The sequence below is a fragment of the Phytohabitans sp. LZ39 genome, from assembly GCF_059359075.1.
This window is the reverse complement of the sequence record NZ_JCADBM010000001.1, coordinates 624407-682077: the sequence shown is the minus strand read 5'-3', so window position 1 is coordinate 682077 and position 57671 is coordinate 624407. Positions and strand designations below refer to the sequence as shown.

The 57671-nt window shown below is 71.2% G+C and carries 44 protein-coding genes, 1 tRNA gene and 1 riboswitch (2 of these 46 running past the window's edge); of the genes, 17 read left to right on the top strand and 28 right to left on the bottom strand.

Going from position 1 to position 57671, the window contains the following annotated elements; all coding sequences use genetic code 11:
- The 3 genes from thrC to AC5L36_RS03120 all read right to left on the bottom strand — a co-directional run.
- A protein-coding gene (gene thrC, locus AC5L36_RS03130) for a threonine synthase (protein ID WP_441220138.1) crosses the window boundary here: on the bottom strand, nt 1–941 show its 5' portion. It extends 364 nt beyond the left edge of the window; 941 of the gene's 1305 nt are visible here — the first part of the coding sequence; its start codon is at nt 939–941; its stop codon lies off the left edge, out of view.
- 9 nt (nt 942–950) lie between these two features.
- A riboswitch (SAM riboswitch) is annotated at nt 951–1088 on the bottom strand.
- 69 nt (nt 1089–1157) lie between these two features.
- On the bottom strand, nt 1158–2024 hold the full coding sequence (locus AC5L36_RS03125; RefSeq protein WP_441220137.1) for an ABC transporter permease: 867 nt from the start codon (nt 2022–2024) through the stop codon (nt 1158–1160).
- The gene (locus tag AC5L36_RS03120) at nt 2021–4711 is read right to left on the bottom strand and encodes an alpha/beta fold hydrolase (RefSeq protein ID WP_441220224.1); all 2691 of its coding nucleotides are present in this window, start codon (nt 4709–4711) and stop codon (nt 2021–2023) included. Before AC5L36_RS03120 ends, AC5L36_RS03125 begins: the two co-directional genes overlap by 4 nt.
- Before the next feature lie 119 nt (nt 4712–4830).
- Between AC5L36_RS03120 and AC5L36_RS03115 the strand changes: the two genes are divergently transcribed.
- From AC5L36_RS03115 to AC5L36_RS03105, 3 genes are read left to right on the top strand one after another with little or no spacing between them, the layout of a single operon-like run.
- Nucleotides 4831–7005: an AAA family ATPase gene (locus AC5L36_RS03115; RefSeq protein ID WP_441220223.1), complete on the top strand. Its 2175-nt coding sequence runs from the start codon at nt 4831–4833 to the stop codon at nt 7003–7005.
- 60 nt (nt 7006–7065) lie between these two features.
- Entirely contained in the window at nt 7066–7290 is a 225-nt protein-coding gene (locus AC5L36_RS03110; protein ID WP_441220136.1) for a hypothetical protein, read from the top strand.
- A 43-nt stretch (nt 7291–7333) separates the two neighbouring features.
- Nucleotides 7334–7936, top strand: coding sequence for a hypothetical protein (locus tag AC5L36_RS03105; protein WP_441220135.1), 603 nt, complete (start codon nt 7334–7336; stop codon nt 7934–7936).
- On the opposite strand, the gene AC5L36_RS03100 is transcribed toward AC5L36_RS03105, so the two are convergent.
- From AC5L36_RS03100 to AC5L36_RS03085, 4 genes are read right to left on the bottom strand one after another with little or no spacing between them, the layout of a single operon-like run.
- The gene (locus AC5L36_RS03100; RefSeq protein WP_441220134.1) at nt 7933–8325 is read right to left on the bottom strand and encodes a DUF3263 domain-containing protein; all 393 of its coding nucleotides are present in this window, start codon (nt 8323–8325) and stop codon (nt 7933–7935) included. The two genes, AC5L36_RS03105 and AC5L36_RS03100, sit on opposite strands and share 4 nt — an antisense overlap.
- 50 nt (nt 8326–8375) lie before the next feature.
- Complete coding sequence (locus tag AC5L36_RS03095) at nt 8376–9401, bottom strand: ABC transporter permease subunit (RefSeq protein ID WP_441220133.1); 1026 nt, start codon at nt 9399–9401, stop codon at nt 8376–8378.
- On the bottom strand, nt 9398–10369 hold the full coding sequence (locus tag AC5L36_RS03090; protein ID WP_441220132.1) for an ATP-binding cassette domain-containing protein: 972 nt from the start codon (nt 10367–10369) through the stop codon (nt 9398–9400). The genes AC5L36_RS03095 and AC5L36_RS03090 overlap by 4 nt, the downstream gene beginning before the upstream one ends.
- A gap of 56 nt (nt 10370–10425) precedes the next feature.
- Entirely contained in the window at nt 10426–11211 is a 786-nt protein-coding gene (locus AC5L36_RS03085; protein WP_441220131.1) for a DeoR/GlpR family DNA-binding transcription regulator, read from the bottom strand.
- A gap of 172 nt (nt 11212–11383) precedes the next feature.
- On the opposite strand from AC5L36_RS03085, the gene AC5L36_RS03080 reads away from it, so the two are divergent.
- Genes AC5L36_RS03080 through nagA form a run of 3 tightly spaced genes read left to right on the top strand, consistent with a single transcriptional unit; the run spans nt 11384 to nt 14359 of the window.
- Complete coding sequence (locus AC5L36_RS03080) at nt 11384–12304, top strand: SIS domain-containing protein (protein WP_441220130.1); 921 nt, start codon at nt 11384–11386, stop codon at nt 12302–12304.
- Nucleotides 12305–12353: 49 nt separating this feature from the next.
- Complete coding sequence (locus AC5L36_RS03075) at nt 12354–13265, top strand: ROK family protein (protein WP_441220129.1); 912 nt, start codon at nt 12354–12356, stop codon at nt 13263–13265.
- Nucleotides 13262–14359, top strand: coding sequence for an N-acetylglucosamine-6-phosphate deacetylase (gene nagA / locus AC5L36_RS03070; RefSeq protein WP_441220128.1), 1098 nt, complete (start codon nt 13262–13264; stop codon nt 14357–14359). The genes AC5L36_RS03075 and nagA overlap by 4 nt, the downstream gene beginning before the upstream one ends.
- Here nagA and AC5L36_RS03065 read toward each other — a convergent pair.
- The gene (locus tag AC5L36_RS03065) at nt 14356–15054 is read right to left on the bottom strand and encodes a phosphatase PAP2 family protein (protein WP_441220127.1); all 699 of its coding nucleotides are present in this window, start codon (nt 15052–15054) and stop codon (nt 14356–14358) included. The two genes, nagA and AC5L36_RS03065, sit on opposite strands and share 4 nt — an antisense overlap.
- Nucleotides 15055–15064: 10 nt before the next feature.
- Nucleotides 15065–16369 carry a trypsin-like serine peptidase gene (locus AC5L36_RS03060; RefSeq protein WP_441220126.1) on the bottom strand — a complete coding sequence of 435 codons (1305 nt, stop codon included), beginning with the start codon at nt 16367–16369 and terminating at the stop codon, nt 15065–15067.
- Nucleotides 16370–16459: 90 nt separating this feature from the next.
- On the opposite strand from AC5L36_RS03060, the gene AC5L36_RS03055 reads away from it, so the two are divergent.
- Nucleotides 16460–17686: a DUF4032 domain-containing protein gene (locus AC5L36_RS03055; RefSeq protein ID WP_441220125.1), complete on the top strand. Its 1227-nt coding sequence runs from the start codon at nt 16460–16462 to the stop codon at nt 17684–17686.
- 78 nt (nt 17687–17764) lie between these two features.
- Here AC5L36_RS03055 and AC5L36_RS03050 read toward each other — a convergent pair whose 3' ends face one another.
- Nucleotides 17765–19531, bottom strand: a complete 1767-nt coding sequence (locus AC5L36_RS03050) for a potassium channel family protein (protein ID WP_441220124.1) — start codon at nt 19529–19531, stop codon at nt 17765–17767.
- A 178-nt stretch (nt 19532–19709) separates the two neighbouring features.
- Here AC5L36_RS03050 and AC5L36_RS03045 point away from each other — a divergent pair, with 178 nt between their 5' ends.
- On the top strand, nt 19710–20855 hold the full coding sequence (locus AC5L36_RS03045; protein ID WP_441220123.1) for a hypothetical protein: 1146 nt from the start codon (nt 19710–19712) through the stop codon (nt 20853–20855).
- Between the two features lie 24 nt (nt 20856–20879).
- Here AC5L36_RS03045 and AC5L36_RS03040 read toward each other — a convergent pair whose 3' ends face one another.
- Nucleotides 20880–21287, bottom strand: coding sequence for a YkvA family protein (locus AC5L36_RS03040; RefSeq protein WP_441220122.1), 408 nt, complete (start codon nt 21285–21287; stop codon nt 20880–20882).
- Between the two features lies 1 nt (nt 21288).
- Nucleotides 21289–21362, bottom strand: a tRNA-Thr gene (locus AC5L36_RS03035).
- A 311-nt stretch (nt 21363–21673) separates the two neighbouring features.
- Between AC5L36_RS03035 and AC5L36_RS03030 the strand changes: the two genes are divergently transcribed.
- Nucleotides 21674–22765, top strand: coding sequence for an ABC transporter ATP-binding protein (locus AC5L36_RS03030; protein WP_441220121.1), 1092 nt, complete (start codon nt 21674–21676; stop codon nt 22763–22765).
- Between the two features lie 47 nt (nt 22766–22812).
- Here the strand turns inward: AC5L36_RS03030 and AC5L36_RS03025 are convergent, their stop codons facing one another.
- The 9 genes from AC5L36_RS03025 to AC5L36_RS02985 form a co-directional block, all read right to left on the bottom strand.
- Complete coding sequence (locus tag AC5L36_RS03025; RefSeq protein WP_441220120.1) at nt 22813–25893, bottom strand: WD40 domain-containing protein; 3081 nt, start codon at nt 25891–25893, stop codon at nt 22813–22815.
- A 113-nt stretch (nt 25894–26006) separates the two neighbouring features.
- Entirely contained in the window at nt 26007–27617 is a 1611-nt protein-coding gene (locus AC5L36_RS03020; protein WP_441220119.1) for a pectate lyase family protein, read from the bottom strand.
- Nucleotides 27618–27757: 140 nt separating this feature from the next.
- Nucleotides 27758–29347, bottom strand: a complete 1590-nt coding sequence (locus tag AC5L36_RS03015; protein WP_441220118.1) for a pectate lyase family protein — start codon at nt 29345–29347, stop codon at nt 27758–27760.
- Nucleotides 29348–29362: 15 nt separating this feature from the next.
- On the bottom strand, nt 29363–30676 hold the full coding sequence (locus AC5L36_RS03010; protein ID WP_441220117.1) for a pectate lyase family protein: 1314 nt from the start codon (nt 30674–30676) through the stop codon (nt 29363–29365).
- 199 nt (nt 30677–30875) lie between these two features.
- Nucleotides 30876–32045: a Gfo/Idh/MocA family protein gene (locus tag AC5L36_RS03005; RefSeq protein ID WP_441220116.1), complete on the bottom strand. Its 1170-nt coding sequence runs from the start codon at nt 32043–32045 to the stop codon at nt 30876–30878.
- Entirely contained in the window at nt 32042–33517 is a 1476-nt protein-coding gene (locus AC5L36_RS03000; RefSeq protein ID WP_441220115.1) for a mannitol dehydrogenase family protein, read from the bottom strand. The genes AC5L36_RS03005 and AC5L36_RS03000 overlap by 4 nt, the downstream gene beginning before the upstream one ends.
- Nucleotides 33508–34788: an enolase C-terminal domain-like protein gene (locus AC5L36_RS02995; protein WP_441220114.1), complete on the bottom strand. Its 1281-nt coding sequence runs from the start codon at nt 34786–34788 to the stop codon at nt 33508–33510. Before AC5L36_RS02995 ends, AC5L36_RS03000 begins: the two co-directional genes overlap by 10 nt.
- Entirely contained in the window at nt 34785–36194 is a 1410-nt protein-coding gene (gene uxaC, locus AC5L36_RS02990) for a glucuronate isomerase (protein WP_441220113.1), read from the bottom strand. Before uxaC ends, AC5L36_RS02995 begins: the two co-directional genes overlap by 4 nt.
- Nucleotides 36195–36203: 9 nt before the next feature.
- Entirely contained in the window at nt 36204–37526 is a 1323-nt protein-coding gene (locus AC5L36_RS02985; protein WP_441220112.1) for a Gfo/Idh/MocA family protein, read from the bottom strand.
- A gap of 233 nt (nt 37527–37759) precedes the next feature.
- On the opposite strand from AC5L36_RS02985, the gene AC5L36_RS02980 reads away from it, so the two are divergent.
- The 6 genes from AC5L36_RS02980 to AC5L36_RS02955 all read left to right on the top strand — a co-directional run bounded on the left by AC5L36_RS02980 (nt 37760) and on the right by AC5L36_RS02955 (nt 44003).
- The gene (locus AC5L36_RS02980) at nt 37760–38764 is read left to right on the top strand and encodes a LacI family DNA-binding transcriptional regulator (protein ID WP_441220111.1); all 1005 of its coding nucleotides are present in this window, start codon (nt 37760–37762) and stop codon (nt 38762–38764) included.
- Between the two features lie 83 nt (nt 38765–38847).
- Entirely contained in the window at nt 38848–40146 is a 1299-nt protein-coding gene (locus AC5L36_RS02975; protein WP_441220110.1) for an ABC transporter substrate-binding protein, read from the top strand.
- 28 nt (nt 40147–40174) lie between these two features.
- Nucleotides 40175–41158 (top strand): carbohydrate ABC transporter permease, encoded by a 984-nt coding sequence (locus tag AC5L36_RS02970; protein ID WP_441220109.1) that lies wholly within the window; start codon nt 40175–40177, stop codon nt 41156–41158.
- Nucleotides 41158–42039, top strand: a complete 882-nt coding sequence (locus AC5L36_RS02965) for a carbohydrate ABC transporter permease (RefSeq protein WP_441220108.1) — start codon at nt 41158–41160, stop codon at nt 42037–42039. The genes AC5L36_RS02970 and AC5L36_RS02965 overlap by 1 nt, the downstream gene beginning before the upstream one ends.
- On the top strand, nt 42036–42638 hold the full coding sequence (locus AC5L36_RS02960) for a hypothetical protein (protein WP_441220107.1): 603 nt from the start codon (nt 42036–42038) through the stop codon (nt 42636–42638). The genes AC5L36_RS02965 and AC5L36_RS02960 overlap by 4 nt, the downstream gene beginning before the upstream one ends.
- Nucleotides 42639–42716: 78 nt before the next feature.
- Nucleotides 42717–44003, top strand: coding sequence for an ABC transporter substrate-binding protein (locus AC5L36_RS02955; protein ID WP_441220222.1), 1287 nt, complete (start codon nt 42717–42719; stop codon nt 44001–44003).
- Nucleotides 44004–44237: 234 nt separating this feature from the next.
- Here the strand turns inward: AC5L36_RS02955 and AC5L36_RS02950 are convergent, their stop codons facing one another.
- From AC5L36_RS02950 to cysS, 3 genes are all read right to left on the bottom strand, one after another.
- Nucleotides 44238–46868 (bottom strand): Hsp70 family protein, encoded by a 2631-nt coding sequence (locus AC5L36_RS02950; RefSeq protein ID WP_441220106.1) that lies wholly within the window; start codon nt 46866–46868, stop codon nt 44238–44240.
- A 94-nt stretch (nt 46869–46962) separates the two neighbouring features.
- Entirely contained in the window at nt 46963–48084 is a 1122-nt protein-coding gene (gene rlmB, locus AC5L36_RS02945; RefSeq protein ID WP_441220105.1) for a 23S rRNA (guanosine(2251)-2'-O)-methyltransferase RlmB, read from the bottom strand.
- A complete protein-coding gene (cysS, locus tag AC5L36_RS02940; RefSeq protein WP_441220104.1) occupies nt 48074–49486 on the bottom strand; it encodes a cysteine--tRNA ligase in 1413 nt (470 codons plus the stop codon). The genes rlmB and cysS overlap by 11 nt, the downstream gene beginning before the upstream one ends.
- A gap of 48 nt (nt 49487–49534) precedes the next feature.
- Here cysS and AC5L36_RS02935 point away from each other — a divergent pair, with 48 nt between their 5' ends.
- Together AC5L36_RS02935 and AC5L36_RS02930 are read left to right on the top strand one after the other, a co-directional pair.
- Nucleotides 49535–50185, top strand: a complete 651-nt coding sequence (locus AC5L36_RS02935) for an IclR family transcriptional regulator (protein WP_441220103.1) — start codon at nt 49535–49537, stop codon at nt 50183–50185.
- Nucleotides 50186–50308: 123 nt separating this feature from the next.
- Nucleotides 50309–51229: a hypothetical protein gene (locus tag AC5L36_RS02930; RefSeq protein WP_441220102.1), complete on the top strand. Its 921-nt coding sequence runs from the start codon at nt 50309–50311 to the stop codon at nt 51227–51229.
- Here AC5L36_RS02930 and AC5L36_RS02925 read toward each other — a convergent pair.
- The 4 genes from AC5L36_RS02925 to AC5L36_RS02910 all read right to left on the bottom strand — a co-directional run.
- Entirely contained in the window at nt 51183–51914 is a 732-nt protein-coding gene (locus AC5L36_RS02925) for an HAD family hydrolase (protein ID WP_441220101.1), read from the bottom strand. The genes AC5L36_RS02930 and AC5L36_RS02925 overlap by 47 nt on opposite strands.
- Before the next feature lie 5 nt (nt 51915–51919).
- Nucleotides 51920–53311 (bottom strand): class II fumarate hydratase, encoded by a 1392-nt coding sequence (locus AC5L36_RS02920; protein ID WP_441220100.1) that lies wholly within the window; start codon nt 53309–53311, stop codon nt 51920–51922.
- 49 nt (nt 53312–53360) lie between these two features.
- Nucleotides 53361–56378 (bottom strand): AfsR/SARP family transcriptional regulator, encoded by a 3018-nt coding sequence (locus tag AC5L36_RS02915; RefSeq protein ID WP_441220099.1) that lies wholly within the window; start codon nt 56376–56378, stop codon nt 53361–53363.
- Between the two features lie 243 nt (nt 56379–56621).
- Nucleotides 56622–57671, bottom strand: the 3' portion of a protein-coding gene (locus tag AC5L36_RS02910) for a fumarate hydratase (RefSeq protein WP_441220098.1). 618 nt of this gene lie beyond the right edge of the window; only the last 1050 of its 1668 coding nucleotides appear in the window; the start codon falls outside the window, past its right edge; its stop codon occupies nt 56622–56624.

Sequence of the window (57671 nt, the reverse complement as noted above, 5' to 3'; positions counted from 1 at the left end):
ACCGGGATGATGTCGCTGACGCCGTTGTGCAGGGCCACGGCGATCGGGTTGCAGCCGGCGGACTGGGCGCCGAAGACCCGCCACCCGTTGGCCGGCGCCTCGACGAGGCCGATCTCGACAAGCTCGCTGAACGCCTTGTCGATCTTCGTGAGCAGCTCGCCGCTCGCCATCGGGATGACCACCTGCTCGGGCAGGCGCCAGCCCAGCTGCTCGGCCACCTCGTACCCGAGGGTCTTGGAACCCTCCGCGTAGTACGGCCGCACGTTGACGTTGACGAACGCGGTGTCTTCGAACTCGTCCGTCTCGACGAGCTCGCTGCACAGCCGGTTGACGTCGTCGTACGAGCCCTCGATCGCCACCAGGTCGCCGCCGTACACAGCCGTGGTGACGACCTTGCCGGGCTCGAGGTCACCGGGGATGAACACGATCGACGGCACACCGGCGCGGGCCGCGTGCGCGGCGACCGAGTTGGCCAGGTTGCCGGTGGAGGCGCAGGCGAAGCGGGTGAAGCCGAGCCCGCGCGCCGCGGTGAGGGCCACCGAGACGACCCGGTCCTTGAACGAGTGGGTCGGGTTGGCGCTGTCGTCCTTGACCCACAGCGGCCCGCGCACGCCCAGCTCGGCGGCGAGCTGGGAAGCGGAGACGAGCGGCGTGAGCCCCGGGTCGAGGGTCACCCGGCTCGCCGGGTCCTGTCCGGTGGGGAGCAGCGCCGCGTAACGCCAGATGCTGTGCGGGCCAGCCTCGATCTGTGCCCGGGTTACCCGCGCGAGAGCGGCCTGGTCGTAGGCCACCTCGAGCGGGCCGAAACACTCGTAACAGGCGTGCTGGGCGGCGAGCGGGTACTCCTTGCCGCAGCCGCGACAGGCGAGTGCGCGGGCAGGGCTGGTCTGGGTGGGGGCGTCCGAGGTGGTGATGGTCGTAGCGTCGAGTGTCGACGGCATCGAGGCGTCCTCTCATCTTTCCCCTGCGCCGCACCGTGCGGCGGGGACGGAATTGGCACCTGCTCCGCGATTGGCCTCGTCATCGAGTCACGCGGGTGGTTGCCGGGGCTTCATCGGGCCGTATCCCTCTGCCCCTCTGGATGAGGTATTCAGTTGTGTGTTCCCGACACAGTGTACGGGGCGAAGCCGGCTACCGCGCCTTTCCGGTGATCTGCCTCACGACACCACGTCTTTGCGGGTGAAGCGCCAGAAGGCGAGCGACCAGAAGAGCGTGGCGTACGCGACCGCCGAGATGCAGCCCTTGACGATGTCGTCGGACTGCACGGGCGTCGACAGCAGCCCCAGCCAGGCGTCGCTGTAGTGCGTCGGCAGGAAGGAACGGATGCTCCCCAGCGCGGTGATCTGGTCCAGGATGCTGGAGAGGATGAAGAGGAGCACCGCCCCGCCGACCGCGCCGAGCGGCGCGTCGGTGAGCACCGAGAGCAGGAACGCCAGCCCGGCCACCACCAGCAGGCCCACCGCGAGGTAGCCGAGGATGCCGAGCAGCCGCAGCAGGCCTTCCCCGGCCGGGATCTCGGCCGCCACGGTGCTGCGCAGCGGCGACCAGCCGTAGCGCAGCGTGCCGACGAGCAGGGCGGTGCCGGCGAGCAGGGTCAGGGCGACGGCCGAGTACCCGAGCGCGACGACCAGCTTGACCGCGAGCAGCCGGGCCCGGGGCACCGGTACCGCCAGCAGGTAGCGGAGGCTGCCCCAGCTCGCCTCGCTCGCCACCGTGTCGCCGCAGAAGAGCGCCACCACGACGGTGAGCAGGAAGCCGGCCGAGACGAAGAGCGTGAAGAGCGTGAAGTTGAGCCCGCCCGACGTGGCCAGGTCGATCAGGCTGGCGAACTCGCCGCCGCCGTTGTCGTCGTCGCCCCCGCTGTCGAACTGGAACGCGACCAGCACGATCAGCGGCAGCAGCACCATGAAGCCGAGCGCGAGCTGGGTGCGCCGCCGGGACGCCTGCCGCCGCCACTCCTGCCACACCGTGAGCGTGCGGCTCGGGCGGTAACCGGTGGCCGCGCCGATCGTCGCCGTGCTCATCGGTCACCACTCCCTCGCGAGTTGTCGCCCACCAGGGCCAGGAAGGCGTCTTCGAGCCGCCGCCGGGGCACCACCCGGTCGACCCCGACGCCGGCGCGGACGAGCTCGGCCACCACCTCGCTGCGCGCGGTGCCGTTGATGTCCACCACCAGCCCGTTGGCGCCGTCGCCGGCGACCGAACGCACCCCGGCGAGCCGCTGGAGCACCGCCTCGGCCGCGTCCACGTCGGAGACGTCCAGCCGCACCGTCGGCGAGTCACCCACGATCTCCTCGACCGGCCCGGACGCCACGATCTCGCCCTTGTTGACGACAACCGCGTGGGTGCAGGTCTGCTCCACCTCGGCGAGCAGGTGGCTCGACACGAGCACGGCCCGCCCGTCGGTGGCGTACCGCTTGAGCACCCGGCGCATCTCGGCGATCTGCGGCGGGTCGAGCCCGTCGGTCGGCTCGTCGAGCACCAGCAGCTCAGGCAGGCCCAGCATCGCCTGGGCGATCGCGAGGCGCTGCTTCATGCCGTGGCTGTACTTGCGGACCTTGCGGTGGATCGAGTCACCGAGCCCGGCGATCTCGACCGCCTCGTCTAGCCGGCCGTCCGCCTCCGGCCGGCCGGTGGCCCGCCAGTACGCCTTGAGGTTGTCGAGCCCGCTCATGTGGGGCATGAAGCCCGGCCCCTCGACAAGCGCGCCGAGCCGGGAGAGCACCGGCGAGCCGGGCACGAGCCGGTGGCCGAATACATATATCTCCCCGCCGGTCGGCTGGGTCAGCCCCATCAGCACGCGCAGCGTGGTCGTCTTGCCCGCGCCGTTCGGCCCGAGCAGCCCCATCACCTGACCGCGCTCGACCGTGAAGTCGACATTGGACACCGCGACGAAGCCGTCCGCGTACTCCTTGCGCAGCCGGCGGACCACGAGCGGCGTCTGCGCGTACTCCTCGTGGATCGTGGAATCGGCGCGGCGGTGCCGGCGCCGCACGACCAGCAGGACCACCGCGAGGCCCAGCAGCACCGCGGCGAGGAGCCCGGCGAGCACCCAGCGCCAGAGCACCGCGGTCGTCGGGATGGGTTCACCCGTGACCGTCGGCACCGTGATCCCGTCGCCGCCGAGCGCCACCGTGTACACGGCGGGTTGGGCCGGCGTCGCGTACCCCTGGTCGGAGGTGGCCACGACGACCCGCAGCCGGTGGCCGGCCTCGACCCGCCGCACGATCGCCGGCAGCGTCACGGTGACCGCCCGCGCCTGTGCCGGGTCGGCGGGCAGGCCGGTCAGCCGCACCGGCGCGACGATGCCGCCGGGGAGCGTGGCGGTGCCGTTTTCGTCGACGTCGTAGAGCTTGACGAAAAGCACGGCCTCGCCCGCCGGCGCCGCGGCCCGGATGGAGACGGTGGGCGTGCCCGCGATGTCGACCGCCTCGGCGAGCGGCTCGGACTGGAAGATCGCGTGCTGGCCGGGCAGGTCGCCGACCAGCCCGCCCACCTCGGAGGCGGCCGTGGTCAGGCTCCCGCCCCCGGGTATGGCGGAGATGGCGGCCGGGTTGCCACCGGGCGGGTTGGCGATCGGCTGCGGCGGCCCGGCGAGCGGCACCCGCTGGCTGGCCGTGCCGGAGAGCCCGGGGTAGTCGTCGACCGAGTAGCCGTTGGTGACGAGGCCGCGGTCCATCGCGTCGAAGCCGGCGACCCGCGACCAGGTGAAGCTGTTGGCCGGCGCGTCGCCCTCGCCCTTGACGTAGTGGTCGAGCCACTGCGCGGTGAGGAACCGCACCCGGTCACGGTCGGAGCGCGGGCCGTCGCCGCCGTCGTGGCCGCCGGTGAACCAGGCCACCCGCACCGGCGTGCCATTGGCCGCGATGCCCCGCGCGTTGGCGTCCGCCTCGGCGAGCGGGAAGAGCGTGTCCGCCTCGCCCTGTACAAGCAGGGTCGGCGCCTTGATCCGGTCGAGCACGGTCGCCGGGCTGGAGCGGCGCAACAGCTCGACGGCCTCCGGGGTGGCGCGGCCGGTGGTGGCGGTGCGCTGGTACATCTCGCAGACGTCCCGCGCGAAGCGGCCACAGGTCCCCCCGAAGAAGACCCCGGCCCAGCCTTTCTTGAAGACCCCGTCGACCGGATCACCGCCGGTGGACTGGGGCAGGAAGGAGCGGGCCAGGTCGTTCCAGGTGATCATGGGAACGATCGCGTCGACCCGCTGGTCCTGGGCGGCGAGCAGGAGCGCGAGCCCACCGCCGTACGAGCCGCCGACGACGCCCACCCGCGGGTCTCCGCCGGCGTCCTTGCGGACCTCGGGGCGGGCGGCGAGCCAGTCGAGGAGGCGCTGCGCGTCGCGCACCTCGTAGTCGGGGCTGTCGAGGTGGATCTCGCCGCCGCTGCGCCCGAAGCCTCGTGCCGTGTACGCCAGCACCGCGTAGCCGAGCCCGGCCAGGTCTTCGGCGTCGGTGCGCACACTCTCCTTGGTGCCGCCGAAGCCGTGCGCGAGCAGCACCGCCGGCACCGGGCCACTCCGCTCGGTGGGCAGGTAGAGCGTCGTGTCCAGGTCGACCGGCTCGTCGCCGCCCGGCCCGGAGCGGACGGAGACGATCTGCTGCTCCGTCGTATACGCCGCCGACTCTGGCCAGGCCACCCACACCGTCGCCGCGGCGAGCAGGGCGAACGCGACCGCCGCCGCGGGCAGGGCGCGGCGGACGCGCGGCGACCGGATCGATGGCATGAGCCAAACGGTACGGCGCGCCGCCCCGACCTGGCTGAGAAGCCTCTCAGGATGAACCGCCGGGCTACTCTCGGCGGGTGGCCGAACGCGATCTCACGCTGACCGCAAGCATGCGTCCGGCGGCACTTGACGCCCGCCGAGGGGTGGTGCGGCTCCATCCCGAGGTGCTGACCGCGCTCGACCTCAACCCCGGCGACCCGGTGCGGATGACCGGCCGGCGCGCGACCGCCGGCATCGCGGCCCGCGCCGAGGCCGGCGCCAGCCGCGCCCTGCTCTATGCCGACGACCTCATCCTCGGCAACCTCGGCGTGCGCGACGGCGGCCAGATCACGGTCGCGCCCGCGCCGGTCGTGGCCGCCCGCCGCGTCACGCTGGCCGGGCCCGCCGAGATCATCGCGGCCGTCTCCCCCGAGATGCTCCGCCTCGCGCTGCTCGGCAAGGTGGTCACCGCCGGCGACAACGTCTCGCTCCTACCCCAAGACGTGGTGACCGAGTCCGGCGTCCGCGCCCTCATCCAGGCCGCGCGGCGCAGCCTCGCCAACACAGTGGGGTACGCGTGGACGAGCACCCTGCTCACCGTCGGTGCCGTCGAGCCGGCTGACGCCGCACTGGTCACAATGGACACCGTCGTCGCCTGGGACGGTGGCCAGGCCACGCACGAGCCCGGCTCGGTGGCGGTGCAGCCACCCGCCACCGCTTCGGCCGAGGAAGCGCCGTCCATCGACGACCTGCCGGGGCTGCGCACCCAGGCGCAGGAGCTGACCGAGCTGCTCGACCTCGGCTTCCACCACCGCGAGGTGCTCACCAAGCTCGGCACCACGGTCGCGCTCGGCGTGCTCGTCACCGGCCCGGCCGGCTCGGGCAAGTCGGCACTCGTACGCGCGGTCGCGGCCGCCGTCGGCGCCACCGTGACCACCGTCTGGGCCCCCGAGGTGGCCGCGCTCACCAACAACGACGCGGCCGGCCGGCTCCGGTCGGCTGCCGCGAGCGTGCGCAAGAGCGGCCCGGCCGTCCTCCTCGTCTCCGATGTGGAGGCGCTGGCACCGCGCGACCAGCCTGGTCCACTGTCGACGGTGTTCCGCCAGCTGATCGCCGAGCTCGTCCGCGCCGGCGCCGCCGTCATCTGCACCACCAGCCGCCCCGAGTCCGTCGATCCCACGCTGCGCGGCCCAGACCTGCTGGCCGTGCAGCTAGCCGTGGCCCTGCCCGACGCCGCGATGCGCCGCGAGCAGCTGGCCGTCCTCACCCGCGGCATGCCGCTCGCGGAGGACGTCCGGCTGGACGACGTGGCCGGCCGTACACCAGGCTTCGTCGCCGCCGACCTCGCCGCGCTCGCCCGAGAGGCCGGCGTACGCGCGGCGCTGCGCATCCGCTCCTCCGGCGACGACGCACCCTCCACCGTCTCGATGGCCGATTTCGAAGCCGCGCTGGAGGTCGTCCGCCCGACCTCGATGGCACAGTCCACACTGGAGCTCGCCGCCGTCACCGTCGACGACGTCGGCGACATGGTCGAGGTCAAACAGGTGCTGACCGAGTCGGTGCTGTGGCCGCTGACGTATCCCGACACCTTCGCCCGGCTGGGCGTGCAGCCGCCCCGCGGGGTGCTGCTCTACGGCCCGCCCGGCTGCGGCAAGACCTACCTGGTCAAGGCCATCGCCGGCACCGGCAAGGCCAACGTGCTGTCGGTCAAGGGCGCCGAGCTGCTCTCCAAATGGGTCGGCGACAGCGAGCGGGCGGTACGCGAACTCTTCCGCCGCGCCCGCGAGGCCGCCCCCACCCTCGTCTTCCTGGACGAGGTGGACGCGCTGGCCCCGATACGCGGCCAGGCCACCGACGGCGGCACGACAGACCGCGTGGTCGCCGCCCTGCTGACCGAGCTCGACGGGGTAGAAGAACTGCGCAACGTTGTCGTGGTCGGCGCCACCAACCGCCCCGACCTGGTAGACGCCGCCCTGCTCCGCCCCGGCCGGCTGGAACGCCTCGTGTACGTGCCACCACCCGACGCCGAGGCCCGCGGCGAGATCCTGCGCGCCGCCTCCCGCAACGTCCCCCTGGCCGAAGACGTCGACTTGACGGCGCTGGCGTCGTCTCTGGAGGGCTTCTCCGCCGCCGACTGCGCCGCGCTGATCCGCGAGGCCGCGCTGGCCGCGATGCGCGAGTCCCTGGAGGCCTCCTCCGTGACCGCCGTCCACGTAACCACCGCACGGAAACGCGTGCGGCCGTCATTGGATCCGGGCCAGGTCGCCTGGCTGGAGACCTACGCCGAGCAGCAAGCCACCCACTGAGCGCTGACCCGAGGTACTGAGGTACTGAGGTACCACGGTGCGGTGAACGGAGGTGCTCGTATGGAAACCGACACGCGCGCCAAGCGCCAGGCCCCTCTCAAGGTCGACCCCGAGACCGACGAGCTGATCTCGCAAGGCGCGCACTTCCTCGGCATGACGAAGAAGGACCTCGTTGCCGAGGCGGTCCGCGCCTATCTCGCTGAGCGTCGCGAGGAGATCCACAACGCTATGTCCGAGGCATGCGCGTGCTGGACGGCACCACCAAGTCGCGCGTTGCCGTTATAACCGCAGTATCGTCGCAAGATATAGACCGGCTCGGCGGAATCAGGTGGTAATCGTCGGCGTGGAAGATGCCCGCCCGACTCTGCGCTGTCTACGCGATGATCTAAAGCTCCCCCTACCCACCATCGACGAGCCACTAGATGAGATAGATCATCCAATTCTAGGGAAGGCGACGGAGCAGTTCAGCAAGAACGACGTCGCCCACGAACGCATCCGCGCTATCGATGACCACGTCTTGTTCAAGGTCAAGGTACGGCGGTGGAGAGGCGCGGTGTGGCCTGAGGCCGATCGCCCGTGGGTCGTCGCGGCGGGCATCCGTGAGGCGGGGAGCCCGGACGACTTCTATGCGATTCTCGCAGCTGAGGGCAGGTCGGCGCGCGCACACTACAACAGGGACCACAGGCCAACCCTGACCACCGATACGTTTACAGATCATCTAATGCCTACGGAGGACGACCTGCTGCGCTATCGCTTGGAGGCGGGCGCGCGGCTCGAGTCGGTGATCCCGCGACTGGTTCGCGACTCGCTCTTTGACGGACGCGAACACACTGCGGATCTAGCAGCTTTCACAATTGGCGTACATGTACGCGCCGATCGTGGACATGAGACTTACGTCGCGATTTGTGTCGCTGGCTCAGTGCCACGTTAGCGGCGGCGGGTGCGGGCGCGGGTGGAGCGGATGCGCCTCAGCCGGCCGATCAGGATCGGGTCGTGGGCTAGCGCCGCCGGGTTGTCGAGCAGTCCATTGAGGATCTGGTAGTAGCGCGTCGCGGACAGGTCGAACTCGTCGCGGATGGCCTGCTCCTTCGAGCCGGCATGCTTCCACCACTTGCTCTCGAACGCCAAAATCTGGAGCTCCCGCTCGGAAAGAGCCGGCACCTCGTCCTCGACCGGGGCCGGAGCCGCGTCGAGGTCGGCGGCCGAGTCGAGGTCGGCGGCCGAGTCGAGGTCTGTGTCGGGCTCGACGTCGAGGTCATCCTCCACAGTGGGGGGAGCCTCGGCGTCGAGCGCGCGAGGGTTGGCGGCGGGGTGCTTCATGAGGCGCCTCGCGGAGATATCGATTAGCACGGAAGTGCTAAGAGACTACCTCACGTGATGTCTCGGCTGCGCATCAGCCAGACCGCCGCGGCGATCACCGCGGCCGTTCCCACGCCGAAGACCAGGGCGGACTGCTGCCAGGTGACGATGAACTTATCTGGTTCGCATTCGCCGCTGAAGCTGAAGTTGCACGAGTTCCAGTCGGTCAGCTCCCACCGCTTTTCGAACCAGGCCAGCGCGTACGTGGACAGCACCCAGCGGTCGGCGAAGCGGACCTGGGCGATGCCCAGCGCGATCCGTATGCCGATCTCGCTGACCACGCCGAGGCCGATCGCCACGCCGAGGGCCATCGCGGTGTGGCGGCCGACCGACGCGAGGCCGAACGCGATCGCGGTTACCGCGAGCACCAGGCCGGCGCCGCGCGCGCCGCTGAGTGCGAAGGACTCCCAGGCGCCCTGGGTCATCTTGCCGGTCTGCCCGTCGAACTTGCCCATGAACCAGAACACGACCGTCCACACCGCGCCCAGCACGACCGTCACCGCGAGCACGCCGCCGAGCAGCACACCCAGCTTGGTGAACAGCACGGGGAGCCGGCGGGGGCGCCACAGCAGGAGGTTCATCATGCCGCCGCTGTGCCACTCGGCACCGACGTACGAGGCGCCGACGATGAAGCCGAAGAGTGCCACGATGCCGGCGAACACCGAGATGAAGACGCCGAACTGGTCGCGGAAGTGGAACTCGTACGGCAGGTGCCACGACGAGTCGAACTGCTCGCGCTGCGGCGCGAAACCCTCCTCCTTGCCGCAGTCCGGTGGGAAGCGCTGCGTGACGTCCTCTCCGCGCGCCTTCGCCGCCTCGCACTCGGTGACCATCTGCTGGTGGTATTGCAGAGCCTGCTCGTAGTCGCGCTGGGCGTCCGCCTCCGCGGCGGCCAGCTGGGTCGGGCCGATCTTGTGGCTGGCGATGGAGAAGGCCACCGCGATCGTGCCCAGGCCGAGCACCAGCAGGATCATCATCAGCCGGGTGATGCGGCGCTTGGCGAGGCGACGGACCTCCGCCTTGACCAGACCCTTCATGCCGGCACCTCCACGGACTGGTCGACCTGACGGTGCACGCCGGCCACCGGGGCGGTGCCGGTCAGCTCCAGGAACACGCTCTCGAGGTCGACGGTGACCGGGGCGAGCTCGCTCACGTAGAGCTCGCGGCCGGCCAGCGTGCGGGTGACCCACGCCGGCTTTTCGACGCCGGTGACGAGCAGGTGGTCGGGCTTGAGGTCGACCCGCGCACCGGCCGCGACCAGCACCTGCGCCGCCACGGGAAGATCGGTCGCGGACTCCAGCCGCACCACGACTCCGCCGCCGGAGTGCTGCGCCAGCACCTCCGCGACCGGGCCGGAGGCGACCCGCCGGCCCAGCGAGATGATCGTGACGGAGTCGCAGATCTGCTGCACCTCGCCGAGGATGTGGCTGGAGAGCACCACCGTCATGCCGGACGCGGAGAGCTGCCGCATCAGGTCGCGCATCTCCCGGATGCCGCCCGGGTCGAGACCGTTGGCCGGCTCGTCGAGGATCAGCAGCTCCGGGCTTTTGAGGAGGGCGGACGCGACGGCCAGGCGCTGCTTCATACCCAGGGAGTAGGTCTTGACCCGCTCCTTCGCCCGGTCACGCAGGCCCACCAGCTCAAGCACCTCGGCCACCCGGACCTGCGGCACGTCACCGGCGTCGGCCAGCAACGACAGCGTGTCCTGCGCGGAGAAGTGCGGGAAGAACTGTGGACTCTCCACAATGGCGCCGACCCGGCCGGCGACCTCCGGCAGGCGGGCCGGCACCTCCTGGCCCAGGATCGCCATCCGGCCGCCGTTGGGGCGGATGAGGCCCAGCAACGTGCGCAACGTCGTGGTCTTGCCGGACCCGTTCGGGCCGAGGAAGCCGTGCACCTGGCCGGCCTCCACCACCATGTCGAAGCCGTCGAGCGCCCGCCGGGCGCCTTTACGACGGCTGCGGTAGGTCTTTCGCAGACCTTCTATCTCCAGCACCGCTGTCACGCCGACAACATACTCGGTATGCACCAGGGCCGCTGCCCCGTCGATCTTGCCCCGAATTAGGCGGAGATGACCCGCACTCCAGCCGCCTCGAACGCGGCCAAGGTCTCCGGAGGTGCGCCCGAGTCGGTCACGAGCATCTCGATCCGCTCGATCGGGCAGATCCGGGCGAACGCGTGGCCGCCCAGCTTGGACGAGTCCGCGATGATGACGACGCGCTTCGCGCGGGCCACCATCAGGTTGTTCATCGAGGCCTCGCCCTCGTGGTGGGCGGCGGCGCCGAGCTGCACGTCGATCGCGTCTACGCCGAGCAGCGCCACGTCGAGCGTCACCTCGCGCAGGAGTGCTCCGCCGAGGGGTCCGACCAGCTCGTACGACTGCGGCCGCACCACACCACCGGCCACCACGATCTTCATCCGGGAGCGGACGAGCAGCTCGTTCGCGATGTTGAGCGCGTTGGTCACGACGGTGAGCTGAGCGCCGTCGTTGCCGCTGTTGAGGTCGGGGCGCACGGCCAGCGCGCGGGCGACCTCGGTCATCGTGGTGCCGCCGTTGAGGCCGACGACCATGCCCGGCGACACCAGAGCGGCGGCCGCCGCGCCGATGCGCTGCTTTTCGGCCGAGTGCTTGGCCGTCTTGTACCGCAACGGCAGGTCGTACGAGACGCCGTTGGCCACAGCGCCGCCGCGCGTGCGCGTAATCATCTGCTGCTGGGCGAGCTGGTCGAAGTCGCGCCGGATCGTGGCCTGCGAGACGTCGAGGCGGGTGGCGGCGTCTTCCACGCTGACCCGCCCGCTGTCGGTCAGCAGCTCCAGCAGGGCGTTCCAGCGTGCGTAGCGATCCACGGTAGCCTCCGCAGTACGGACCGTGCATGAATGCGTGCACAATAGTGCGCGAAACATCCGTACGCAAAGCAGCCCGCTGCGCGAAGCTGCGCATGGTTGCCACCGGCCGGCCAGACCGCGCACAATGACGCGCGAAAGCCGGTCGGTCTGAACCGTTACGCGCAGGAGAATCATGGCTTACGTCGACGGTGAGATAGCCAGCCAGCCGGACTGCTGGCGCCAAGCGGCAGACCTGGCCGGCCGGTCGGAAGCGCTGCCACGCCCCGGCGAGCGGGTCGCGGTCGTCGGTTGCGGCACGTCGTGGTTCATGGCGATGGCGTACGCGGCGCTGCGCGAGCGCGCCGGCCACGGCGAGACCGACGCGTTCCAGGCCTCCGAGTTTCCCGCCTCCCGGCGCTACGACCGCGTCGTGGCGATCACCCGTTCGGGCACCACCACCGAGGTACTCGACCTGCTCGGCGCCGTCGACGCGCCGACCACGGCGATCGTCGGAGACCCGTCGGCACCGGCGGCGCAGCTCTCGAGCGACGCGGTGCTGCTGCCCTTCGCCGACGAGCGGTCGGTGGTGCAGACCCGCTTCGCGACCACGGCGCTCGCACTACTCCGCGCCCACCTCGGCGAGGATCTCGGCCCGGTCGCGGTCGACGCGGAGGTCGCCGTGCGCGCACCCCTGCCGGTCGACCCCACGATGATCGACCAGGTCACGTTCCTGGGGCGGGGCTGGACCGTGGGTCTCGCCCACGAGGCGGCGCTGAAGGCCCGTGAGGCGGCCACGTTCTGGGCCGAGGCCTACCCGGCCATGGACTACCGCCACGGCCCCATCTCCGTCGCGGCGACCGGCCGCGCGGTGTGGGCGTTCGGCGAGGTGCCGGAAGGGCTGGCCGAAGACGTGGCGGCCACCGGCGCCGCCTTCGTGCACGGCAGCCTGGGCGGCGGTTACTCCGCGCTCGGCCGGTGGGGCGGCGGCCGCAAGCCGCTCGACCCGATGGCCGACCTCATCCTGGCCCAGCGCTTCGCGGTCGCGCTGGCCGCCAGCCGCGGCCTCGACCCGGACGCACCCCGCCACCTGAGCAGATCGGTCGTCCTCGCATGAGCGAGCGAGACGACGCCTCGCGCCCGCCTGCGGCGCGGCGAGGCCGGGCGTGACCAGCGCGGTCGTCGCGCTGGACGTCGGCGGCACCGGCATCAAGTGCGCGCTCGTGTCCGGCGCTGGCGAGGTGCTGCACACCGAGCGCCACCCCACCGGCGCCGCCCGCGGCCCCGCCGCCGTCGTAGAGACGATCCTCGACCTGGCCAGCGGCCTCGCCGACAAGGCACGCGCCGACGGCCTCACCCCGGTCGCGGTGGGCCTGACCTCGCCCGGCGTCGTCGACGAGGCGGCCGGCGTCGCGGTCTGGTCCGCGAATGTGGGCTTCCGGGACGTACCCCTGCGTGATCTTGTGTCGGCGCGGCTCGGACTGCCCGCGGCGCTCGGCCACGACGTGCGTGCGGGTGGCCTGGCCGAGGCCAGGCTGGGGTCCGGGCGTGACTTCCGGCACGTGCTCTTCGTCGCGATCGGCACCGGCATCGCGGCCGCCCACGTGGTCGGTGGGCAGGGCTTCGCCGGCGCGCACGGCGCCGCGGGCGAGCTGGGACACATCGTGGTACGCCCGGGTGGCACCCCGTGCGGCTGCGGCGCGCGCGGCTGTCTGGAGGCGGAGGCGTCCGCCGCCGGGGTGAGCCGCCGATACGAGGCGACCGCCGGCAGGCAGGCGACGGCCGCCGAGGTGGTCGCCCTCGCCGCCGCTGGCGACCCCGTCGCGATCGAGGTCTGGACCGAGACCATCGAGGTACTGGCGGACGGGCTGGTCACCGCCCAGACGCTCTACGACACGGAGGCGATGGTGCTCGGCGGCGGCCTGGCCGAGGCCGGCGGCATGCTGCTCGACCCGCTGCGCGTGGCGATCCGCGAGCGGCTGCGCTTCCAGCGCGAGCCGGCCCTGGTGCACGCCGCACTCGGCGACGAGGCCGGCTGCGTCGGCGCGGCCCTCCTGGCCCTGGACGCACGCACATGAGGGTCGGGGGGCGGGTGGTGACGCCGGACGGCGTTGTCGAGAGCGGCTACGTGGAGGTGGCCGGCGACACGATCGTGACGGTCGGCACCGGCGCCCCGGCGAGCGACACCTGGATCGTGCCCGGGTTCGTCGACATCCACACGCACGGCGGGGGCGGGCACACGTTCACCACGGGCGACCCGGCGGCGGCGCGCGAGGCGGCCGCCTTCCACCTGCGACACGGCACGACGACGCTGCTGGCCAGCCTGGTCAGCTCGCCGTACGAGCTGATGCGCGCCGCCACCGCCGCCTTCGCCCCGCTGGTGGCCGAGGGCGTGCTGGCCGGCGTCCACTACGAGGGGCCGTACCTGTCGGAGGTGCGCTGCGGTGCGCAAAACCCGGCCTACCTGCGCGACCCGTCCACGGAGGAGCTCGCCGCGCTGCTCGCGCTCGGCGGGGGTGCGGTGCGAATGGTCACGATCGCCCCGGAGCGCACGGGCGCACTCGACGCGATCAAGCTGCTCGGCGCCCACGGCGTGGTGGCCGCGATCGGGCACACCGACGCCACGTACGACCAGACGCTCGCCGGGATCGAGGCCGGCGCCACGGTCGGTACCCACGTCTTCAACGGCATGCGCCCGCCGCACCACCGCGAGCCCGGCCCGGTCTTCGCGCTGCTCGGGGCCGACTCGGTGGTCTGCGAGCTGATCCCCGACGGCATCCACCTGCACGACGGCACGCTGGCGTTCGCCGCCAAGGTCGCCGGCCCTGACCGAGCCGCCCTGATCACCGACGCGATGGCGGCGGCCGGGATGCCCGACGGCGAGTACGAGCTGGGCGGCCAGGCCGTCGTCGTGGCCGACCGCGTGGCCCGGCTGTCCCGCGACGGCTCGATCGCCGGCAGCACGCTCACGATGGACGCGGCGCTGCGCCAGGCGATACACGCGGGGGTGTCCATCGTGGACGCGGTCCGCATGGCCACTCTGACCCCGGCGCGCGCGATCGGGGTCGCCGGCGACGTGGGCGCGCTGGCGCCCGGCTTACGCGCCGACCTCGTCGTGCTCGACGACACCTTGCGCGTCGAGCGCGTGATGCGCGCCGGCTCCTGGCTCTAGGCGTCCGGGCGGGGGAGTGACGGCCAGGGGATGCGCGTCAGGAGGCGGTCGAGCAGCAACCCGAGCAGCAGGCCGGCCACCGAGTCGGTGACCCAGTGGAAGTTCAGGTAGACCGTCGTGCAGAAGACGATCGCCGGGGGCGCGATGCGGATCCAGCGGCGGGCCGTCCGGCCGAGCCAAGGTGCCAGGAGCAGCGTGAGCACGCCGTACCAGACGATCGTGTTGACCAGGTGGCCGGAGGGATAGGAGAGGCTGTACTCGCCCGGCGGCAAATGGTTGAAGAGCTCCACCGCGTCCGGGAGGGTCGAGCGCGGCGCGGCGCGGTCGGTCCAGAGCTTGAGCGGCAGGATGGCGAAGCCGGTGGCCAGGAAGGCCGACACCACCAGTGCGAACGGCCACGCCGAGCGGCGGCGGACGCCGAGCCAGATCGCGATGCCGGCGCTGATCAGCGTGAGCGGGCTGCCGCTGCCGAGGAAGTTGAGCGTGCGGGTGACCCAGTAGGCCGGGTCCCACTCGTGGTCGAAGACCCAGTCGGCGACGGCCTGGTCGAGGTCGAGGAGCCAGCCTGCCGCGAGCGCGGCGGTCAGGCCGGCGAACCCGACCAGCAACAGGGCGTCGAACCACCAACCCGCGGGCCACACCTGGCCGAGCCGGCGGCCCGCTGACCTGGTGGGCTCGGCGCGAGTCTCCTGCACGAACCCCAAGCTACAGTTGCGACTTGATCTTGTTGTAGATCAGGTCCATGCGCACGCCGGAGTTGGGGCAGCCACCGAAGTGGTGCACCGCGAGCACCTTGTCGGTGCGCTTGGAGATCACCGGTGAACCGGACGAGCCGCCCTCTGTGTCGCAAAGATAGGAGATGTCGGAGCCCGCGGCGTACCCGGTGTAGTTGGGGTCGTCGACCGCGCAGTTGCCCTTGGCGTCCTCGTCGCTGGTCATCGCGATCTCGGTGGGGTTACCGGCCGGGTGCTGCGGGATGTAGAGCTCCTCGCCCTTCGCCGGCCGCCGCAGGTCGAACTGTAGGTAGCCGAACTTTTTCACCAGGTCGAAGTCTTCGACGGTGAACAGCGTGTAGTCGAGCTCCTCGTTGGTGCTCAGCACCTTCTCGCCCCACACCTTGGTCGCCCGGAAGACCGCGTGCCCGCCACACTGGGCGCACTGGTAGTTGAACCACACCTCGGTGTCGTACGCGTCAGCCGAGGTCACGATGCAGTGGTTGTTGGTCATCAAGCGGTTGTTCGGGCCGGCCCGCCACGCGGTGCACAGCTCGTTGCCGTTGATGAGCAGGCGGGCGACGGCCTTCGAGCGCTCGTACGCGACCGGGTCCTTCGACTTGTAACAGACGGCGTCCGCCTTCTGGTCGCCGCCGCAGACGCTCTCCGGCACGCGCCGCGGCTGGCTGGCCCGCTCGTCCGGGGTGAAGCCGTGCGCCACCCGGTCGACGCCCACGCCCAGGTTGGCGATCGTCGACTCCAGGCCGAGCAGGTCGGGGCGGATCGAGTGCAGCTCGACCACGGCCGTGTCGCCGGAGACCGACATGCCCCACCGGCCGGCGCTGGGCAGCAGGCCGGATTCGACCCGGTGCACCTCGGCGCCGCTGGGGTCGGAGACCGTCAGGTAGTCGCCGGGCAGCAGCAGGATCCGGCTGAAGTGCGGCTTGACGTAGGTGGCGCCGGGATACCGGAGGGTCATCTTGCGCTCGCCGTCCAGGTACCCGATGACCCGGTCGACCTGCTCGATCGCCCCGATCTGCTCCCGCCCGACGAGCCCGCGGCCCTGACCGCGCTCCTCGGTCCGCGGTGGGCCGGCCGCCTTGCGGGGCGGCGCGGCCTGGTCGGGCGCCGCGCCCGCACCCGCCGGATCGGCCTTCACCTCGCCCGCCGCCGGCCGCGCGCTCGCCACCACGGCTTCCGGCTTTTCCCCCGTTCGGGCGTACGCCGTCGCGCCGGCCACCCCCGCGAGCGCCACCACTGTGCAGGCCCCCGCTGCCAGCGCCACAGTTCGCCGCATTCCACTCCCCCACAAACACATACCGTGACAATCCGTTCCGACTGTGTGTAACGAGCCACGGTTAGCAGCGACGCGCACCCTCGAACCGGCATGCTTGTGGGCGTGCGGATCACATCGGCCCTCGTAGACCCCGCGTTGCTCGACCTCCCATGGTCGACTCCGCTGGAGGAGTGGCCTGCCGACCACCTGGTAGCGCTCCCCCAGGGCATATCGCGGCATGTGGTGCGATTCGTGAAGCTCGGCGGCACCGTGTACGCGGTCAAGGAGACCGGCGAGCGGGTGGCCGAGCGTGAGTACGACCTGCTGCGCGCGCTGGAGCGGATCGACTTCCCGGCCGTGCAGGCGGTGGCGATTGTGGCCGACCGGGCGACCCTGGACGGTGAGCCGCTCGACCCGGTGCTGATCACCCGGCACCTCCAGTTCTCGCTGCCCTACCGGGCGCTCTTCTCGCACACGCTCCGCCCCGAGACGATGACCCGCCTGCTCGACGCGCTGGCCGCGCTGATCGTGCGGATGCACCTCACCGGCTTCTTCTGGGGCGACTGCTCGCTCTCCAACACCCTGTTCCGGCGCGACGCGGGTGCTTTCGCGGCGTACCTGGTCGACGCCGAGACCGGCGCGCTGCGCCCGTCGCTCTCCAAGGGCCAGCGCGGCGAAGACCTGGAGATCGCGCGGGTCAACATCTTCGGCGAGGCGCTCGACCTGCAAGCCGCCGGGCTGCTGCACGACTCGATCGACCCCGAGGTGGTCTCCGAGGAGGTCGTCGAGCGCTACGAGCGGCTGTGGCACGAGATCACCTACGAGCAGGAGGTCAAGCGCGAAGACCGCCACGACATCGAGGGACGCATCCGCCGCCTCAACGACCTCGGCTTCGACGTGGCCGAGGTGGCGATGGCTCTCGTCGACGGCGACGGCGGCTACCGCGTGCGCCCGAAGGTCGTCGACGCCGGCTACCACACCCGCCGGCTACTGCGCCTGACCGGGCTCGACGCCGAGGAAAACCAGGCCCGCCGGCTGCTCAACGACCTCGACACGTACCGCGCCGAGAGCGACCTCTCCGACGAGCAGCAGGCCGCGCACCGCTGGCTGACCGAGGTGTTCGAGCCGGTCGTCCGGGCGGTGCCCGCGCACCTGCGGCGCAAGCTGGAGCCGTCGGAGCTGTTCGTACAGATCATCGAGCACCGGTGGCGCCTGTCCGAGGAGGCCGGCCGCGACGTGGGCCTGGCACCCGCGGTCCAGTCGTTCCTCGCCGACGTGCTGGTCCACCGCCCCGACGAGCAGGCCGTACTCGGCGTCGAGCTGACACCGTCGCTCTAGGGCGCTTGCACCTGTCCGCGAAGATCCTCCGGGCCGACAGCGACGGGTGAGGCCACCCGAGCACGACGGACGCCGCGGTTATGACGTTTCGGTGGCGGGTTCGACGGGTTGTTCGGTCGCTTGTTTGAGGAGCCAGCCCAAGCCGGAGCGGCGGGCGACGACGGTGATGCGGTCGCCGCCGCTGATCCGGAACGCGTCCGACGGCGTCCAGATCGGACGGGGCTCGCCGAACTTGGCGAGCGCGATGACCCGCACCTCGCCGGCCCGGCTGGCGTCGGCGACCGAGGCGCCGTCGAGGGACGAGCTGCGCGCGACCACCACCTCGGAGACCAGCAGCACGTGGCGGTCGACGGGGATGGTGGCGATCACGTCCCGGTTCATCAGCGCGGCCACGAACGCGGGCGCGGCCAGGTAGGACACGCTGCGCGAGGTGCCGATGTTGAACGCCCTCTGTATCCGGTAGGCCAGGTCGCCGTCGAACAGGCGCATCACCACCCGCACGTCCGGGCGGATCGAGCGGCCGTTGAGCGCGGCCTGGAGGTTGCTCACATCGTCGGTCGAGACCACCACCAGCGCCTGGCAGGTGTCGACCGAGGCGGCGCGAAGCACGGACTCCTGCGAGGCGTCCCCGATGATCAAGGGGATGTTGAGGTGGCGGGCGACCGGCGCGCCTCGGGCTGCCGGGTCCTTGTCGATCGCCACGACCTCGATGCCGAGCTCGTGCAGCTGGCGGATGATGCGCGTGCCGACGTTGCCGACGCCCACCACGACCACATGGTTTTCCCGGGGCATCCGCAGGCGGCCGGCGTTGAGCGCGAGGCGGGCGTTGACGATCGCGTCGACCACGACCGCGGTGATCAGCGGTACGAGCGCGAGCCCCGCCAGCGTCAGCACGATGTGGATGATCTGCACGCCAAGCGACTCGTCGAGGTCCACATCGGACCCGGTGACCGTGGTGAGCAGCGTGGAGTAGAGGGCCTGCCACGGCGAGAGCCCGTCCGTCCGGGCCAGGAGTGCGCCGAAGATCGCCGATACCAGCAGCACCGCGATGGTGGCGATGCCCAGCTTGCGGCTGACAAACCAGCGCAAGCCACGGAAGAGCACCGCGAACGGCCGCTGCCGCCGGCGCCTCTGCACGATCCGCCGGGCCGCGATGACCGTGCCGGCCTGCTGGCCGCGGACCTCGGCGAGCACAAGGTCGGCCCGGCTCTGGTCGGCCGGCAGCACCCGTGGGTTGTTGCGCTCGCGGGTGTCGGCCAGGGCGCAGACGATGCTGTCCGGCAGCACCTCCGACCGCCGCGCCACGTAGAAGTTGCGGCCGGCGTGGTGGAAGTCGGTCGGTGCCGGCTCACCCAGCGCGGCGGCCACGAACGCGGGCGCCGCCATCGCCGAGTCGGACATCACATCGCAGTCGGTGAACAGCCGTTTCACGCCCTCGGCCAGCCGCGGCGTGAACATGCGGATCACCAGGCGCACGCGGGGCTCGATATCCTGCGCGACAAGGGCGGCGTGGATGTTGCCCACGTCGTTTTGATGGAGCAGCGCGAGACCGTCGGCGCCGACCAGGCCCGCCCGGCGGAGCGTGTCTTCGTCGAGCCGGTCGGACCGGATCAGGTGGATGCCCTTGATCTCGGCGATATCCGGCCCGTCGGGGCGCCGGCGGGTCGGCACGATCACGGTGATCCGCGCCTCGTACGACTGCGTCAGCTCCATGACCACGCGGAATGCCAAGGGATCGCTGCCGCAGACGACGTAGTGCGGCGCGTCGCCGTTGGCACGAAACCCTTCTCGCAGGCGGGAAACCACCGCGCGACGCGCCCGGTTACGCCAGGGGTCCACCGACATTCCCCGGATGGTAGCCAGGGGGGTCACCCCACGCAGCCCTCGCGATCATGAACTTTTGCCGTGACAGGAACGGTTTGGCGCGCGGCTCGTTGGACGCTTTGGCGTACTTAGCACCAATTGCTCGGTGCTACCGGTAAGCACTGAATGGATGGACATGAACAAGTGGTTCTATCGTGCGGTGGGGACTGTCGGCATCGCCGGCGGGTTCCTGCTGCTCGGCGGCGGCGCCGCACAAGCCGAGGACGTCGACGCCACCCCGACCAACGACCCGCAGCAGCTTCAGGGCGTGCTCGACGGCTTCTTCACCCCTCTCGGCGGTAAAGACTTCTCGCAGGTCAACATGGGCCCGAACGCCCAGGTGGGCCGGTCGGACCTGGTGCTGGGCGGGCAGCTCGGCTCCCTCGGCGGCGACGTCGCACCGACCCGCGACCTCGGCTTCGTCGGCTCCGCGCCGTCGTCACCCACCGCCTCGGTCAGCGCCGACGCGCTGGGCCACGGCTCGCTCGACCGCGCGCTCGGCGCGGGCAGCGAGGCGCAGACCGAGAAGCCAAACCTGATCTCGGACCTGCCGGTCGCCGGCACGTTCACCGACACCGTAGGCGCGACCCGCGCGGTCGACTCGCTCGGCCTGAGCGGCACCACGACCACGCTGCTCAACGGCGCGAACGGCATGAGCGCCAACGCCGGCGGCATGGACGACCTGGTGCCCGCGACGTCCGATGTGGACGCCTCGCGCGCCGGCGCCGCCGTGCCCGCCTCGCTGGGGCTCGTTCCCGGCGACGCGATCCCCGGCGTGAGCACCCGCAAGGCGGTGCGCGGCAACACCAACGGTGTCGCCCGCTCCACCGGCTCCCAGGCGCAGGACATGGTGCCGGCCCTGATCGGCGAGGCCATGACCGCGCAGAACCCGGAGCTGTTCACCCGCTCGTTCGAGTACGGCGAGCCGGAGGCCCTGCCGCCGGTCGCCACGCTCCCGCTGGTCGGCGACCTGAACCTCAAGGGCGTCCCCGGCGCGTCGGACAACCCGACGAACGACCTGCCGGTAGTGGGCGCCCTGGGCTCGCTCACCGGCGGCCTGCCCGGCGCGGGCGGCCCGGCGACGACCCTGCCCGCCCCGGCGGACGCGGACGACGCCGACAGCAAGGCGCCGAACCACCGGCGGCACAGCACGAACGAGCGCCCGGTGGCCGGCGAGGACGCCGACTACACCGAGGCCGCGCAGGTCGGGCTCCCGCTGGTGGGTGACATCAGCAACGTCACCCGCGTGCTGCCCACCAACGGCAGCCTGGCGGGAATGCCTGGCTTGGCGTACATGCCGTTCTGAGTGTTCTCTTCGAGGGGCGCGGGGTCAGTCCGACCCGCGCCCCTCAGCCTTTCCCAGCAGGCGCTCCAGCAGCTTCGGATCGCCGGGCCAGGCGCCGAGCAGGACTTCTCGGGGCACACGACGGCCCGCGTACCGCAGGGCGAGCGCGACTACGACGATGTCGTCGAGCGGGCCGATCACCGGCAGAAACTCGGGGATCAGGTCGATCGGGCTGGCCACCCAGAGGCCGGCCACGACGATCGCCACCTTCGCCCGGCGGGGCACGCGCGGATCCTTGCGCAGCCGCCGCACGGTCGTCACGCAGTCGGGGATGAACGCCGCCAGGTCACGCAGGATGCCGGGCGGCAGCCGCCGGGCCAGCAGCACGAGCAGCGCCCAACTCGCGATGAGGCAGCCGGCTGCGATCGCCAGCCCGACCAGCCAGCTACGCACGAGCCCCCGGTCGGATTCGAACCGACGACCACTCGCTTACAAGGCGAGTGCTCTGGCCAGCTGAGCTACAGGGGCATGTCGTCCGCAAGCATAACGACCGACGGGCATGCCTCGTGATCCGCGTTTAGCCAGCGTACGCGGCGTGTTGAAAGGCCCTCGCTGTGTGACGGTGCGACCGGCGCGTCGTTCGTGCCCGTGTGACCGAATGATCCTCTCGGGCGCGCCCAAGGAGTGGCTCTGACCTTGGCAGGCAGGCGGAAACCGTTTACCGTTGCGTGACACGGGCGACACCTGGTGCGCGCCCGTTGACCGGCACGGCGTGTGCCGGTCGCTCCTTCACTCGGATCGTCCGGCACGTTCCTGCCGGTGAAAGGAAGCGCTTCACCATGGCTACGGTCAGGTACAGCAACGCCACCCGGATCTACCCGGGCACTGAGCGTCCCGCGGTCGACCACCTGGATCTGGAGATCGGCGACGGGGAGTTCCTCGTCCTGGTCGGCCCGTCCGGTTGCGGAAAGTCCACGAGCCTGCGGATGCTCGCCGGCCTGGAGGACGTCGACGAGGGCTCGATCCACATCGACACCCGCGACGTCACCCACCTGCCGCCCAAGGCCCGCGACATCGCGATGGTCTTCCAGAACTACGCGCTGTACCCGCACATGACGGTGTACGAGAACATGGCGTTCGCCCTCAAGCTCCGCAAGACCTCGAAGTCGGAGATCGACCGGCGGGTCAAGGAAGCGGCCGCGCTGCTCCAGCTCGAGGAGTACCTGAGCCGTAAGCCGAAGGCGCTCTCCGGCGGTCAGCGCCAGCGTGTCGCGATGGGCCGCGCGATCGTGCGTGAGCCGCAGGTCTTCCTCATGGACGAGCCGCTGTCCAACCTGGACGCCAAGCTCCGTGTGCAGACGCGTACCCAGATCGCGACCCTCCAGGCCAAGCTCGGCATCACCACCGTGTACGTGACGCACGACCAGGTCGAAGCCATGACGATGGGCCACCGCGTGGCGGTCCTCCTCGACGGCGTGCTCCAGCAGGTGGACACCCCGCGCGCGCTGTACGACAGCCCGGGCAACGTCTTCGTGGCCGGCTTCATCGGCTCGCCCGCCATGAACATCAAGACCGTCCCGCTCACCGAGCAGGGCGCCGTCTTCGCCTCCATGATCGTGCCGCTCACCCGCGAGCAGATCGCCGCGGCGCAGGCCGACAGCGGCAACGGCAAGGTCACGGTTGGCTTCCGGCCCGAGGACTGCGACCTGGTGAGCGCGACCGAGGGCGGCCTGCCCGTCGTCGTCGAGCTGGTCGAAGACCTCGGCTCCGACGCCAACGTGTACGGGCACGCGGCCCTCGACGGCGGTTCCGAGCGGTTCACCGTCCGCACCGACCGCCGCCACATGCCCAACATGGGCGAGACGGTCTTCGTCAAGCCGCGCGTCGGCGCGAACCACGCGTTCCACGCGGTGACCGGCCAGCGTCTCTGACGCCAACTGGCAAGCGATGAGGGGGCGGGCCCGGCGGGTCCGCCCCCTCACGGCTGTCTGAGGAAGTCGCGGATCTCGTCTCGCAGCTCCGCGCCGACCGGGTCGCGCGGCATTATCCCGTGCACGCTCAGGATCAGGTCGAACGCCGTGAGGAAGTAGTCGTCCGGCCGCCGGAAGTCGCCGTACACGCGGCCCTGGAGCAGCGGCGGCAGCGCGTCCTGCTCGGTGCCTTCAAGCAGGATCGGCAGCACGGTCTCCTTGCGGCTCTCGACGCCGATCATCCGGGTGCCGATCAGGTCGGCCTCGGCGGCCAGCACGAAGCCGCCGATCGCCTCGTTGTTGTCGTACTTGCGCCGGTAGAGCGGCGTGCCCACGACCACGACCCGGTCGGCGGCGTGCACCCGCTCGATGAAGCGTGGCACGCTCGCCCCGATCCGGCTGTTTTCCCAGCGGTCGAGGATCACGGTGATGCCCGCCTTGGCGAGGTCGGTGGCCAGCTCGCGGGCGACCCACCGCTCCTGCTCCGGGTTGCCCCACGCGTAGCTGATGAAGCAGGTCGGCTGGGCCGGGCCGGCCTGCGTCACGTACGTCTTCAGCCGGAACACCGCCTGCTCGAACCTGGACCGCTGGCCCGCGGTGAGGCGTTGCGCCTGCACGTCGCGGGACTGCCCGCGGGTGAGCCGGATCGGCTCGTCCGCGCGGGCGAGCGAGAGCTGCTCGCCGCACCCGGTGCAGAACACGTCGACGGCGCCGGCGGCCAGCCGCTCGCGGACCACCGCGCGGTGGATACGGTGCCCCTTGCTGCACTCGACCGCCTCGAACCGGCGCACGGTCACGTCTCGCCGGGCGAGGAAGCTCTCGAACAGGCTCTGGAAGAGCCGGCGGATCGGCTCGCCCATGTCCACGCCGAAGTAGAGGACCAGGTCGAGCTCGCCCTCCCGTTCGGCCTCCAGCCGGAAGCCGCACGCCTGGCCGTCGCCGAACGCGTACTCGGCCTGGCTGCGCCACTGGTGGGCGCGGGCGAAGACGTCCGTGTACCCGAGCAGCACGACAAGCGAGGCGTAGACATTTTCGATCGCGCCGGTGACCGTGTACGCCGCGCCCTCCTCGACCGGCGCGTCCTTGACCGCCGGGCGCCTGAGATTGATCAGCTCGGGGAAGACGAGGTAGACGCGGGAGGTGAGCGGGTCGGTCTCGCGGAAGCAGACGTTGTGGCTGAGGAAGAGCCCGACGGCGGAGTCGACGAGGGCCTCACGCTCCCCTGTGGACAGGCCGGCCAGCTCGGGAAACGGGTAGTCGCCGGCCAGCACCCGCCGCTCCTCCAGCGAGCCGAGCCCCTTCGGGTTGCGGCGCGCCTCCAGCACGATCGAGGCCGCGACGTTGTTGAGCAGCTCGGGCGCGAGCAGGATGCGCGTCTCGTTCGTCGACGTACGCAGCAGCGCGACGTAGCCGTGGGTGGCGAGGTGGCCGACGGCGCTGAGCATCTCCGCGTCGGTGAAGCGCCGAGCCGGGCCGTCGCGCTCCAGCCGCTCGCGCAGCTCCTGGGGCGAGAGGATGACCTGCTCGCCGGGCTCGCCTTCCTTCAACCCCAGGACCGTGTCCTTGATCCACTTGAACGTCGCCGTGGTGACCGTGGTCGGCCGCTCGTCCCACCGGATCGCCGAGCGCATGACCTCGACGAGCTCGGTGAGGCCGCCACCCTCCAGCGCGGACGTCTCGACGTACGCCCGGATGCCCCGCTCCGCCCGGAACCGCTCGATCTCCTCGCCGGCGAGGCGGGCGCTGCCCCGGTCGGAGCGCGCGGCCACCAGCACGATCTCGCGGTCGGGGCCGAGCTGGCGCAGCCAGTAGTCGACGCCGCGGAGCGGGTCGTCGTCACGGGTCGGGTCGAAGAGCACGAGCGCGATGTCGGCGTCGTCGAGGAAGAGCGCGTGGACGAGGCGGTAGTCCGGCTGGCCCGCCAGGTCCCAGAGGACCGCCTCGCACTGTGCGCCGTCGACCCGGGTCGCGCCCAGCTCGTCCATCACCCAGAACTGCTGGCCGTGGGTCGACGGATGCTCCTTGAACCGGCCGGTGACGAGCCGGAAGCCGAGCCCGGTCTTGCCGACACCGGAGTCACCGACGAGCACGATCTTGGCGGAGGTGTACGTGACGTTCGCCGGCTGGGACCACCGGCGCAGCAGGCGATCCGGGTCGAGCCGCCAGACGTGTACCAGGGAATCGTTGTCCAGGGAGCCGTCCGCGCCGACGGTGGCCAGGGTCGGCTGGGTGGGGTGGAAGGCGAGGGTCGGCGACAGGCTGCTGGCGTCGGGCTCGGGCAGCGCGGCGATCTCCATCCAGGTGTCGCAGGCCCACAGCCGCACCCGGCCGTCGGTGCCCTTCGAGGCCAGCAGCCGCCCGTCGGAGAGGAACGACACGGACCGCACCGCGCCGGTGTGCCCTTCGAGCGTGGTGACGAGGCGGCCGGAAAGGCGGTCCCAAATCTTGATCGTGTGGTCCCAGCCGCTGGTGGCGAGCCTGCGCCCGTCCGGCGTGAAGGCGGCGCTCGTAACCGTGCCGGAGTGGCCGTCGAGGACCGCGGTGGGCACCCCTTCGGCGGCGTCCCAGAGCCGCACATCGCCGTCCGGTGTGCCGGTGGCGAGGGTGCGGCCGCTCGGGTCGAAGGCCAGCGCGGTGACGACGGCGCCCTCGTGCAGCCGGTGGCGGACCTCCTCCTTGCGGACGTCGTAGATCTCCGCCCAGCCGCGCACGCCGATGGCGAGCAGGTGCTCGGCCGGGCTGAACTCCAGCACCTGGCAGTCGGGCACGGTCAACGCCGACAGCGGCCGCCAGCTGCCGACCCGCCACAGCCGGACCGCGCCGTCGTCGCCACCGGTCGCGAGGACCTTGCCACCGCGGTCGAACACCGCGGCGCGGACCAGGTCCGGATGGCCGGTGAGCGTGTGGACGTGCTGCCCGGTCGCGCCGTCCCAGACGCGCACCGTGCCGTCGCGCGAAGGGGTCGCGAGCAGCCGCCCGTCGGGCGACCACGCGATGCGGCCGATGTGGTCACTGTGACCGCGCAGCGTCGCGGCGAGGACCACGCCGTCCGGCAGGCCGGCTTTCGGGGTGCGCCTTCTCAGAGCCACGACGTCTCACACCGATGAGGGAACGGGATGAGTCATCCTAAGTGAACGCCGCCGGGGCGCGGTCAAAACCGCGACACCCGGCGGCGCTCTGTGTGGGAACAGTCGAGCTGAGGTCAGACGGTGATCCGGCCGGCGCCCGCGTTCGCGGAGACGTTGGCCTTCACGTCGCACTGCGGGGTGAGCGAGTACGAGTAGGACGGGTTCGAGACGCTGCCGCCGGTCTGGCCGGAGCCGGAGTTGACCAGGCAGTTGTTGCGCGCGACGAGGCGGCCGTCGCTCGAGTCGCCCTCACCGAGGTGGAACGGGTCGTCGACGCCCTCGAAGTAGTTGCCCTCGACGATGACGCCCGCGTTCTGGGTGGACGCGACACCGTAGTTGCCGGTGTTCAGGTAGTAGTTGTTGTAGACATGCACCTGGTCGCCGAAGCGGACCCGCGGGTTGCGCTGGTTGGTGTTGTCGAAGAAGTTGTGGTGGTAGGAGACCTTCAGCCGGCCGACGTCCTGTGCGGAGTTGTCGTCGTCGTGGCCGAGCAGCATGTTCTTGTCGGTGCCGTCCGCGTGGTTGTACGAGATCGTCACGTACGACGAGCCGCGCTTGACGTCGACGCCACCGTCCGCACCAGTCGTCCACGTGTTGTGGTCGATCCAGATGTGGTGGGAGAACATCTGCACGTTGATCGCGTCATCGTCCCAGCTGCGGAAGTTCAGGTTGCGGATGATGACGTTGTGCACGGCGTTCGCCGGCGGCGACGTGATGCTGTCGCTGAGCGGCAGGCCGATGTTGAGGCCGCCGCTGGTAAAGCCGGAGCCGGACCCGACGCCGACGATTGTCTTGTCGGAGGTCACGTCGTGCATCGGTCCGGGCAGGTCGATCATGCCCTGCACCCGGATGACGCGCGGGCCGGCGGTGGCCACCTCGGCGAGGAACTCGGCCGCGGTGTCCACAGTGACCGTCGGGCCACCGGTGCCGCCGGTGGTGCCGTTCTGGCCCCAGGCGTCCACCGAGGCCCAGCCGTCGGCCTGGTTGGGGCCCGGGTTGGTCGGCGGGCCGGTGGTCGGCGGGGTCGTCGTCGGCATGCTGGTGGGCGGCGTAGTGGGCGTGGAGCCGATCGTGCTCACCAGGACGTCGTCGAAGTTGGCCGAGCCGTAGAACGTGGCCACACCGATCCGGCCGGATGAGTACTGGCTGTCGGTCGCCTCGGTCAGCAGGTTGCCGTTGACGTACCCACGCAGTGAGGTGCCGGAGACTTCGAGCCGCACGGTATACCAGGTGTTGGTGCTCACGGTGAGGCTGGCGGTGTCCAATGTGGTGGACGAGCCGTTGACGAGCTTCTTGAGCTCGACCGTGTTGTTGCTGCGCAGGGCCACGTAGTAGTAGCTGGTGTTGCTCTGCACCCGGGCGAGCACCGCGACGAACCGGTTGCTGCCGTTGAACGCGGTCGGCTTGACGCGAGCCTGCACCGAGTACGCGGTCCAGCTCTGCGTGCCGGCGGTGAAACGCGCGTCGCTGCTGGTGCCGCCCTGGCGGAGCACGCGGCTGCCGTCGGTCGCGACCGACCAGCTCCCGCCGGAGCCGCTCCAGCCGGTGGAGTTGCCGTCTTCGAAGTCGTCCGAAAACAGGGTGTCGGCGTACGCCACGGCGCTGTAGCCGAGCGCGATGAGCACGGCGGCGAGTGCCGCGGCCATCGGTGCGAGGATCCGCATCCGGGCATGTGTGAGCTGCACAGGGCCTCCTCGGGAGGTGGGATGGGAGGACCGGCCGGGGTGGGACGCGGGAGACCCGGGCTGTGTCGCCCGTGCCCCGACCCCGGCCGGCTGTGGTGCCCGCGGGCGGTGTCTGCCCACCGCCCGCGGTCACATCTGCGTCACAGTCGCCCGGTGCCCGCGCCGGCCATCACGACCGACTTGACGGTGTTCGGGTCCGCGACCGTGTAGCGGTAGTACGTCGACGGTTCCTGCACGCTCCCGCCGCAGTCCGGCTGGCCGGATTCGCCGGCGAACACGTTGTTGCGCGCCACGCACCGGCCGGACGGGCCGGCGTAGCTGTTGGTCACCGGCTCCTCGACGTCCTCGAAGTAGTTGCCCTCGACCACGCAGCCGGCGTTCGCCTGGCAGGCCACCCCGGTGTCGGTGTTGTAGACGTAGTAGTTGTTGAACACGTGCACCGGCTCGCCGAAGCGCACGCGCGGGTTGCGCTGCGGGGTGCGGTCGAACCAGTTGTGGTGGTAGGTCACCTTCAGCTGGCCGGTGTCCTGGGCCGCGTTGCTGTCGTCGTGGCCGAGCAGCATGTTCTTGGTGTGGTTGTGGGTGTGGTTCCACGACACCGTCACGTACGACGAGCCGCGCTTGACGTCGATCAGCCCGTCGTACCCCTCGGCGAGGTCGTTGTGGTCGATCCAGACGTGGTGCGAGTACATCTGCACGTTGATCGAGTCGTCAGCCGCGTCCCGGAAGTTGAGGTTCCGGATGATCACGTTGTGCACCGCGTTGGCCGGCGGCGACGTGACGTCACTGATCGGCAGGCCGATGTTGAAACCGGCACCGGTGATGCCGGAGCTCGCGCCGACGCCGATGATCGTCTTGTCCGAGGTGACGTCGTGCATCGGGCCGGGCAGGGCGATCATCCCCTGCACCCGGATGTTGAGCGGGCCGGGCTGCGCGATGGCGGTCAGCAGTTCGGACGCGGTGTCCACGGTGACGGTCGGGCCACCCGCACCACCCGTCGTGCCGTTCTGGCCGAGCGCGTTGACCGAGGCGAACCCGATCGGCGGCGCGCTGGGGTCGAGCGGCGGCTCGGTCGGCGGGAGCGTCGGGCCACCCGTCGTCGGGCCAGGGCTGGGCGTACCGGTGACCGTGCTGACCACCACGTCGTCGACCGTGACGCTGGCGTAGCTGGCGGCGACACCGGCCCGGCCCGCGCTGAACGCGCTGTCCGTGGCCTGCACCGCGAGGTTGCCGTTCACGTACCCGTAGAGCTGGCTCCCGGAGGCCGCCAGCATGAGCGTGGTCCAGGTGCCGGTGCCGCCGGCGCCCGAGCCGGTGCCGAGCACGACCGGGTCGCCACCGGCCCGCTTGATCAGCTGTACCCCGCCCGAGCTGGTGAGCACGAGCGCGTAGTAGTTGCTGCTGCTCTGCGCGCGGGCGATCAGGCCGGCGTAGCGGTTGGCCGCGCCGAAGCCGGTCGGCTTCACCCGGGCCTGCACCGAGTAGTCGGTCCAGGTCGTGGCGCCGGCAAGGCTCCGGGCGTCACTGCTGGTGCCGGACTGCCGGTACGCGAGCGAGCCGTCCGTCACCACCGACCAGGTGCCGCCCGACTTGGACCAGCCGTTGGAGTTGCCGTCCTGGAAGTCGTCGGATAGCAGCGTGTCCGCGAACGCGTTGGTGGTGCCGAAGGCGACCAGCGCGGCGGCGAGTGCCCCCGCCAGCCCCGCGGCCGCCAGACGCTTGCGTTTCATTCGTCGACCTCCTGGTCAGAGCCGCGCGCCGGCCAGCGCCAGCGTGGCGAGTGGGACGAGCGGGGTGGGGAGCACCGGGCCGTGGCGCAGCGTGGGCGTCCAGCCGGAGTCCGCGCCGAGGTCGGGGTCGTGGGTGGCGTTGTACGCGCCGAGCAGGCTCACCGGCCGGGCCCGGTCGGAGCCGGCGCGCACCCAGCTGCCCTTCTCGGTGATGGCCGTGCCGCCCCAGTCGAAGATGACGTCCTCGGCCGCGATGCCCTCGCCCAGCGCGAAGAAGTTGTTCTCCGCGTAGATGGACGACTGGACCCCGACGCCCCAGGCGTACGAGAACGCGTCGCCGGCCAGCCGGTAGTAGTTGTTGTAGATGTCGACCTGGCCGAAGCGCACCCGCGGCAGCCGCTGCATCGTGCCGTCGAAGACGTTGTGGTGGAGCGTCACGTTGAGCCGGCCGACGTCCGGTCCGACCGTGTTGGACGAGCCGATCAACATCACCTTGTCGCGGCTGACGAAGCGGTTGAACGACACGGTGACGAGGCTGGCCGTGTGCGTGATGTCGAGCGAGCCGTCGTGCACCTGGTACGGCCGTCCGAAGTAGACCGGCTGGCCGCTGTCCGGGTTGTCGCCGTCGTTGAACGTATTGTGGTCGACCCAGACGTTTTCGCTGCGCCGCACCGACATGAGGTCGAACTGCGAGTTCCAGTTGCCGGCGTCACCGTCGTTCGGCGACCAGGCCGGGAAGCAGTCGAACGCGTCGACGAAGTTGATGTTGCGGACGATCGAGTTGCTGGCCGAATCGAGCATCAGCGTGAGGTTCTCCAGCTTCGCGCCGCGCAGGCCGACGATCGTCGTGTTCGGACCGACGTTGATCTGCGTGTAGCGAGTCTGGTTGGCCACCGACCGCACCCGCGCCTCCTCCAGCGGACCGCTCGGGTTGACACGCCCCCACACCGCCGGGTCGTACGCGGCGAGGTAGGCGTCCAGCGAGTACGCCGGGTCGGCGAGGTCGGCGCACTTGCCGGGCAGCCCTTCGAAACCGTTGATGGTGCCCCGGACCACGATGATCTTCGGGGTGGCGTTGGTGCGGTTGGTGGCGTTGTCGCCGCCCAGCGCGTCGATCAGCTCCGCTCGGGTGTCCACTGTGTGCACGTCGGCGGGAGAGGCCGCCGAGCCACCCGTCGTGCCGGGACCGGCGGCCGCCCAGCCGTCGCCCGCGGGCAGGACCTGGCGGCCCAGCCCGGACTTGCCGTGATTGTTGCCAGCTAGCGCGGCACCCGAGGGGCCCAGTGCCGCGACGAGACCTATACCGACCGCCGCGGCGGTCAATCGCATGAGTTGCATCGCACTCTCCGCGTTTGCCCAATACTCGAAGTGGATCTCGTAACAAACCCGAAATCCACTTAACGAGAAAGTAGGTATTTACGCTTAAGAGTGTCAATGCCCTGTGTTTGCAGATATGTTGCAGTAAAACCAGGCAAGGGCGAATTACTCGGCGTCGAATTGCCGAGAAAGCTGGTGTCCCGTCCGTTTTTTACGGGACGGTTGTCTCCGTAGTTTGCAGTTCGTTTTCCGATGTTGCGGCGAGGCGCACGCGATGCGGACCCACCGCCCACGGCACCGGCAGCTCCGACAGCAGCGCCAGCTTGTCCGCCGCCTGCCGGAGCGCCGCGTTTACGCCCTTGATCGTCACTTTCCGTGCCGGCGCCTCGCCTTCCTCGACAACAAGATCGCCATCGAGAAAGGCCGGCTCGGGCGCCGAGTTGAGCACGCCGAGCACCGCGGTGAACGGCTCCGTCCGCGCCAGTGGCGCGATGAGTGGAGTGCCGTCGGCGCGGTGCCGTACGAGGTTTTCCAACAGGTTTACCCGCCCGGGGATCTCCCGGAAGTCCGTGTCTCCCGGCAGCCGGAGCCGATCGGTCGGGTATTCGAGCACGGCGCGGCCGGCCGTGCCGTGCACGACGACCTCGCCCGGGATGAACTCCTCGCCGCACAGCGAGACCGCGACCACGACCGGCCGCCCGGAGGCGAGCGTGATGCGCAGGCAGGCGGTGTCGTCCACCTCGATGTCGCGGCAGCGGTAGCGTTCCAACTCGACGCCGACCGGCCGATCACCGTCCATGATGGCCAGACACTGCATCCAGGCGTGCGCGAACGGGTTGGCGAGTGCACCGTCGAGCGACGGACGACCGTCCACAGTGCGCCGGCCGGCCCACGGTGAACGCCGGTAGTACGCGTCGTCGCGCTGCCACGAGCCGACGGTCGAGATGCCGACGACCGTGCCGATCACGCCGTAGGCGATGGAGCGCCGCAGCTCGTCCAGGGCCGCCGAGCCGAGCGCCTGGAAGCCGACCTGGCAGGCGCGACCGGTCTCCCGGAGCACCTCGCTCAGCGCGCGGTGCTCGTCGAGCGAGAGCACCGGTGGCTTCTCCAGCAGTACGTCCGCGCCGGCCCGAAGCGCGTCTGTCGCGATCGGACGGTGGGTGTGCGGCGGTGTGCAGATGACCACCGCGTCGGGTGCCGCCTCGCGCAGCATCTCGCGGTGGTCGGTGAAGTGCCGGGCCGCGTCCGGTCCGGGCTCGATGGGTCGCACGTCGACGAGCGCGACGAGCTCGACGGTGCCGGCCTCGTGCAGCGCGGCGATGTGCCGCCGATGCCAGCGCCCGTGCCCATTGGCCCCGATCAGCGCGACCCTGGCGGTCATCGCAGATCCGCCAGGACCGCCTCGACGCCGTGCCGTTCGAGCGCGCCCAACCAGTCGGCGACAAGCTCGCGCACGGTGTCGTCGCCGGCGAGCTCGGCCGGGAAGACCTCGCTCAGGCCGAAGAGCGCGTCGACGACCCCCGCCGGGGTCCGCCGGCCGGCGGCGAGCGCCTTGCGGATCCGCTCGGCCAGCGGGTCGTCCAGCGGCAGCGGCTGGCCCGCGTCGCTCTCCCCCTGCACGAAGCGCATCCACGCCGCCAGCACAAGCGCACCCCACCGCGGCGAGGCACCGGCCGCACGGCGGTCGACGATCGTGTGCAGCACCCGCTGGGGCAGCTTTTGCGAGCCGTCCATCGCCACCTGGGTCGTGCGGTAGCGGATGGCCGCGTTGGCGAAGCGCTCCAGCACCGAGTCGCCGTACTCGACGACGGAGACGCCGTCGGGCGGCGTGAGGCTGCCGGCCACGTCTTCGGCCACGAAGCGCCGCAGCATCGCGGTCATGCCCGGGATCTCCAGCGCCTCGGCGATCATCTCGCGGCCGGCGAGCGCACCGAGGTACGCGATGGCCGAGTGCACACCGTTGAGCGAGCGCAGCTTGAGCCCCTCCCACGGGCTCGCGTCGCCGGTGAGCACCGCGCCGGCCCGCTCCCACGCCGGGCGGCCGGCCGGGAAGTCGTCTTCGATCACCCACTGCATGTATGGCTCGGCCGCCACGGCCGCCTGGTCGGAGACGCCGAGGACCCGCTCGGCGGTGGCCAGCGTCTCGGCCGTGGTGGCCGGGACGATCCGGTCGACCATCGTGCCGGGAAAGGTCACGTTGCCGCGCACCCATTCCACGAGCGCGTCCTCGGTGCCGCCGTACGCCAGCGCCTGCGTGACAAGGCCGCGCAGGCGCTTTCCGTTGGAGGGCAGGTTGTCGCAGCTCACCAGCGCGACCGGCCCGGCGCCGGCCCGTGCCCGGGCGATCAGGCCGCGCACCAGCAGCCCGGGCACGGTCGCCGGCGGGCCGTCGCCCACCAGGTCGGCAGCCACGGCCGGGTCGGGTCGCAGCCGCCCGGTCGCGGGATCCATCTGGTACGCCTTCTCGGTGACCGTGAGCGTCACGACCCGGATCGCGGGGTCGGCGAGCAGCGCGACCACCGCCATCGGGTCGCTGGCCGCGTGGCGCACGCCGGCGAGGGCGCCGATCACATGGGTGCGCGCCTCGCCGTTGGAGAGCGAGGTGACGCTGAAGAGGTTGTCCTGCTCGGCGAGGCGGCTGAACACCTCGGTGCTCCGCGGCGCCACGCCGACGATGCCCCAGTCGCCGCCCGCCTCCGCGATCGCCGCCTCCGTGTACACCGCCTGGTGCGCGCGGTGGAAGGCACCGAGTCCGAGATGGACGATCCCGGCCGGCACGGTGCCGGGCCGCACGCGCGGACGGCTCGCGACGGGAACCTGTCGCAGGGTGCCGATGCCCAACCTCATCGCCATGCCGGACCCTCCGGAAAGCTGAACTCCGCGATGGACGCGGGCTTCATCGTCGCGCTGTATCCCGGCTCGGCGGGCAGCAGATATCGCCCGCCGCGGGTGCGCACCGGGTCGGTGAAGTGCTCGTGCAGGTGGTCGACGTACTCCACCATGCGGCCGTCCAGCGAGGTGCCCACCCGCAGGTAGTCGAAGACGGCGAGGTGCTGCACGAGCTCGCAGAGCCCGACGCCACCCGCGTGCGGGCAGATCGGCACGCAGAACTTGGCCGCCATCAGGATCTCCGAGAGCACCTCGTTGACCCCACCGACCCGGCAAGCGTCGATCTGCATCACACCGATCGCCTCGGCCTGGAGCAGCTGCTTGAAGATGACCCGGTTGGCGGCGACCTCGCCGGTGGCGACCCTGATCGGTGTCACCGCGCGCTGGATGCGGGCGTGGCCGAGCACGTCGTCGGCGTGCGTCGGCTCCTCGATCCAGTACGGGTCGAACTCGGCGAGGCGGGCCATGTTGGCGATCGCCTCGTCGACGTCCCACACCTGGTTGGCGTCCATCATCAGCAGCGCGTCCGGGCCGATCTCCTCGCGGATGACGCGGGCGCGGCGCACGTCGTCGTCGATCGGGCCGCCGACCTTCATCTTCATGGCGCGCCAGCCCTCGGCGTACGCCTGCCGGGTCAGCGCCCGCACCTTGTCGTCCGGGTAGCCCAGCCAGCCCACCGACGTGGTGTACGACGGGAAACCGTCGCGCTCCAGCTGGGCCCGGCGATCGTCCAGACCGGACAGTCCCTTGTCGAGGATCGCGGCGGCCTCGTCCGGCGTAAGCGCGTCGGTGATGTGGTGGAAGTCGACGTTGCGGACGAGCTCGTCGGTCGGCATCTCGGCGAGCAACCGCCAGAGCGGCTTGCCTTCGAGCTTGGCGCGCAGGTCCCACACGGCGTTGACGATCGCGCCGGCGGCCATGTGGATGACGCCCTTCTCCGGCCCGAGCCAGCGCAGCTGCACGTCCGCGGTGAGCGAGCGCCAGAACGCGACCGGCTCGGCGAAGATGTCCGCCACCGAACGCCCGACCACGTGGTGGGCGAGCGCGCGCACGGCGGCGCAGGTGATCTCGTTGCCCCGCCCGTTGGTGAACGTGAAGCCAGCGCCTTCCACGCCGCTTTCCGTCTTCAACGACACGTAGGTGGCCGAGTAGTCACCTCGGTTGATCGCGTCGGAACCGTCGCCGGCGTCCGCGGTCGGAAACCGCACATCGTGGACATCAAGAGCGGTGATCACAGTCGGAAGATCCCCTTGGGCAGTCGGTAGGCCAGGTCGACGATGGTCTCGGCCGCCTCGTCCAGCGGCAGGCGGTGCTCGGCCACCAGCCGGGCGAGGAAGCCGGCGTCGATCCGGCGGGCCACGTCGTGGCGCACCGGGATGGAGCAGAACGCCCGGGTGTCGTCGACGAAGCCGGAGGTGTTGTAGAAGCCGGCGGTCTCGGTGACGGCCTCGCGGAAGCGGCGCAGCACCTCGGGCGAGTCGAGGAACCACCACGGTGCGCCGAGGTACATGGCCGCGTAGCCGCCGGCCAGCGGGGCCAGCTCGCGGGTGAACGTGTCCTCGTCCAACGTGTACACGACCAGGCGCAGCCGCGGGTCGTTGCCGTATCTCTCCAGCAGCGGGCTCAGGCTCCACACGTAGTCGGTGGCACGCGGGATGTCGCCACCGACGTCGCGGCCGTGCCGGTCGTAGAGCCATTTGTTGTGGTTGCGCACCGCGCCGGGGTGCAACTGCATCACCAGACCGTCCTCGATGGACATCCGGGCGAACTCGACGAGCATGTGCGCGCGGAAGTACTCGGCGTCGATTTGACCCGCCTCACCGCTGAGGCCGCGCTCGAAGAGGTCGGCCGCCTCCGTCTCGTCGAGTAGCTCGGTCTTGGCCGTGGGGTGGCCGTGGTCGGACGACGTCGCGCCGGCCGCGATGAAGGCCTCCCGCCGCTTGCGCAGTGCCGCTATGTAGCCGCGATAGGTCCCGGTGTCCTCATCGGAAATCTCGCCGAGCTTGGCCACGTTGTCGGCCCAGCCTTCGAACTCCATGTCGACCACGTTGTCCGGGCGGAACGTGGTGATGACCCGGCCGCCCGGCCCGCCCCAGCCGTCGGCGGCGAGCTTGGCGTGCCGGCCCAGGTCGTCCAATGGGGACTCGGTCGTCGCCAGCACCTCGATGTTGAACCGCTCGAAGAGTGCCCGCGGGCGGAACTCCGGCTCGGCCAGCTTCGCCGCGATGCCGTCGTACACCTCGTCGGCCGTCTCCGGGCTGAGCGGCGTGGTCACCCCGAACACGTTGGTGAACGTCTCCTCCAGCCACAGCCGCGAGGGGGTGCCCCGGAAGAGGCGCCAGTGCTCGGCGAACCGCCGCCAGATCGTGCGTCCGTCCGTCTCGTACGGCTGGCCGTCGCGGGTCGGCACGCCCAGCTCCGAGGGCGGCACGCCCTGGCTGAGCAGCATCCGCGTGACGTAGTGGTCGGGGCAGATGATCAGCTGGGCCGGGTCGGGAAACGGCGCGTCGTCGGCGAGTAGTGCTGGGTCGACGTGCCCGTGCGGCGAGATGATCGGCTGGTCCTTCGCGTGGGCGTACAGCTCCCGGGCGATGGCCCGCTGCGTGGGCTCGGCGGGGAAGAGCAGGTCGGCTCGGGTCACGTCGGGCTCCTATCCGAGGGTGAGCAGGTCGGCGACCTGGACGGGCTGACCGGTCTCGAACGAGCGGTTGGCGGCCAAGCCGGTGAGCAGCGCCAAGGCGCCGTCGCGGGCACTCGCCTCCCGACCCATAGGGTCATTTTCACCGCCGAACAGCACCGCGGTCATGCGGGCGTCCGCGCCTCCGTGGCCTTCGCGCGTGTGTCCGGGCACCGGCACCTCGCGCGGCCGCTCCCAGAACGGGTGCACGGTGATCCGGGCCGAGCCCTCCTCGACGGCCGCCTCGGCACCGTGCAGGGCGCCCTTGAGGCCCTTCGCCCCGGCCGGGCTGACGAAGTCGTTTTCCACCACGAGCAGCTCCAGCCGGCCACGGCTGCCGTTGAACATCACCCGGTAGCCCTCCCACGGCGAGTACGCGGTCAGGTGGTAGGTCATCGTGGCGCCGTTGGTGTAACGGGCGAGCACCGCCATGTCGTCCTCGATGGTCACTCCGGGCGCGAAGACGTTCTGGTCGCGGTGGTAGCCGTCTTCGCCCTCGGCGTCCAGGTAGAGCGCGCGCAGATGCGGGTTGGCCGCCATGTCGATGGCGAACGGGTCGCCGGCCGCCTCGGTCGAGCCGTGCGCGCGGGCGTAGTCGCGGGCGTACCCGTGGCGGTGGCCCGCCTCGCCGTAGAAGAAGAGCCGCCCGTATGCCATCACCTCGACCGGCGCCGCGCCGAGCCACCAGTTGACGAGGTCGAAGTGGTGGCTCGCCTTGTGCACCATCAGGCCGCCGGAGTTGGCCTTGTCGCGGTGCCAGCGCCGGAAGTAGTCCGCGCCGTGCCGCACGTCGAGCAGCCACTCGAAGTGCACCGAGCCGACCTCGCCGATCTCGCCGGAGGCGAGCACCTCGCGCACCTTCTCGTGCAGCGGGTTGTACCGGTAGTTGAAGGCCACGGTCACCTGGCGCCCGGTTTCCGCCACCGCGTCGAGGATGCGCTGGCAGCGGGGCACGTCGGTGGTCATCGGCTTTTCGGTCACCACGTCGCACCCGGCCTGGAGCGCGGCCACGATGTACTCGTCGTGGGTGCGGTCGACGCTGGTCACCAGCGCGACGTCGACCCGCTCCTTGTCCAGCATGGTCGCGAAGTCGCCGGCCCGGTAGGTCGGCACCGTGGGCGCGCCCGCCCCGGCCAGCCACGCGTTGTGCGCGTCCATCCGGGCCTGGTTGACGTCGGCGAATGCGACAAGCTCGGCACGGTCCGGGTGGTCGAGCAGCGACCGGACGAACATCTCCGCGCGGGAGCCGGTGCCGACGAGGGCGTAGCGACGCCGCCGCGACGCTTGATCCGGCATCGAGCATCCTCTCTGGGTATGCAAAGGTTTGCAGACGCAAGGTGCCACGAGCGGCCCCAGCGAGTCAACGCTGGCTGCCAAATGTCCCGCTATGTCGCCTTCACCGCGTGAAGCAAGCGCTTTCCACAGCCCTTGTCGTAACGAACCCGCAATCAAAGCCCGTTGACACGTGAGCAACCGTTTGCATTAATTGGCGCACCTGAGTGACGGGCGACACACGGAGAGGAGTGCGCGTGCCAGCCACGATTCGCGACGTCGCGCGTGCGTCGGGAGTGCACATCTCCACCGTGTCGCGCACGTTCTCGGCGCCGCACCTGGTCAACCCGGAGACCCGCAGCCGCGTGCTCGCCTGCGCGGAGCACCTGGGTTACCGCCCCAACCGGGCCGCCCGCGCGCTCATCACCGGCCGTACGCACAACATCGGCCTGATCGTCGCCGACATCGCCAACCCGTTCTTCCCGCCCCTGATCAAGGCGGCGGAGAGCGCCGCACGCCACCGCGACTACCACATCTTCGTCACCGATACCAACGAGGACCCGGCGGTCGAGGAGGAGCTCGTCCACGCTCTCGCCAAGCAGGTCGACGGGGTGCTGCTGTGCAGCCCACGCATGAGCAACAGCCTGATCGAGCAGCTCAGCCGCGAGGTGCCGCTCGTCGTCATCAACCGGCAGGTGACCGGCCTGCCGTCCGTGGTGATGGACGTCGGCCAAGGTGCCCGCCTCGCGGTGGAGCACCTGACTGGTCTCGGGCACCGCCACATCGCCCTGCTGGGCGGGCCGCGGGGCTCCTGGACCAGCCGCGAGATCCGCCGGGCCGCCACCGCCGCGGCCCGCACCGCCGACGCGGAGCTCACCGTGCTCGGGCCCAACCAGCCCACCGAGCACGGCGGCATCGGCCAGGCGGAGCAGGTGCGCCGCGCCGGCGCCACCGCGGTGCTCGCCTACAACGACCTGATGGCGATCGGCCTGATCGAAGGGCTCGACTCGCTGGGGGTACGGGTGCCGGAGGAGGTCAGCATCGTCGGCATCGACGACATATCGCTGAGCCGCCTCACCCGACCCAAGCTGACGACGGTGGCCAACCCCACCGGGGCCGCCGGCCGGGCGGCCGTCGACATGCTGCTACAGCACGGCGACGACCGTCGCACCACCGCACAGGTAACGCTCCAGACCGAACTGGTGATCCGCGACTCGACAGGCCCAGCACCGACGGGCAAACCGCACACTGTCAAGGAGTGAACCAAGAGATGCACCCCGGCATTCGTAGAGCCAAATCGGAATTCGGGTCAGGCGCCGCCGTGCGCGGCCGCGGCTCCTATTCGATGCTGAAAGTCCCCCGAAGCCTGCTTCGCGGGCTCGCCGCGGCAGCCATTGCCGTCCCGTTGGTCCTCGGCGCCGCTGGATGCGGCGACGACGAGGGCGGCGACGGCGGTTCCGGCGCCAACGACAAGGTCCAACTCTCCGTCTTCTACTGGGGCAGCGAGGCTCGCGCCAAGCTGACCGAGGAGGCGCTCAACGCCTACAAGGCCAAGCACCCGAACGTCGAGTTCCAGGTGACCTGGCAGGCCAACCAGGGCTACGCCGACAAGCTGGCCACGCTCGCCGCCGGTGGCGACGTGCCCGACCTGTTCGCCCTCGACGACAACATGCTCGCCGACTTCGCCACCCGCAACGTGACCGCGGACCTGACGGAGTACAAGGGCGGCAAGATCGACGTGTCCAAGTTCCCGCCGAGCCTCGTGGACTACGGCACGGTCGACGGCAAGCTGGTCGGCATCGCGGCCGGTGAAAACACGCAGGGCCTGGTCTACAACAAGACCCTGCTGACCAAAAACGGCCTGCCCGAGCCGACCACCGGCCAGACCTGGGAGCAGCACATCGACTGGGCCGCACAGGTCGCCGCGAAGACCAAGGTCCCCGGCACGCAGGACCCGAGCGCCGACTACAAGGCGTTCTGGGTATGGCTGCGCCAGCAGGGCAAGGACCTCTACAGCGGCAAGCAGCTCGGCTTCACCGAAGCCGACCTGGCCGGTTGGTTCACGCTGTGGAAGGGCGCCCGCGACAAGAAGGCCACCCCGACACCCGACGTGATCCACGAGGGCAACGTCACCGACATCAGCAAGCAGCTCGTCGTCACCGGCAAGGCGGCCACCTCCTGGGTGTGGGCCAACCAGATGCCGGAGCTGAAGAAGAACACCAAGGACGAGCTCGGCGTCGTGGCCTACCCGGGTGACCCGAGCGGCCAGTGGGCCCGCGCCTCCATGTACTGGAGCGTGGCGCGCAGCAGCGAGAAGAAGGACACCGCCATCGACGTGATCAACTTCCTGGTCAACGACTCGGCGGCCGTCAACATCCTCGGCACCGACCGCGGCCTTCCGTCCAACATGGACCTGCGGACCGCGTTCGCCAGCACCGTGACCGACGCCAACATGAAGCTGTCGATCCAGGTGGAGAACGACCTCGCCGCCAAGTTCGGCAAGGCCCCGCAGGTGCCGCCGAAGGGTCACAGCACCTTCCGCTCCGAGCTGGTGAAGGCCGCGGAGAACGTCCAGTTCGGACGCGCGACGCCGGAGAAGGCCGCCGCCGACCTGATCGCCGTCGTCCAGCCCAAGCTCGGTTAGCCGGCAAGGTACGGAGAGGAGTTCGCTCGTGGCGTTGACCACGGCGGAACAGCCGTCGGTGCGCGCGAGCCGAGTCCCCGGGATCCCCGCCAAGCGGCGGGGGTCCCGGCGTGGCCGGCGTAGCGAGGCAGTGGCGGGTTACGTCTTCCTATCGCCGTGGCTGCTCGGCCTGATGGCCGTCACCGCGGTGCCGATGCTTCTGTCGCTCTACATCAGCTTCACCAACTACGACATCCTCAGCCCGCTGAGCGAGGCCGAGTGGGTGGGGCTGGACAACTACAAGCGGATGTTCACCAACGACCCGTCGTACTGGCGGTCGGTGACGGTGACCATCTCGTTCGCGCTGATCGCCGTGCCGCTCAAGCTCGCGGTCGCGCTCGGCGTGGCGCTACTGCTCAACCGGGCCTGGCGCGGTGTCGGCCTCTTCCGGGGCCTGTTCTACCTGCCCTCCCTGATCGGCGGCAGCGTCGCGCTGGCCATCGTGTGGGTGAACATGTTCAACCGCGAGGGCGCGTTCAACGGCTTCCTCGGCCTCTTCGGCATCGAGGGCAAGCCCTGGGTCAACGACCCGTCCTGGGCGCTGGAAACCCTGATGGTGCTGGCCATCTGGCAGTTCGGCGCGCCGATGGTGATCTTCCTGGCCGGCCTGAAGCAGGTGCCGACCGAGCTGTACGAGGCGGCCTCGGTCGACGGCGCCGGGCGGTTCCGCCAGTTTCGCAGCGTCACGCTGCCGATGCTCTCCCCGGTCATCTTCTTCAACCTGGTGCTGGAGACCATCAACGGCTTCCAGGGATTTACCGCCGCCTTCGTGTTGAGCAACGGCACGGGCGGTCCGGTCGACTCCACCCTCATGTACACGCTCAACCTCTACCTCAAAGGCTTCAAGGACTTCGAGATGGGCTACGCCTCCGCGTTGGCGTGGGTGTTCCTGTTGGCGATCGGCATCATCACCGCCATCTTCTTCACGACCGGGCGGTTCTGGGTGCACTACTCGGATGGAGAGGACCGCTGATGGGCGCGCACACGGTCGCGGTTTCCCGCCGCCCCTCCGGCCTCGCGCGCGGCGCCGTCCGCATGCTGGTCCTCATCGCGATCCTCGCCGTCGTGCTGTATCCCCTCGCCTGGATGGTCGGTACGTCACTCAAGTCGCAGCCCGAGATCGCGAGCAACACGGGCCTGCTGCCGAAGGAGCTCACGCCCGGCAACTACACCGACGGGTGGAACCACTTCGACGTGAGCTTCGCGCGGTTCTTCCTCAACAGCACGCTTGTGGCGCTGCTGACGGTGGTCGGAAACGCCGCGTCCTGCCTTGTCGCCGCGTACGCCTTCGCGCGGCTCCGGTTTCCGCTGCGCGGCTTCTGGTTCGCCATCATGATCGGCACACTGCTGCTGCCACAGCACGTGCTCACCGTGCCGCAGTACATCCTCTTCAAGCAGTTCGACCTGATCGGCGGCGACTGGCCGTGGACCTACCTGCCGCTGCTCGTGCCCCAGTACCTCGCGACCGAGGCGTTCTTCGTCTTCCTGATGGTGCAGTTCATGCGCGGTATCCCGCGGGAGCTGGACGAGGCCGCGAAGATCGACGGGGCGAGCCCGTTCGGCATCTTCCGGTACGTGATGCTGCCGCTCAGCCGCCCGGCGCTGGTGACCACCGCGATCTTCTCGTTCATCTGGACCTGGAACGAGTTCTTCCGGCAGCTTGTCTACATCTCCAACCTGGAGGACTACACGCTGCCGGTGGCGATGACGCTCTTCATCGACTCGAGCGGGCAGAGCTCGATCGGGCCGATGTTCGCGATGTCGGTGCTGTCGCTGCTGCCGGTGTTCCTGTTCTTCGTCGCCTTCCAGAAGATGCTCGTCGAGGGCATCAACACGAGCGGACTCAAGGGATGACCACTGAAGATGTTCCCCGGTGGGTGCACGGCGGGTGGCGCGACACCGTCCGCAACGCCAGTGACCTGGCCCTGCTGGGCATCCTCGTCACGATTGGCTCGCTCGGCGTCGTGACGGCAGGCGCAGCGGTGGCGGCCGCCAGCGCCGCCGTGCACGACTGGTCCGCGGACGAGCGGTGGCCGGGGGTGCGGGTCACCGTCGGTCGCTTCGTCCGCGGCCTGCTGCCGGGCATCCTGCCTACGCTCGTGGCGACCGTCGGCGGGGCGCTGCTGGTACTCAACCTGGCCGCGATCACCCGTGGCGTCGTGCCCGGCGGGGTCGCCCTCGCGATACCCACGCTGCTCATCCTGGTCGCGGCCGCGGGCCTGGCCGGCCTGACGGTGGTCGAGGTGGGCAGGTCCGGCGGTGCAGGGTGGCGCGCCGCCGCCGCGGCGGCGCTCGCCCGCGGGCAGCGCCGGCCGGTCGCGGTGCTGGCGTGCGCCGGCGTGGTCGCGTTGGTCGGTGCGCTGGGCCTGATGATCATCCCGGTACTCGTACCGGTGCTCGCCGGTTACGCCGTCTTCGCCATGCACGCGGTCGCCCGGCGCCTGCCCGGGTGATCGCCCGCTGGCTGCCGTGATCGTCCGTACGGCCCTCCCACCAGGAGGAAACGCGCTCTAAGGTCGATATCCGTGCGGATGACTATCGGGATGCGCGCGATCGGGTGCCTGGCCGCGGCGGCGTTGCTCGCCACGACCGGGTGCGGTGGTGACTCGGACGACACCCCGATCCAAGACCAGAAGATCGAGATCAACGTCTTCTGGTGGGGCGGCGAAAAGCGGGCCGAGATGACCGAGCAGGCGCTCACGCTCTACACCAAGCGCCACCCCAACGTCACGTTCAAGACGCACTGGCAGGGCAACCAGGGGTACTACGACAACCTGGCCACCCAGGCCGCCGGGCCGGACGGGCCCGACCTGTTCCAGATCGACGACAACTACCTGACCGAGTACGCCGAGCGAAACGTCACGCTCGACCTCACGCCGTACGTGACGAGCGGGGCGCTCAACCTCGACAAGCTCCCCGACAGCCTCGCCAAGTACGGGCAGGTCGGCGGCCGCACGGTCGGTGTGGCGGGTGCCGAAAACACGCCCGCGATGGTCTACAACCGCAGCCTGGTGCGCCGCCTCAACCTGCCCGAGCCCACGGTCGGCATGACCTACGAGCAGCTGTTCACCTGGGCCACCCAGATCACCCAGGCCACCGACGGCCGGGTGGCGGGCACGATGGACCCGTCGGCCGACTACAAGGCGCTGTGGCTGTGGCTGCGTGCGCAGGGCAAGGAGCTGTACGCGGGCAAGCAGATGGGCTTCACCGCCAGCGACCTCACCAACTGGTTCCAGATGTGGAAGACCGCGCGCGACACCGGCGCCGCGCCCGCCACCGCGGTGATCCAGGAGGCCAACGGCGGCGACGTGACCAAGCAGCTTGTCGCGACCGGCCGCGCGGCGACGAGCTTCATGTGGTCCAACCAGCTGCCCGAGCTCCAGGGCAAGACGAAAGACGAGCTGGCCCTCGTGTCGTACCCGGGTGATCCGAAGGGGCAGTGGGCGCGCGCGTCGATGTACTGGTCCGCGTTCCGTGGAACGCGCCACCCCGAGGTGGTGGTCGACGTGATGAACTTCCTGGTCAACGACCCCGCGGCCGGCAAGATCCTGGGCACTGAGCGAGGGCTCAGCCCCAACACCGAGGTGCGGAAGGTGGTCGGCGAAGCACTGACCGACCCCACCGCCCGCGCCACGATCGAGTTCGAAAACGCGATCACCCCCCGCTTCGGCGCCGCGCCCGCACCGCCACCGAAGGGCCACGCGAAGATCCGTTCACTGCTGACCGCGGCCGCGGAGAGCGTGCAACTCGGCCAGAAGACACCCAAGCAGGCGGCCGAGCAGTTCCTCGGCCAGGCCAACGGCACACTCGCCACCTAGCCCAGCCCAGCCCCCAACCCCCTTGCGATGTCCCAAGAGGGCAGCCCTCTTGGGGGCCGAGCGTCGGCGCGCGGTGGCGCGGCGGCGCAGGTGGTGGGCTTGGACGGCGGGCCTGGCAGTGGGGGTCGGGGTTTCGGCGAGCCCTGGCGAGCCGCCGACCTCCACGGTCTCCGGCGGGAGCAGCGGCCCGCAGCTGACGCCGACCCGGGACATGAATCTGGGGGTGGGGGTTCGCTAGTCGCGGGCGAAGCGGGCGATCAGGAAGTCGGTGCTGCCGGCGCAGACGACGTGCGTAGCGTTCCAGGAGCAGCTGTCGGTCTTCACGTCCTTCAGCTGGCCCATCTCGATCACATCCGTGGAGCCGGCGTGCAGTCCGGCGACGCTGTAGTTGTCCGCGCTGCTGGAGATCTCGTCGAAGAGGAGCATGTTGGCGGCGTCGATCCGGCCGACGGCGCCCTCCCGCTTGAGGATCTCGTTGCCGTCCGGGTCGAAGACGCGGACCAGGTTTTCGCTGCTCGTGGCCCGCGCGACGACCTCCTGGTCGAAGTGGACGAGCACATCGGCGCCGGGTGCGGGCTTGCGCCAGAGCTCACCGCCCTTCTCCAGGTCGATCGCCACCAGAGAGGTCGACTCGCTGTCGGAGCCGACCGAGTCGAGCAGGCAGGCCCTCGCCTCGCCGCACATCGCGAGGACGTCGAGCTGGTGGCGGTCGTCCGGTGCGGTGTAGAGGTTGACCGGCTCGCCCATCGTGTCGAGGTCGTACGCGGACAGGCGGTATCCGTCCTCGGCCACGGCGACCAGCAGCCGCCCGTTGTAGGCCACGACGTCGTCGCCCGGGTCGGCCACGTTGGTGCGCTTCTTCAGCTCCCTGCCGTCGGTCGCGTCGAAGACGGTGGCCGAGCGGTCCGCGCCGATCTGCACGAACCGCTGGTCGTCGGTCACCGGCGCGAACGGGCGGCCGCTGGTGCTCGCCGGGCCGGTGACGTCCGCGACCGTCTGCACCGGGTAGATCGCAGTGCCGGTGAGCCCCTTCGACTTGCCCGGGTTCTGCTTCTCCCAGCGGACGTCTCCGGTCTGGAGGTCGAGCCCGAGTAGGCGCCGCTCGGCCGCCTCGGAGAGCACCAGCACGTCCTTGAACATGTACACCCGGTCGTCGCCGCGGATGAGCCGGTGCCACATCTGCTCGCCGTTGGCGGGATCGTGCACCACCATGTCTCGGGTGGCGGTGCTGGGGATGCTGCTGCTCTGGAACGCGATGACGGCGTTGGGGAGGGCGGTGATCCCATCCCACCGGTCGGTGACGCTCTGCGTCTTGGCCTTCCACAGCACCTTCGCCGTTGCCAGCTCGACGGCGATGATGGTCAGCGGCTCGTCGGTCTGCTCGTAGGCCAGGTATCCCCGATCGCCCACCACATCGGTGTAGACGTAGTACGGCTGGCTGTCGGCGGACGGGATGCGGCCCACCTCGGCCACGGTCTGGAATTTGACCTCGTCGTTGCCGAGCAGCACCAGCGCCGCGGCGGTGACCACGCCGGCGAGGGCGACCGCGGCGGCGGCGATCCACAGGACCGGGCGCTTGTAGAGCGGGCGTCCCGGTGCCGGCGGCGCCGCCGGCGAGACAGACATTCCGGGTACCGCCGAGATGGGCGCCCCAGGCGGTGACACCGGCACGGACGACACCGGCAGGCCGGGTCCACTGGTCGGCGTCGGCGCGGCCTCCGTTGCGGCGGTGGCCGCGGCCGCTGCCGGCACGCTCGCGACGGCCCGGGCCCGGGGCGCAGCGATCTCGGCGAGGGCGCCCTCCGCAACCGGCAGCTCGGGCTGCTCCAGCACGGTCGGCGCGATGCCCAGCTCGGCGTGCAGCATGCGGGCCACGAGCGGCACCCGCGACGAGCCGCCGACCAGGAAGAGGCCGGCGAGCTGGTTCGGGGTGAGGCCGCAGCCGCCGATCACCGATGCGGCCTCGTAGACGCCACGGCGCAGCAGCGGGGTGACGAGCCGCTCCAGCTCCTCGCGAGTCAGGTGGAGGGCCTGGTCGAGACCCGGCACCGGCACGGGCGCGGCGGCGGTGCGGGAAAGCATCTCCTTCGCGCCGCGAACGTCGTCCCAGAACTGCCGCCGGCTGCGCCACTGTGCGGCGTTGGCGGGATGGGTCAGCGCCTGCCACGCCTGCGGATGGGCGGCGCCCAGCACGCGGCCGAGGTGGTCGACCAACGCCGCGTCGAGGTCGAGCCCGCCCAGCTCGGCGACGCCGCCCGAGCCGATCACCGCGAACCCGCTGCCCTCGTTGCGGACGACCGCGATGTCGAGCGTGCCGCCGCCGAAGTCGAAGACCGCGAGCGAGGCGCCAACGGGCACCGGCCGGCGCAGCACCTCGGCGAAGTAACGCGCGGCGGCGACCGGCTCGGGCAGCAGCTTGGTGCCCTGGTCGCCGACCGGCGGCCAGCCGGCGCGGGTAATGGCCGCGCCGAGCACGTCGCGCCGGCGCGAGCCCCAGGCGGCCGGGTGGGTCACGACGGCCGGCGGGAGGAAGCCAACCGCCTCCACGGCGGTGCGGGCGACGGCGCTGAGCACGGCCGCGAGCAGGTCGGCGGTGGGCACCTCGCGCCCGCCGAGCAGCACGCTCGGCTCGTCGACCCGGCGCTTGGGGTTGGGCTCGAACCGCGACGGGTCGCCCTGGGCCAGCCGCTGGGCGTCGCGGCCCACGTGCAGGCCGGCGTCGTCGAGGAAGACGGCCGACGGCATGATCGGCTGGCCGTCGAAGAGCAGGGGGCGGGTGCGGCCGTCGGGCCAGCGCAAGACGGCCACGGTGTTGGACGTGCCAACGTCGACGCCGAGCGCGTAACCGCCCTCCGGGCCTGCCATCTCTGCCGCTCCTCACAGGGGGTGAGGGGATCCCCGGCCAAGCATGTTACGGGGGTCGCGCAGCCCCTCCCGCGCCTGCTGCCGGCGGCCCGCCTCAGCCCGAGGCGCGGCGGCGGGTGATCTCGGCGAGGGTGACCGCGGCCGCGACACTCGCGTTGAGCGACTCGACCGCGGAGGCCATCGGGATGCTCACCCGCAGGTCACAGGTCTCGCCGACGAGCCGGGACAGGCCACGCCCCTCGGAGCCGACCACGACCACCAACGGGTCGACGGCCGCCTCCAGGTCGTAGACGTCGGTCTCGCCGTCGGCGTCGAGGCCGATCACGACGAACCCAGCCCGCTGGCAGGACTTGATCGCGCGGGTCAGGTTGGTCACCTGGGACACGGGCAGGCGCGCGGCGGCGCCCGCGCTGGTGCGCCAGGCCGTCGCCGTCATGCTCGCGGCCCGGCGCTCGGTCATGAAGACGCCCTGCGCGCCGAACGCGGCGGCCGAGCGGATGACCGCGCCGAGGTTACGCGGGTCGGTGACCCCGTCGAGGGCGACCAGCAGCGGCGCCGCGGCCTCGGCGGACGCGGCGAGCAGGTCTTCGAAGGGCTCGTACGAGTACGGCGGGACCTGGAGCCCCACGCCCTGGTGCAGCACCCCGCCGGTCATCCGGTCGAGCTCGGCGCGGCTGACCTCCAGGATCGGGATGCCACGGTCGGCGGCCGTGCGGATCAGCTCGTTGACCCGGTCGTCGATGTCGATCCCCGACGCCACGTGCAGCGCGGTGGCCGGCACGTGCGCGCGCAGCGCCTCGACCACGGGGTTACGCCCGACGAGCAGCTCGGGTGTGCCCTTGGCCGGTGTGGACTTGCGGCCCGGCGCGACCTTGGGCCCACCGCGGCGGCCCGATGCGCCCCCGCCACCGCCACCACGCTTGGTCGGCTTGACGCCCTGGGTGCCCCGCCCCCACGTGGTGTCCTTGGTGCCCGGGACGCCCGCCTTGGGGGCGCGCCCCTCCTCGGCGGCCGCGCGGCGCTCCTTGGCCTGCTTCCACGCGGTGCGCTGGGGCACCTGCTCGGTGCCCGAATACGCCTTGTGCCATGGCCGCTCGTCGGCGGGGAGCGTGCGCCCCTTGCCGCTGAGGCCGGCGCGGTTTTTGCCGCCGGAGCCGCCTGCCGCGCCCTTCTTCGACGAGACCCGCCGGCCCCGCCGCTGTGAGTTACCGGCCATCGTCGACCGTCCAGCGCGGCCCGGCGGGCGTGTCTTCGACGATGATCCCGGCCTGCTTGAGCTGGTCGCGCACCGCGTCGGCGGCGGTCCAGTCCTTGCGGGCGCGGGCCTGGGCGCGCTGGTCGAGCGCGAGCGCGACAAGCGAGTCGACCACCTCCCGGAGGTGATCGCCGCCGCCGGCGCCCCACGCGGCGTCGAGCGGGTCGATGCCGAGCAGGTCGAGCATCGCCCGCACGCGCGCCAGCGCGTCACGGATCGCCGCCTCGTCGTTGGCGTCGAGCGCGGCGTTGCCGTGGTGGACCACCTCGCGCAGGCTGGCCAGCGCCGCGGAGGTATTGAGGTCGTCGTCCATCGCCGCCACGAACCCGGCTGGCAGCTCGCCGGCCGGCACCGGGCCGACCCGCTCGACGGCCCGCTGGACGAAGCCCTCGATCCGCCGGAGCGCGACCGCCTTCTCCCGCAGGCTCTCGTCGGTGTAGTCGATCCGCGAGCGGTAGTGCGACTCGAGCAGGTAGTAGCGCAGCTCGATCGGGCGGATGCCCATCGCGGCCACGTGGTCGAGGTCGATGACGTTGCCCAGCGACTTGCTCATCTTGGCCTCGCCGAGGTTGAGCAGCGCGTGGTGCACCCAGTAGCGGGCGAACGGCAGTCCGGCCGCGCGCGACTGGGCGATCTCGTTTTCGTGGTGCGGGAACGTCAGGTCGAGCCCGCCGCCGTGGATGTCGAACTCGGGGCCGAGGTAGCGCCAGCACATCGCGGAGCACTCGATGTGCCAGCCGGGACGGCCGCGGCCCCACGGCGAGGGCCAGGTGGCGTCGGCCGGCTCGCCGGCCTTCTCGCCCTTCCACAGCGCGAAGTCGTTGGGGCTGCGCTTGGCCCGCGCCGGGCCGTCGTCGGGGGCCTGCATCGCGTCCGGCTGCTGGCCGGACAGTGCGCCGTACCGCGGGTACGAGCGCACGTCGAAGTAGACGTCTCCGGAGCCGTCTCCCGCCACGTACGCATGGCCGTCGGCGATCAGCTTTTGGATCAGCTCGAGCATGTCGGGGATGTGCCCGGTGGCCCGCGGCTCATACGTCGGCGGCAGCACGTTGAGCGAGCGGTACGCCGCCGCGAGCACGACCTCGTTCGCGTACGCGATGGACCAGAAGGGCCGACCGTACTCGATCGACTTGGCCAGCACCTTGTCGTCGATGTCGGTGATATTGCGGATGAAGGTCACCTCGTAGCCGGCGCGCAGCAGCCACCGGCGCAACACGTCATAGTTGACCCCGGAGCGAAGGTGGCCGATGTGCGGCTCGGACTGCACGGTGAGGCCACACAGGTAGATCCCCACCCGGCCGGCCTCACGCGGGACGAAGTCCCGCACCGATCTGGTGGCGGTGTCATACAGGCGTAGCGTCACCGTACAAGGGTACCGGCCCGCCGACTCCCGTACTCGTAGGCTCACCTCGTGAGCGAAGAGACCGCCCGTGGCCCGGAGACGGCGCAGACCCTCGACCGGGGGCTGCGGCTGCTCTTCCTCGTCGCCGACGCGCCCGGCGGGATGACGGTCACCGAGGCGGCGACCCGGCTCGGCGTGGGCCGCGCGGTCGTGTACCGGCTGGTCGGCGCGCTCGTCGAGCACGGCATGGTGCGCCGCGACGGGCGCGGGCGGCTGCGGCTCGGCGCGGGGCTGTTGCACCTGGCCAACCGGGCCCAGCCACTGCTGGCCGACGCCGCGCGGCCACCCCTGCGACGGCTGGCCGAAGCGGTGGGGGCGACCGCGCACCTGACGATCGCGGAAGGCGGCGAGGCGGTCGCGCTGGCCGTCGTGGAGCCGAGCTGGACCGCGTTCCACGTGGCGTACCGGGCCGGGTCGCGGCACCCGCTCGACCGCGGCGCGGCCGGACGGGCGATCCTCGCCGGGCGGCAGGGTGACGCGAGCGTGGTCGCGACGGCCGGCGAGCTCCAGCCGGGCGCGCACGGCGTGGCGGCCCCGGTGCTCGGCCTGGAAGGGCTGGAGGCGAGCGTGGGGGTGGTCGCATTGAGCCCGCTCGACCCGGAAGTGGTCGGCCCGCAGGTGGTCAGTGCTGCGGCCGCGGTGGCGCAGGCGCTGGGCTGAGGCCGCGCATCGTACCGACTTCCTCCTGGCCCGTGGAGTTATCCACAGGCCACAGTGGATCAACGGGCCGCCGTTGTCCACAGGGGGTACTGATCACGTGTACGGGCCGCGAGCCTAGGGCGCATGGCTCGCACATCCCATCGACCGTCACCACTGGAGTGGCAGGTGTTTCGGGGCAGTGACGCGGTCCGGCGCGATCTCGTCTCCTCCAACCAGTTGCGGAGCACCGCCTGGGTGCGGGTGCGCCACGACGTCTACGCCGACTCGAGGATCCGGCTCGACCACACCCTCGCCTGCCGCGCGACGGCGCTCCGGCTGCCGGTGACCGCGGTGTTCGCCGGTCCCTCCGCCGCGTTCCTGCATGGGGTAAAGCACGCCGCCGGTTACAACGACGACGTCCACGTCATCCTTCCGCCCGAGGTGCGGCTCCGGTCCCACCAGGGGCTGCGCATCCACGCCACCGAGATCGAGTCCGACGAGATGGAGTGGCGCGACGGCCTGCGCCGCACCGTCGCCACCCGCACGGTGTGGGATGTGGCCTGCTGGGCCGAGCTGACCCACGCGGTGTCGATCGTCGACCGGCTGCTCCGGCGCGACCAGGTCGGCCCGGCGGATCTGGCCGGCCTTGTCGAGCGCCACGGCACCCACCTCAGCCGCAGCCGGGCGCTGCGCGTCTTCGAGCTGGCCGATCCGCGCGCCCGGTCGGCCGCCGAGTCCAGCCTGCGCATCCGGCTCGTCACCGCGGGCATCCCGCGTCCCACCGCCCGCCACCCGGTCAAGCTGGCAAACGGGCGGGTGCTCCATCCCGAGCTGGCGTGGCCCGAGTTTCGGGTGGCCGTCGAGCTCGACCACCAAAGCCCCGGCGAGCGCTCCCCCTGCCTCGACGACATCGACCCCGAGCTGATGCGGCGCTACAGCCGCGGCCAGCTCACCGCCTCCGGCTGGACCGTGTTGCCGGTGACGCTCCACCAGATGCGCCTCGGCTTCACCGACTTCGTCACCTCGGTGCGCCGCGCCCTTCTCGATCGCGGCTGGCAGCCGTGACACCGGCGGCAAGGTCGGCGAGCGTCCGGGGCAGGTCGGCGAGCGACCGCACCTCGCCGTCGGGCGCCGGCCCGGTCGGGCGGGCCGCGCCGCCGCGGTTGAGCCACACCGTCCGCAGGCCGGCCTCCCGCGCCGCCAGCACATCGTGTGCCCACGAGTCGCCGACGTGCACGACCGCCGCGGGCACGCAGCCCGCCGCCTCGACCACCGCGGCGAAAAACTCGGGCGCCGGCTTCTTGGGCAGGCCACCCTCATGGGCGTAGACCTCGAAGGCGAATTCGCCGGCCAGTCCGCATCGCTCCGCGCGGCTGTTGCCGTTCGTGGCAAAGCCGACCGTGTAGTCGAGGCGCAGCGCGGCCAGCGCCGGCAGCACATCGGCGAAGGGGCGGCTCAGTGCGAAGCGCCGGGCGAAGAAGATCTCGGCCATGCGGTCCAGCTCCGCTTCCAGGCCGACGCGGGCGAGCGACCTGGCGAGCGCCGCGCGCCGGATCTCGGGGGTGGGCGCCGCGGCCATGGTGGCGAAGACCGCCGGCCAGTCCTCGGCCAGGTCGGCCAGCGTCAGCGCCTCAGCCGCCGGGGTCAGCCGCCGCATCTCGTCCAGCACGGCGCCGAGGGCCCCGGTCACGGCGGGCGAGAGGTCGACCAGCGTCTCGTCCGCGTCGAAGACGACCGCGGTGATCGGCACCACTGTCACGGTCGGGTCATCCGGAGCACGTCGAGCGCCTCTTCCAGCTGCTCTTCGGTGATCCTCCCGGCCTCCACGTGGCCCCGATCGCGTACGACGGCGCGGATCGACTGCCCGGATGCGAGCGCCTGCTTCGCGATCGAGGCGGCCTCCTCGTACCCCAGAAAGCGGTTGAGCGGGGTGACGATCGACGGCGACGACTCGGCGTATTCGCGGGCGATCTCGACGTTGGCCACCAGCCCGGTGACGCAGCGGTCGGCGAGGAGGCGGCACGCGGCGGCCAGCAGCCGGATCGACTCCAGCAGGTTGCGGGCCATCACCGGGAGCATGACGTTGAGTTCGAAGTCGCCCTGTGACCCGGCGAAGGCGACCGTGGCGTCGTTGCCGATGACCTGGGCGCACACCTGGCGCACCGACTCGCAGACCACCGGGTTCACCTTGCCCGGCATGATCGACGAGCCGGGCTGGAGGTCGGGGATCTGTAGCTCGCGCAGGCCGGCGCGAGGGCCGGAGCCCATCCACCGGATGTCGTTCGCGATCTTGTATAGACCCGCGGCGATCGTCCGCAGCTGGCCAGACGTCTCCACGAGCGCGTCCCGCGCACCCTGCGCCTCGAAGTGGTTGCGGGCCTCGGCGAGCGGGAGGCCGGTCATCTCCCGCAGCTTCGCGATGACCTCGGGGGCAAAGCCGGGCGGCGTGTTGACCCCGGTGCCGACCGCGGTGCCGCCGAGGGGCAGCTCCGCCAGTCGGGGCAGGCTCGACTCCAGCCGCTCGATGCCGTATTGCACCTGCGCGGCATACCCGGAAAATTCCTGCCCGAGCGTGATCGGCGTGGCGTCCATCAGGTGGGTGCGGCCGGCCTTCACCACGCTGGCAAACTCGTCGACCTTCGCCTCCAGGGCAAAGCCGAGATGCCGCAGCGCGGGCAGCAGGTGGTGCATGACCGCGTCGGTCGCCGCCAGGTGGATCGACGAGGGAAAGACGTCGTTGCTCGACTGCGAGGCGTTGACCTCGTCGTTCGGGTGCACCGGCCGGTCGAGCTCGCGGCTGGCGAGCGTGGCGAGCACCTCGTTGGCGTTCATGTTGGAGGAGGTGCCGGAGCCGGTCTGGAAGACGTCCACCGGAAACTGGTCGTCGTACCCGCCCTCGGCCACGTGTGCGGCGGCGGTGGCGATGGCCTCGCCGACCTCGGGTGGCAGCACGCCCAGACGCACGTTCACCTGCGCGGCGGCGCCCTTGATCTGGGCGAGTGCCTTGATGTGCGCCGATTCGAGCCCACGGCCGGAGACCGGAAAGTTTTCCACGGCCCGCTGGGTCTGGGCCCGCCAGAGGGCGTCGGCCGGCACCTGGACCTCGCCCATCGTGTCTCGTTCTACGCGCCAAGCCTGCTCAGTCACACACCCATCCTTGCCCAATGATCGTGAAACTGCCTCCTCGTCCGGTGACTCAGCCGCGGGCCGCCGCGGTCTGCTCCGCGTCCAGCTCCGCGATGTGGCGGGCGACGGCCGCGACCTCCGGGATGCCCATTTCGCGGCGGATGGTCAGGCAGCGCTCCCAGTAGCGCCGCGCCAGCGGTGGGTCGGCTCGGCGCAGGCCGACGGCCAGGCCGTCGAGGGCCCGCGCCTCCTCGTACCGGTGCTTGATCCGCCGGGCGATGGCCAGCGCCTGCGTGTGCTGCTCGCCCGCCTCGGTGGGCCGGCCGCCGGCGGCGAGTGTGATCCCCAGGTCGTTACGGACCAGCGCCTCACCCCGCCGGTCGCCGATCTCCCGCATGATGGCGAGCGCGTCGCGGTGATAGCGCTCCGCCGTGGTCCGGTCGCCGCAGAGCCGATACGCCACGCCGAGGTCGTTGAGCACCTCGCCCTCGCCATACCGGTTGCCCGTGCGCCGCTTGAGCTGCACGGCCGAGCGCAGGAGGCGGATCGCCACCGGCAGCTGGCCGAGCCGCAGCCGCACCTGGGCGATGTGGCCGAGCGCGACGCCCACCTGAAAGTCGAGCGCGTGCTCGGCGGCGAGCAGCAGGTGCCGGCGGTGCAGGTCGAGCGCCTCGTCATACCGCCCGAGCAGCATGTACGACATGCCCAGGTCGGCCAGCGCGGAGGAGATGCCCTGCTCGTTGGCCAGCCGGCGCCAGGTGGCCAGCGCCTGGAGCGAGCACTCCACACCCTCCGAGAGGCGGCCGAGCTGGATCATCACCACGCCCAGGTTGCCCCGGCAGATGGCCGCGTCGCGCTCGTGTCCCAGGCGCTCGCGCAGCTTGAGCGCGGCCTCCACATGCTCGATCGCGTCGAGATATTCGCCCGCGCGAAAGTACACCGACGCGAGGTAGTTGTGCATCGTCGCCACCGCCGAGTCGTCGCCCGAGCGCTGTGCCGCGGCCAGGCCGTCGAGCTGGGTGGCGAGGAGGTCGTCGCTGTAGCAGCGGATAAAGAGAAACCGCCACATCGCGCGGGCCAGCTTCCACGCGTATTCATGGTGGCCGGTCTCGGCCGCGCACCGCACGAAGGCGGGCAGGTTGAGCCGCTGCTCCTCCAGCCAGGCCGAGCCGTCGTCGCCAAACGCCACCACGAGGTCGGGGCGCATCGGCCGGCGGAGGCTGAGCGAGCCGTGCAGCAGCCCGCGCTCCAGCTCGGCGGTGGCACCCGCCACGGTGTGCAGCGCCCAGTCGAGCACCCGGCCGACGGCGGCCTGGCGGGCGGCTTCCGGCTCGGTGGCGGTGACAAGCTCCCGGGCGTATTCGCGCATGAGGTCGTGCAGCCGAAACCGCCCGGCACCGGGCTCTTCCACAAGGTGGCGGTCGACCAGCTCGTCGAGCTGATCCTGCGCCTCGGCGAGCGGGAGGTCGGCGATCGCGGCCGCGCCGAGCGCGTCAAACCACGCGCCCGGATAGAGCCCGAGCAGCCGAAACATGCGCTGCGCCGGCTCGGGCAGCTGCCGATACGACAGTGCGAAGGCGCTCGCGACCGTGCGGTCCTCGGCCGCCAGCTCGGGCAGCACCGGGCGCTCCCGGCGCAGCCGCGCGGCCAGGTCGGCCACCCGCCAGCTGCGGCGGTGGGCCAGCCGGGCGCCGGCGAGGCGGATGGCGAGCGGCAGGTAGCCACAGCGGCGCACGACCTCGACGGCCGCCGCCGGCTCGGCGCCGATCCGCTCGGGTCCGGCCACCCGGGCGAGCAGCTCGACGGCCTCCGGCTCGGCGAGCACCGGCAGCGGCTCGGGGTGCACACCGTCGAGCCCGACGAGCCGCCGGCGGCTCGTCACCAGCGCCAGGCAGCCGGGTGCGGCGGGCAGCAGCGGGCCGACCTGGGCGGTGCTCGCCGCGTTGTCGAGCACCACGAGCACCCGCCGGGCGGCCAGCTCGGTGCGCCACAGCGCCACCCGCTCGTCCGGCGAGGGCGGGATCCGCTCGCTCGGCACGCCCAGCTGCCGCAGCAGGGTGACGAGCGCGGCCGTCGGCTCCAGTGGCCGCCGCTCGCTGTGCCCGTGCAGGTCGACAAAGAGCTGCGCGTCCGGATAGCGGCTGGAGAGCAGCGTCGCCACGTGCACGGCCAGCGTCGTCTTGCCGCTGCCCGCCATCCCGTCGATGAGCTGGATCACCGGGCCGCTCGGGTCGGCCTGCTCGACCGCCTCGACGAGGCGGGCCACCACCTCGTTGCGTCCGGTGAAGTCGGCGGCGGTGCGGGGTAGGCAGCGGGCGGGCGGATGCGGGCGGCGCTCGTCGGCCGGCGCACCCACGTCGCCGACCAGGATCCGCTGGTGCATGTCGCGCAGCGCCGGGCCGGGCTCGATGCCCAGCTCTTCGGCGAGCACCGCGCGCGCCTCCCGATAGACGGCCAGCGCGTCCGCCTGCCGCCCGGCCCGATAGAGGGCGAGCATGAGCTGCGCCCGTAGCCGCTCCCGGAGGGGATACCGCTCGACCAGGTCGGTCAGCTCGCCGAGCAGCTCGCGCTCGCGGCCCAGCCGCAGCTCGACCTCGACACACTCCTCGATCGCGACGGCGTGCTGCTCGTCGAGGGCCGCTGCACCGCGCTGCACGGCCCGGCTCGTGACGCCCGAGAGCGCCGGCCCGCGCCACAGCTTCAGCGCGGCGCGAAACGACTCCCGTGCCTCCTCCGGCCGGTCGCCGTCGGCGGCGGCCCGCGCCCGCGCGGTCAGCCGGTTGAAGACGGCCGCGTCAAGGTCGTCGAGGTCGACTCGCGCGGAGTAGCCGGCCGGATCGGTGACGATCACCTCGTCGCCGACCGTCGCGGCGAGCGACCGGCGCAGGCGGGAGATGCAGGTCTGGAGCTGACCGCGGGCAGTGTTGGGCGGGGTGCCGTCCCACATCGCGTCGACGAGGCGGTCGACCGGCACCACCCGGCCCGCATTGAGCAGGAGCATGGCGAGGACCACCCGGTCCCGCCCGGCGGTGACCGTGGCGTCCTCGGTGCCGCCCACCCGCAGCGGCCCCAGGATCCCGAACCGCATTTCCGCTCCCGGTAGATCGGCCTTCATGAAATCTATCGCTGTTTCACACCAGTGAAAGCGCCGTCCCACGCCCGGGACCCACCGCTGGCTGCGCTCTTCGAGAGTCAGATGGCAGCGGATCGAGAGCCTGGGCCACCAGGATGGACGCGCGGGAACCAGGTGACGGGGCCCGTGCCGCTCATAACGGGGGGTCGTCTTTCCGCAAAATCGGGCAGGCGGCTATATGGGCGGGCGCCGAGGATCTCAGCGCCGGCCGACGGTCAGCACGGGTTTTGTCACCTCGGCGAAGAAGTCGTTGCCCTTGTCGTCGACGACGATGAACGCCGGAAAGTCTTCGACCTCGATCTTCCAGACGGCTTCCATGCCCAGCTCGGGGTACTCGAGCACCTCGACGTGCTTGATGCAGTCCTGGGCGAGGCGCGCGGCCGGCCCGCCGATCGAGCCGAGGTAAAAGCCGCCGTGCTGGTGACAGGACTCGGTCACCCCGCGCGAGCGGTTGCCCTTGGCGAGCATCACGTGCGAGCCGCCCGCCGCCTGAAACTTCGCGACGTAGGCGTCCATCCGCCCCGCGGTAGTGGGGCCGAACGAGCCGGACGCGTACCCCTCGGGCGTCTTCGCCGGCCCGGCGTAGTAGACCGCGTGGTCGCGCAGGTACGCCGGCATCGGCTCGCCGGCGTCGAGCCGCTCGGCGATCTTCGCGTGGGCGATGTCGCGCGCCACCACGAGCGGGCCGCTCAGCGACAGGCGGGTCTTCACCGGGTACTTGGCGAGCTCAGCCCGGATCTCGTCCATCGGCCGGTTGAGGTCGATCCGCACGACCTCCTCGGTCTCCAGGTGGGCGTCCGTCACGTCCGGCAGAAAGCGGGCCGGGTCGGTCTCCAGCCGCTCCAGCCACACGCCCGACGGGGTGACCTTGGCCAGCGCCTGGCGGTCGGCCGAGCAGGACACCGCGATCGCCACCGGGCAGGAGGCGCCGTGGCGGGGCAGCCGGATGACGCGCACGTCGTGGCAGAAGTACCGCCCGCCAAACTGGGCACCGATCCCGAACTGGCGGGTCAGCTCCAGGATCTCCGCCTCCAGGTCGAGGTCGCGAAAGCCGTGCGCCAGCATCGAGCCCTCGGTCGGCATGCCGTCGAGGTACTTGGCCGAGGCCAGCTTCGCGGTCTTCAGCGCGTACTCCGCCGACGTGCCACCGATCACGACCGCCAGGTGGTACGGCGGGCAGGCGGAGGTGCCGATCAGCCGCAGCTTCTCGTCCAGAAAGCGCATCATCCGGTCGGGATTGAGCAGCGC

Bases quoted from the DNA above. Each gene is read 5' to 3' on its own strand.
- AC5L36_RS03125 (WP_441220137.1), bottom strand. From the start codon at position 2,024: ATGAGCACGGCGACGATCGGCGCGGCCACCGGTTACCGCCCGAGCCGC.
- AC5L36_RS03115 (WP_441220223.1), top strand. From the start codon at position 4,831: ATGCGTCCGGCGGCACTTGACGCCCGCCGAGGGGTGGTGCGGCTCCAT.
- AC5L36_RS03110 (WP_441220136.1), top strand. From the start codon at position 7,066: ATGGAAACCGACACGCGCGCCAAGCGCCAGGCCCCTCTCAAGGTCGAC.
- AC5L36_RS03100 (WP_441220134.1), bottom strand. From the start codon at position 8,325: ATGAAGCACCCCGCCGCCAACCCTCGCGCGCTCGACGCCGAGGCTCCC.
- AC5L36_RS03095 (WP_441220133.1), bottom strand. From the start codon at position 9,401: ATGAAGGGTCTGGTCAAGGCGGAGGTCCGTCGCCTCGCCAAGCGCCGC.
- AC5L36_RS03080 (WP_441220130.1), top strand. From the start codon at position 11,384: ATGGCTTACGTCGACGGTGAGATAGCCAGCCAGCCGGACTGCTGGCGC.
- nagA (WP_441220128.1), top strand. From the start codon at position 13,262: ATGAGGGTCGGGGGGCGGGTGGTGACGCCGGACGGCGTTGTCGAGAGC.
- AC5L36_RS03060 (WP_441220126.1), bottom strand. From the start codon at position 16,369: ATGCGGCGAACTGTGGCGCTGGCAGCGGGGGCCTGCACAGTGGTGGCG.
- AC5L36_RS03055 (WP_441220125.1), top strand. From the start codon at position 16,460: ATGCTTGTGGGCGTGCGGATCACATCGGCCCTCGTAGACCCCGCGTTG.
- AC5L36_RS03050 (WP_441220124.1), bottom strand. From the start codon at position 19,531: ATGTCGGTGGACCCCTGGCGTAACCGGGCGCGTCGCGCGGTGGTTTCC.
- AC5L36_RS03030 (WP_441220121.1), top strand. From the start codon at position 21,674: ATGGCTACGGTCAGGTACAGCAACGCCACCCGGATCTACCCGGGCACT.
- AC5L36_RS03015 (WP_441220118.1), bottom strand. From the start codon at position 29,347: ATGAAACGCAAGCGTCTGGCGGCCGCGGGGCTGGCGGGGGCACTCGCC.
- AC5L36_RS03010 (WP_441220117.1), bottom strand. From the start codon at position 30,676: ATGCGATTGACCGCCGCGGCGGTCGGTATAGGTCTCGTCGCGGCACTG.
- AC5L36_RS03005 (WP_441220116.1), bottom strand. From the start codon at position 32,045: ATGACCGCCAGGGTCGCGCTGATCGGGGCCAATGGGCACGGGCGCTGG.
- AC5L36_RS03000 (WP_441220115.1), bottom strand. From the start codon at position 33,517: ATGGCGATGAGGTTGGGCATCGGCACCCTGCGACAGGTTCCCGTCGCG.
- AC5L36_RS02985 (WP_441220112.1), bottom strand. From the start codon at position 37,526: ATGCCGGATCAAGCGTCGCGGCGGCGTCGCTACGCCCTCGTCGGCACC.
- AC5L36_RS02975 (WP_441220110.1), top strand. From the start codon at position 38,848: ATGCTGAAAGTCCCCCGAAGCCTGCTTCGCGGGCTCGCCGCGGCAGCC.
- AC5L36_RS02965 (WP_441220108.1), top strand. From the start codon at position 41,158: ATGGGCGCGCACACGGTCGCGGTTTCCCGCCGCCCCTCCGGCCTCGCG.
- AC5L36_RS02960 (WP_441220107.1), top strand. From the start codon at position 42,036: ATGACCACTGAAGATGTTCCCCGGTGGGTGCACGGCGGGTGGCGCGAC.
- AC5L36_RS02955 (WP_441220222.1), top strand. From the start codon at position 42,717: ATGACTATCGGGATGCGCGCGATCGGGTGCCTGGCCGCGGCGGCGTTG.
- AC5L36_RS02950 (WP_441220106.1), bottom strand. From the start codon at position 46,868: ATGGCAGGCCCGGAGGGCGGTTACGCGCTCGGCGTCGACGTTGGCACG.
- rlmB (WP_441220105.1), bottom strand. From the start codon at position 48,084: ATGGCCGGTAACTCACAGCGGCGGGGCCGGCGGGTCTCGTCGAAGAAG.
- AC5L36_RS02930 (WP_441220102.1), top strand. From the start codon at position 50,309: ATGGCTCGCACATCCCATCGACCGTCACCACTGGAGTGGCAGGTGTTT.
- AC5L36_RS02915 (WP_441220099.1), bottom strand. From the start codon at position 56,378: ATGCGGTTCGGGATCCTGGGGCCGCTGCGGGTGGGCGGCACCGAGGAC.